Source organism: Alteromonas aquimaris (assembly GCF_026183695.1).
Taxonomy (GTDB): Bacteria; Pseudomonadota; Gammaproteobacteria; order Enterobacterales; family Alteromonadaceae; genus Alteromonas; species Alteromonas aquimaris.
This window is the reverse complement of the sequence record NZ_JAPFRD010000002.1, coordinates 380,403-438,073: the sequence shown is the minus strand read 5'-3', so window position 1 is coordinate 438,073 and position 57,671 is coordinate 380,403. Positions and strand designations below refer to the sequence as shown.

Here is a 57,671-nt window from a genome sequence, read left to right as displayed (position 1 = left end):
CTGGAATGAGCAACGCACCATGTTATTGCTTGACCTGTTGTTAATGGAAAAAGAGGCGTTACCCGATAAGCCTGACATCGTACTCTGCGTTAAAGCCAACATCGAAAACCCGATGCCGGGACAAATCGAGTTTGTTCATGTGGAATCATTCAATCGTGATGAAGATATGGATCGAGCCTGTGTCGCTGATGCGGCAACCATCCTCATTGATAATCCCCAGGATGATGTTACCTTAACCACCGCGCTTTATTGCACCCAACGTAACCCCAATGCACACCAGGTGGCCTATTTTAATGACGATAGCCTGGTCAAACTATTGCAGCAACATTGCCCTAAAGTGGAGTGCACCCCCAGTGTGGCGGTGGAGATGTTGGCAAAATCAGCGTTTGACCCGGGGTCGAGCATGCTGCACCATGATTTATTAAGCGTAGATGAAGGTCAGGCACAATTTTCAGTTGCCATGCCTGCGGGCATGAATGCGGTAACCGTAGAAAAGCTATTTATTAACTTGAAGCGTCATTACGACGCTATTTTTATTGGCTACGCACCGAAGAGCGAATACCAAAAGTTGGTGGTGAATCCAGGGCTAACGGAAACTATATCCTCTGGTGATAAGGTGTTTTACATTGCTGACAAACGCATCAGCCAGTTTGACTGGAAGCAGTTGGGGGAATAACACATGTTTTCAAAATGGTTTTCTAAGTCTGCTCCTGAAAAGCCTGCTGCCCCCGAAATAATGGGGCTATATTTAGGTGGTTCGTTTGAACTAGATGATTTAAAGCTCCGATTACTTGAGCCGGAATTAACTATTTCTACCGCCGCCCGTTCCCAAATAATTCAAGCGGTGGGCCAGGCTGAACTTGATTCAGGTGGTACCCTTTTGCGATTTTACACAGATGATGAAGGGTTCCTGCAAGTTGTCACTGATGGCGGATTAACAGAAAACCATATCACCGATGTGAAACTCTGGCATTTTTACGACACTCAAACCATTGGCAGTGAAGCTCAATGGAAAGACTGTCTGGATAATGTGATCAGCCAGCCAACTTATACGTTAGATGGAAAAACCTTTACCCGCGTATGGAATGCTACTGGCGAATATTCACCCCCAGTGGCGGTTTCTGAAAAAACATTTGAAGAAGATGGCGATACCAGCTTTACCGACCAGTTTATGATGCTATATGAACGTGAGTTATCAGCAGGCCGCACAGAGTCATTACTGGTAGTAGGTGAAGAGAAAATTATCGGTAACAATGCCGACAGGTGTCTGGTGATCAGCACCGGTTTTGATATACAACCCGCAGATATTACGATAAACGGTTAATAGGACCCTAGCATGGAAAACATACTAAACTCATTGTCTGGATTGGATAATTTTGCACTTTATTTTGCCGTTTCCATTTTCTTTCTGTTTGTTTTTAAAATTGTGTATGCATTTGTAACCCCTCATGATGAATGGAAACTGGTAAAAGAAGAGAAAAATGTCGCGGCCGCTATCGGGTTTGGCGGAGCGCTGGTAGGTTTTGCGCTGGCACTATCAGGCGCGGCCGCAAACTCTGTTTCAATAATTGATTTTGTGATCTGGGGACTCATCGCCATTCTCGCGCAATCCCTGGCATTTGCTCTGCTTCGATTTACCTTTATGCCGAAAATTGCGCAACGTATTAATGATAATGAAATTTCAGCTGGCACTATGCTTGCCGCCATGTCTATTGCAGTTGGATTGCTAAATGCTGCGTGCATGACCTACTAAGGGGGAATTATGACAACGTTAAAACGCTCCCAATTTATTAATTTAAGCAGGATGCGCAAGCATTTTGCGCTCAAACCCTTAGCAGTCGCCGTTACCGGCTTTATTGTCACCGGCTGCGGCAACCGACAGGAAGGACAGATATTTACCTCGGTGGATGAATGCAAACGGGATTTCCCCGATGCAACCGAGCAGTGTGATATGGCCTATCAACATGCCTTGCAAGAGGCCGCTCGCACCAGCCCTCGTTATAATTCGGAATATGATTGTGAGTACGAATTCGGTTCGAACCAATGTCAGCGGGTGGAGCGTAACGGCGGCAGTTTTTTCATGCCGTTTATGGCGGGCTTTATGGTAAGCCAGTTGATGTCGCCCCGCTATTATTCGCAACCTGTTTATACGTCTTTTTCGCGCCATTCACCGTTTCGTTCACGTTGGACTACGGCCGACGGCTACGTATTCGATGGCGGGTTAAATAAAAGAAAATACCGGGTATCGCCTGATGTTTATAAGCCCAAGCCCACGGTAAACCGCACGATGAACAGGGGAGGTTTTGGCAGTACGGTAAGAGCTAAATCCAGTTGGGGTAGCAGTAGCCGTAAAGGTGGTTGGGGGGGCTAGGCCTTGCTAAGACTAGCCAGTTCACCTCGCCCTCACTGGAAGAAGCAAGCGCGGGATTTTGGCTTTCATTTCCATACACTCTATGGAGAACCGTATTGGGATGAAAGTGCGTATTATCAATTTTCATTGCGACAAATTGAGCAGGACCTAGAGGCGCCCACCGAGGAGCTGCACCAGATGTGCTTGCACGTCGTTAACGAAGTAGTGAAAGACGAACAGCTTCTGACTAAATTAGCTATTCCACAGCAACATTGGGAATTGGTGAGGCAATCCTGGTTCCAGCAGCAACCTTCTTTGTATTCCCGTCTGGATTTTGTCTACGATGGATCGCAACCAGCCAAATTATTGGAAAATAACGCAGACACCCCTACTTCGTTATATGAATCTGGTTTTTGGCAATGGTTATGGTTAGCAGACAAGGTAGATGCCGGGGAGCTGTCACGTCAAGCAGATCAGTTTAATTCGTTGCAAGAAAAGCTAATAGCACGCTTTAAAGAAATCGCGGCCTTTTACCATATTGATCAAATGCACTTTGCTTGTTGTAAAGGCACGGACGAAGATCGTGGCACTGTTCAATATCTACAGGATTGCGCCAGCGAAGCTGGTCTCACTGCCGACTTTGTATTCATTGAAGACATTGGTATCGGCGATACCGGTTACTTTACCGATTTGAAAGATCAGCCCATCACAGATTGCTTCAAATTGTATCCGTGGGAATTTATTCTTAATGAAGAATTTGCTAGGTACTTACCCCAAGCGGCGGTGAACTGGATAGAACCTCCCTGGAAAACTATCTTATCGAATAAGGGACTCCTACCCCTTTTGTGGAAACATTTTCCTGACCATCCCAACTTGCTGCCAGCTTATTTCTACGGCGATCAAATCAGTCACTCGTCTGAGCCCCTTCGGTGGATAAAGAAACCATTGTTTTCCAGAGAAGGCGCAAATATCTCATTGCTAGCGGCAGGGAGTGAAACGCAATTATCTGATGGCCCTTATGGCGAAGAAGGCTTTATTCTTCAAGCCTATTGCCCCCTACCGCGATTTGGCGACCACCACACCCTGATAGGTAGCTGGTTAGTAGACGATCAAGCGGCTGGCATTTCCATCCGAGAAGATGCCAGCACTATTACCCAGGACACCTCGCGCTATTTGCCGCACATTATATTATGAATCAGTTCCCAACCCTTAAAAAACAAATTCAGTTTCTCATAATAGTAACCTTGATCTTGTTTATCGTATCAGCGGTCAATTTAGTCACCGCAAACAGCTTAAATAATTTTGGCCTGATCCCACGAGAATTACATACACTGCCAGCGATTTTTATTGCGCCCTGGTTACACGGTTCTGCAGCGCATTTGCTCACCAACTTGATTCCTTTGCTGCTATTTATGTGGCTAACCATGCAGTGGCCGAAATCACGTTTCTGGCTGGTAACATTAACTATCTGTGTAGTTGGGGGCATGGGTGTCTGGTTATTTGGACGAACTGCATTACATATTGGAGCCAGTGGCATGGTATACGGCTACTTTGGCTTTTTAATTCTGGCGGGTTTTCGTTCCCGGCAACTTCGCTACATCGCCATCTCGGTGTTAGTCGCCCTTTTGTATGGGGGGATGCTCATGGGCATATTACCCTCCCGTGCCTTTATTTCGTTTGAATACCATTTGTTCGGATTTTTTGGCGGGCTTCTAGCGGCGTGGGCGTGGGCAAAGTAATTCATGTTAAAACGCTACGCGTTCCACTTGCATGTAGATTGGACAATGTATTTTTCGTATAATCAAGCCTCTTTCTTAAAGCAGTGAAAATGTAATATGTCATCAAATGAACGGCCACAAAACCAAGGTTTCTTAGGTAATCTGGCATTCAATATAGTTATCCCTGTTTTCATCATGAGCTATGCCAGCTCAGAAGATTACCTTGGCCCGGCGTGGAGCATCGTTGCCGCCTTGGCCTTCCCATTGGTGTATGGCATATTTGATTTGCGCCAGTCAGGAAAATTAAATGGCTTCTCTGTGTTGGGCGTGATTAGCGTGCTGTTAACGGGTGGCATAAGTTTGCTAAAACTTCCTGCAGAATATATCGCTATAAAGGAAGCCGCTATCCCGGCCATTATTGGTTTAGCCGTCGTCATAACACAGTTTTCTGAAAAGCCGCTGGTTAAATTGCTGATCTTAAATGATCAGATAATTAATTGGCCGCAACTAAATAAAATTTTGGATGCAAAGGGTAAACAGCAAGAGTTTCGCCGCAAAATTGCCAATAGCTCATATATTGTGGCGGCGTCTTTCTTCTTATCTTCAGCGCTGAACTATATCCTTGCAAAGATGATTTTGGTGAGCGAGCCTGGAACGACGGCCTACACTGAAGAACTGGGCCGTATGACAGCCATCAGTTATCCGGTGATCGTAATTCCCAGCATGATTTTGCTTATTGCTGCGTTGTGGTATTTATTTGCACAAATTCGCAAGATAACAGGCCACGATCTGGACGACTTCATCAATCATTAAAAAAGGCCAATTGGTCTTTTTTAATTCTTTTTTGTGGTTTACCCCTGCTGCTCATTTGCATGTGCGATGAGTATGATGATACATGAATATCTATGATCAGCGCCGGGAGGCTTTTTCGGCCAATTTACGTCCGCCCCCTAATTTTTCCTCCAGCTCGCATGGTTTCGAGTAACCTCTTAACCAACTAAGCTCTACCAGCTACGTTTGGTTTAATCCGGCGAAAATTTCAGGTATTGGATAGAACAGCAGTGCTTAAGTTCTGCGCTACGTGGGCTCACTGTAGCGCAGATGAGTGTTATTTCTGTAGCAGCTTGAACATTTTTTTCGCAATATCAGTGTTATCCGTTTGACCGATAAATTCCTGATAACCGGCTCCGAATGCAAATACCTCTACATCTACACCGGTATGACCGCTTGTCGTCCACCCCGTATTGGTTTTCGTATCCAAAAAGGCTTTAAGTTGTGTGGTTAACGTTTCCACATCTCTCTCGCCGACCACTTTCTCCAGCATTTTTTTGTCTTCCTCAGACAGAGTGAATCCAAACTTAGCTTCAATGAATTGTAAGGGCGATCGCTGTTTCGCTAGCTGTTTTGCAATAGCGCCGACCGAGGCTTTCATGTTAGAAATAAATTCTGGATTCCACGCGTATTGACCATTCGCTCCAATGGATAACCCGCCTGTACTGTGATCTGCAGTCAGCACAACCAGAGTATCTGGATGACGCTCAACGTAGTTACGTAAGTATTCCATGGCTTTGGCAAGGTCGTGCATTTCCGCCATTGCTGAGGCAATATCATTGGCGTGCCCTGCCCAGTCAACCTGGCTTGCTTCCACCAGCAGGAAAAAACCCTGAGGATTTTCAAGATGTTTTACCGCGTGTTCTGTCAGGAAAGCGAGTCGTTCCTGATTGCTATCATCTAACGCAGGTGGCAAACCAAGTGGGGCGAAAAGGCCCAAAACGGGCTTATCTTTAAGCGCTTGTGTAAGTTCATCGTAATGGTTCACAACCACGTAGCCATTATTGGCGAACTCTTGTTGGAGATTTCGGTCTTTACGTATGAAATGCTTAGTTCCCCCGCCCAACATAACGTCTGCCAAGAACTTGTCGCCAATTCTGTCGTCGAAGAAACTGTTAGCTATCTCATCATAGTTATGACGACTTTCATTCGCCACCATATAGCTGGCTGGAGTAGCATGATTAATTTGTGACGTAACGGCCAGTCCTGTTCTCATTCCAATTTCTTTTGCTTTATGTAATACCGTAGCCAGCGGATTTTTATCCACATCAACGCCAATCGCGCCATTATACGATTTTACGCCGGTCGCCAAAGCAGTGGCAGAGGCGGCAGAATCGGTTACATAACCGGAGACTTTGGCTGGATAAGTAGATGAATTTCCCACCAAAATATTGTCAAACACGACCTTTTCAACTTCATCGGTGGTCGGGTCATCGGCAAAATTACGATAAGCGGTGGTATAAGCCGGACCCATTCCATCCGCCACCACCATTATAATATTTTTAGGCTTGTTCGCATGAGTGGTAATGCTTTGCTCGTTTTGAGAGTTCGCGAAGCATCCTTGCGCGGTAAGCACACAAGTAATTAAAAGAACTTTAGAAGTTAAACGCATTCTGACTTCCCTGATAATATAATTGGTGTCGGAGTAAAAATTGAATGTCTTAGTATAAATCGGCACGCTGACAATAACACGATGATATCTGTAAAAGTAAGAAAAGGTAAGACGTCTTACAGTAGTTCCCGCATTCGTTGTTGTACCACATCCACCAGCATGTCAGGCTGGAACTTCGAGATAAAGCGATCGCAACCCACCTTTTTGACCATTGCATCATTAAAACTCCCGCTTAATGATGTGTTCAGGGCAATAAAAAGCTTCGTTAATCGGGGATCGTCGCGAATCTCGGCCGTAAGTCTGTACCCATCCATTTCCGGCATTTCAGCGTCCGTAAACATTAGTAATAATTCATCGGTGACGTTTTTACCCAAATCAGCCCAGTCTTTCAATAATCCCAACGCTTCTGCACCATTTCTACATTCAATAACGTTCAACCCTAGCTGCTTCAGTACATCTTTCATTTGCTTTCGTGCCGTACCAGAGTCATCCACTATAAGCACTTTTCGTCCAACGAATTGTGTGACGACATCCTTATCCAAGATATCCGCCGATATCGATGTATCATATTCAACAATATCCGCCAGTACCTTTTCGACATCAATGATTTCAACTATTTCACTTTTGCCTTCTATATTAATTTGCGTGATAGCGGTTAGATAATTAGCGGTGCCAATTGTTTTAGGTGGGGGTTGGATTTCCTGCCAGGATGTATTCACAATGTTCAGGACATTTCCAATTAAAAACCCTTGAACACTGCGGTTATATTCGGTGATGATGACGTTTTCAGGCGAATAAGCTTTTGCTGTAGTGCGCATCTTTATAGCCTGTCTAAGGTCTATCACTGGGATTGTCTTGCCTCGATAAACGGTGACACCAATTAAGTTTTGGTGTGACCCCGGCATCTGCTTCATCGCGGGAACACCGGTAACTTCTTTGACCTTGAATACATTGATAGCAAATATGTGACGAGTACCGAGACGGAACATCAGTAACTCCAGTCTATTTTCGCCTACCAATTTTGTGCGTTGATCAACAGATGCCAGTACACCACTCATTGTCCGACACTCCGAATTTGTTTCATTTCTTTATAATAGCGATATTTTCTCTGCGTTGCCGATGAAATACCAGCAATCCTTAACTATTAACACCTCTTTACTCTCCACAAGTCATTCACAAAATAAATACCGAAAATGAATATCATTGAGTATTTTTATTTAATTGTGCGCGCTAGGATTAAAACACATCAACCGCACAGGTTGTAGTTTGCAGATTTTAATTATTAACTCAGGAATGAGAGACCGTTGGAGATTACCATGTCGCAATATCAGTCAGACATAGATACATTAGCCACCTTGAAAGCAGCGCAACAAGGGACGTGGGAAGGGATCATCCCTGAGTTTGCCGCACGTATGAAGGCACAGAACCGTTTCCGCACCGGCTTGGATATTGCTAAATATACCGCCAAAATAATGCGCCAGGATATGGCAGCGTATGATGCTGATTCTGCTCAGTATACCCAGTCATTAGGCTGCTGGCATGGATTTGTTGGCCAACAGAAAATGATTTCTATCAAGAAACATCATGGGACTACATCTAAACGCTATCTGTATCTTTCTGGCTGGATGGTAGCTGCGTTACGTTCAGAGTTTGGGCCGTTACCAGACCAGTCTATGCACGAAAAAACTTCAGTACCGGCGCTGATAGAGGAACTCTATACCTTTCTTCGTCAAGCCGATGCTCAGGAACTAGGCAAATTATTTAAACAGCTGGATGATGCCAGAGTGGCTGGGCAGGATGTCGATGCAATTCAGACGAAGATCGATAACTTTGAAACCCACGTTGTGCCCATTATTGCCGATATCGATGCAGGCTTTGGAAATGAAGAAGCGACTTACTTACTGGCAAAGAAAATGATCGAGGCGGGTGCCTGCTGCATTCAAATTGAAAACCAAGTCTCAGATGCGAAACAGTGTGGCCACCAGGATGGTAAAGTCACGGTGCCGCACGAAGATTTTCTTGCCAAGATAAATGCCGTCCGCTACGCATTTCTTGAACTGGGAGTGGACGACGGTGTGATTGTCGCACGCACCGACTCATTAGGTGCGGGTTTAACGCAAAAAATCCCTGTATCTACACAACCAGGGGATTTGGCCGCAAAGTACAATGAATTTTTGGACACGGATGAAGTGGCAGACCTAGCTTCAGTAAGTGAATATGATGTATTACTTAAGCAAAACGGTAAATTGGTGAAGCCCAAACGCTTACCTAACGGACTTTTTAAGTTCAAAGAAGGCTCTGGCTTTGACCGCGTAGTATTAGATTGTGTGACATCACTGCAGCATGGAGCCGATTTATTGTGGATTGAAACGGAAAAGCCCCATGTCGGCCAAATTGCGGGTATGGTCAATGCGATTCGCAAACACGTGCCGGACGCCAAATTGGTGTACAACAACTCGCCATCGTTTAACTGGACACTTAATTTCCGCCAGCAGGTATTTGACGCATGGAAAGAAGAAGGAAAAAATGTAAGTGCGTATGAGCGTAGCGCTTTAATGTCAGCGCAATACGATAATTCAGAACTGGCGAAAGAAGCAGACATTCGTATTCAGAATTTCCAACAAGATGCGGCACGGGAAGCGGGCATTTTCCATCATCTTATTACACTACCTACCTATCATACGGCTGCACTTTCTACGGACAATTTAGCTAAGGGATACTTCGGCGATGAAGGAATGTTAGCGTACGTGCGTGGTGTGCAACGTAAAGAAATTAGAGAAGGACTGGCATGTGTGAAGCACCAGGTGATGGCAGGGTCTGACCTGGGTGATACCCATAAAGAGTATTTTTCTGGCGATGCTGCACTGAAAGCTGCAGGTGACGACAACACGATGAATCAGTTCGATGTTTAACGGTTAGTCGGTAAACTGTGAAAACATGGCTCCTGCGGGAGCCTTTTTCGTTTTGACGCTTTTTTCAGTATAAACATCGCATTATATCAACTTTTCGTTATAATATTTTTTAGATTTGTATGTTAGGCTGCTATGAAAGGCAGTGGAAGCTGACGAGAAAGCCTATAGAAATACCCCCGCTGATAGCGGTATGAAAATAATAAAATAAAAGTAAAAAAAAAAAGAAAAAAGTAAAAAGTAAAAAGTAATGCACTTAAGGATTAAAATAGATGAATATTGCCAAGGTTGATCTCAATCTTTTGGTCTATCTCGATGTTCTACTTAGAGAAGGCAGTGTTACCCGAGCAGCAAATCAGCTGAGCATTACCCAACCCGCGATGAGCAATGGTCTGAAACGACTTAGAGATCTATTTAAAGATCCAATTTTAGTCAGAACCAGTGACGGAATGACGCCTACAAAGCGGGCACTGGAACTGCAGCCTATAATTCGAGACGTGTTATCAAAACTGGAAAGCTCAATTCAGCCAGAAACCGACTTTGATCCTGCTACCAGTAAACGCACATTCAGAATTATGACAAGCGACTATGCAGAAAGCACCTTGTTACTTGAGTTGGTTGGCAGATTGTCCAAGCTTGCACCTAATATTACTTTAGACCTGATCACACCTAGTGATGTCACTTTCCATGATGTAGAACAAGGAAAGGTAGACATGGCGATTAACCGATTTGAAGAGTTACCTCTCTCCTTCCATCAGAAAGTGCTGTGGTACGATTCGTTTAGTTGTGTACTCAGTGCCAATCATCCGTTGGCAGAAAAATGGGATTTAAATGCGTACCTTGAGGCCCAACATATCTGGGTAAGTAAAACTGGATTTGGTGTCGGGGTGGGCATTGATCCTAACGAGGTACAGAAACTGGGTTGGGTGGACGCGGAATTGACCAAAATTGGTAAACATCGAGATATCCGTGTCTTTACTCGTCATTATCATGCCGCGTTGCAGATAGCAAAAACACAGAATTTGATTGCCACCCTACCAACGAAAGTCGCCACTATCTTCAAAGACGACACCAGTGTTATTTTAAAAGAGCCGCCCTTTGACATACCACCTATTGCGCTGAAAATGGCATGGAGTGCACTGTTACACCACGATGCGGGGCATATATGGTTGCGCAGGCTGATTGCGGATGTCGCTGCGGAGATGAATACTTTTTAACATTATTCATCAATTGAATAGCTAGGATAATAGCCATAAATTAAAATTAGTTAGCTAAAGTGTATACACTGGGAAAGTAAATTTATTTATTGAGGTGTATATGCAGAAGTATGTTCAGGAGGGGCAATTAAAAGTTGCCCAGTCGCTCCATCAATTTATCAATGACCACGCATTACCCGGCTCACAAGTGGGACAAGCGCACTTCTGGGCAGCATTTGAAGACATTCTTCGCCAATTTACCTCACAAAACAAAAAGTTGTTAACTACTCGTGAGTCCCTTCAGCAGCAAATAGATGACTATCATAAAGCTAATCGCCCTACCACAGGTGAAGAATATAAAGGCTTTTTGGAAGAGATAGGTTATCTGGTGGACGCACCTGATGAATGTACCATAGCTACCTCTAAAGTAGATGATGAAGTCGCGCGAATGGCTGGACCTCAGTTAGTCGTCCCCATTAATAACGCCCGTTATGCACTTAACGCCTGTAATGCCCGCTGGGGCAGTTTATATGATGCCTTATACGGTACCGATATCATTGCGCAAACCGATGGCGCAGAAAAGGGAAGTGATTATAATCCGGTGAGAGGGAAAAAAGTCACTGATAAAGCGAAAGAGTGGTTAGATGTGATGCTCCCACTCGCCACCGGTAGTCACAAGGAGGCTACTGCCTACATCATTGAAAATGACAACTTATTTATCCAGCTGGCCAATCAGAATTCTACTCAGTTGGCGAACGTTGAACAATGGCAAGGATTTACTGGAGACCTCCCAGAACCATCTTCATTACTGTTTCGGCATCACGGCCTGCATGTAGAAATTCAGTTCGATTCAGATCACCCTGTGGGCCAAACCGATCCTGCGAATATTAAAGACATTCTGCTAGAGGCTGCCATTTCCACTATTATGGACTGCGAAGATTCGGTGGCAGCGGTCGATGCCGAAGATAAAGTAGTGGTGTACAGCAATTGGCTTGGTTTAATGAAAGGCACGCTTTCCACCGATTTGCAAAAAGGGGGAAACACGCTAACCAGAACCATGCACGAAGATAAAACGTTTACGCCTTCCCCTTTTAGTCAGAATAGTGTGACAGGGTCATTGACGTTACCAGGCAGAAGTCTGATGTTCGTCAGAAATGTCGGATTGCACATGTTCTGCGATGCTGTTCTGTTCAACAATGAACCGGTTCCTGAAGGCATCTTGGATGGTGTAATTACGGCATTGATTGGAAAGCATGACTTGCTGGGAAACGGTAAATATACGAATTCGCAGAAAGGAAGCATTTATATCGTCAAACCGAAAATGCACGGGCCAGAAGAAGTTGCCTTTACTGACGCCCTCTTCGCTTCAATAGAGGGGGCTCTTAGCCTTGAACACTATACACTTAAAATGGGTATTATGGATGAGGAGCGGCGTACATCCGTCAATTTAAAAGCCTGTATTGCCCAGGCAGCTAACAGAGTTGTGTTTATCAATACCGGTTTTTTGGATAGAACCGGAGATGAAATCCATACCTCCATGCACGCTGGCCCCTTTGCTGATAAATCGGCATTAAAAGTAATGCCGTGGATAAGTGCTTATGAGCGTTCTAATGTGGCTACCGGAATTGCCTGCGGCATGTCCGGTAAAGCGCAAATTGGAAAAGGAATGTGGCCCATCCCAGATGACATGACTTCGATGATGAAAACAAAGATTGCTCACCCTGAGGCGGGGGCCACAACCGCCTGGGTCCCCTCTCCTACTGCTGCCACCTTGCATGCGTTGCATTATCATCAGGTAAATGTCTTTGCAAGGCATACGAATATAGAAGATAGCAGTGACGCTGAGCGCAGCAAAATTTTATCCATCCCCTTACTGGAAAAAAAGCTGACACCAGAGCAAATTCAACACGAATTGGATAACAATGTGCAGGGCATCTTAGGCTATGTTGTCAGGTGGGTTCATATGGGTATAGGATGCTCAAAAGTACCAGATATCAATGATATCGGTTTGATGGAAGATCGGGCCACCTTGCGTATCTCGTCGCAGCACATCGCCAATTGGCTACTTCACGGTATAATCAGTGAGGATCAGGTTTATCAAAGCATGTTAAAAATGTCGACACTGGTAGATCAACAAAATTTACATGACCCAGATTATATTCCTATGGGTGCGGCGAAAGAAAATTCACAGGGTTTTCAAGCCGCTAAAAAATTAATTTTCGAAGGTCTGCAGCAACCGAATGGTTATACCGAATTTGTCTTACATGAAATGCGCAGAAAAATGAAAGCGCGCAATGAGTGAAAGCTTAATTAATGTCCGGTTCTTTTACATATACTTAAACAGCTTTTTATTTTTCCTTTAAAATCAATATATTAATATATGGCCCGCTTATTGCTAAAGGGATCCTGTACAACAAAAAGGGGATGATTAATATGTTAAAGAAAATTGTAGTTCGCAGTGTAGTAGGAATTTCCGCTGTACTTGCCCTTAGCGCGCAAGTAACACAAGCACAACCACTGGCAATGGCAATTGCCTCATGTAGCCTTAGTGATGTGACGTTAGAAGCCATCACCAATGTAGGCACTGGCGATCCAGCTCCTGGTAATGGTTTATTAAGCCAATCTTATGATGCCTCCGTGTGTATCAATAATGGCGACAATGATGATGCCGGCGGGAGAAATGAACCTGATCCTAACATTGGTCAATTAGGAGATGGTTACCTGAACGGGGAAGAACACCAAGGGTCGTCTTTTGATGCAGTGGCTAATGGTTTAATCACGGCATCTGATTTAGAAGACCTGGATAACAACGGTACATTCACTGACCCTGGTTATATCCATTTAGCTCACTTTGGTGAGAATGTCGTTGATGGCAAACTGGAGAGAACGTATTACTCCGATGTTGGCTTTGCAGGAAACACGTTTAATGTGGGTGACTTCTTGTCTATCGACTTTATGTGTGATCAGACTGACGAATGTAAATCTGGTACCTGGTCATTGAAACTGAGTGATGATCCAAATGTCATTGCTGATATCCAGGATGCTCTAGGCCGTCCAGCGATTTTTGACCAGTTGGTGTTCACCATCAAAGCAGGGGCTGAGCAAAGTGGCGCTGGTTTAGCAATTTATATGTTTGATTTCGATGACATCTTTGCAGTGGAAGATAACCCAGCACTAAATTTCACAACACCTTATGAGTTTTACGGTACATTCAGTACTGCAGGACTGCTAGATAAGGGAATTTCACATCTTAATGTGTGGGCCCGTGATCCTGTGTTAACTGGTGATGTTAGTACACCCGCTACTGCTGGTCTGTTAATGTTGTCTCTTTTTGCCCTTCGCAGAAAGCTTAGAAAATAGATCTTATTTACTAAACAGACGTATGAAGCCACTTGATATAAGTGGCTTTTTTCGTTTTCAGAGTTTACCTCTTAACGGAAGTAAGCTTTAATTAGCTACTTACCTCGCTTATCTCGTTTGCAGCAAATTAAGGGAAGTTTATGAGCAGTCATCCCGTTCACAAGAAACGCGTTTTATGGATCAATCACTTTGTCCCCTACCCCCCAAAAGGTGGGTTACTGATACGCACATACGGGCTTTTGGAAAAAGTATTGGTTGACCATGACGTTACCCTAATGTGTTTAGTCCAACCCCGTTTGCTAACCCCTTATTTTGAGTCCGTTGAGCAAGGCTTGGCTGAAGCGAAAAGATTTTTTGAAAGTAAAGGGGCGCAAATTCACTTTTTCACAATGGACAATGAAAAAACCAAGTGGCATCGCCTCACCACAGCAGGTCTGTCTCTTGCGTCGTCAAAGCCTTACTCAGTTAACTGGCTTCATAGCCGTGAACTGGCAAATGCCCTTAACCAAGTAGATTACGAAAATTTCGACTATATTCATGTGGATACAATGGGTTTGTTAGGTGATTTTGGAACTGCGTTGCCGGCAGACAAAACGGTCATCAATCATCATAATGCCGAGCATATCATGATGCAGCGTCGTGCAGAAAAAGAAACGCACTGGGCCAAAAAACACTACTATGCCATCGAAGCAAAAAAAATTGCCCAGTTTGACGCCCAGATGATGCGCCATTACCGTCACCACATCGTATGTTCCCCCGAAGACAAAGAAGCATTGAATCACTTACAGCCCGGTATGAATGTTGAGGTAGTACCAAATGGAGTGGCGTATAAAGAAAAGGTAACGCGCACCCCTCAGCAGGGTAAGTTATTATTTATCGGCGGGCTGGACTGGTATCCCAATCACGATGCGATCACTTTTCTTCTGGAAGCAATTTGTCCATTGATTCGTCAACATAATATAGCTGTGCACATCGATATTATCGGAAAAAATCCAGCGGCCTCGGTCAGCAACCTGGCCAGCCAATATGAGTTTGTGACCATCCATGGTTATGTGGACGACATTGATATTTTTTACCAGAACGCTCAGGCGTTTTTGTGCCCGTTACGAGATGGTGGTGGTACCAAGCTTAAAGTGCTCGATGCAATGAATTATGGGTTACCCGTTATTGGCTCGGATATAGCGTTTGAAGGGATATCAGTCACTCATATGGAAAGTGGCTTTGTGGTAAATTCGACTGAAGCGATTTTCGCCGCCATCTGTGATCTAGTGGACGGCAATGTCGATGCAGAGTCTGTGGGTCAAAAAGGAAGACAATTAATTGCGCAAAAATATGACGCTAAAACGATTTCACAGAACTATTCTTGCTCAATAAAGGAACATAATTAAGTTGCCAGAAGAGAAGAACTGGTGCTAGTGTCGTTATCAGGATATATTCACTGAACGCTATCGTTCACTCACCAAAAATGAATAAAAAGAAGTACGTATAAAATAGTGTTTCGATGAGCTGATCGAATTAATGCAACATCAAATTAGTGAAACGTGGAATTAACGCTATACTTTTTAAGCAGTAACGGTAGCAATCTGAGGACGCAGTAGTAAAAGAATGGTTTCTAAAGATAAAATGCTTGGCTCGTTATCACGTAAATTGAAAACCAGCAGCATCGGCAAACTCTATAAAAGCTATCGCCAGTATGGCGAGTCGAAATATATTGCCCGCCATTTTTCCAGTTACCTTCAACCCGTTATTGCCTCTTCTGGTGAATTAGAAGAGATTTCTTATCGGATCCGTCATAATGTCTATTGTGATGAGTTAAAGTTCGAAGACGTCAGAGAATCGGGCATGGAAACGGATGAGTTCGATGCCTATTCGCTTCATTGTTTGATTAAGCATTCCACCACCGATGAATTTGCAGGAACAGTACGCTTAGTCCGTCCACTGGAAGAGGGACAGGAACTGCCGATTGAAAAGTATTGTATCTCTTCAATTAACAATGATTCATTAAACCCTCGCAATTTTAACCGTAAAAATATTTGTGAAATTTCCCGTCTTGCTGTACCCAGACGTTTTCGTCGACGGGAAATGGATAAGTACGATGGGGCCGCGGTGGGTGTTATTAACCAGCAAACCTATTCGGAAATAGAACTTCGCTGCTTTCCGTTTATTGCCGTAGGTCTATACTTTGCCGCAGCGGCCACCGCGATCGAACGTGGGGTGCAGCATGCTTATGTTATGATGGAGCCACGCCTGGCCCGAAGCATGAGTTTTGTGGGGATTAAATTCGAGCAAATAGGGCCGGTTATTGACTATCACGGTCGTCGCGCACCCTACTATATTAATCAACCTCTATTGCAAAACAGCTTGAAACCTAACTTTGCAAAAATGCTTCATCAAATTCGTGAACAAATCAGGAAGCAAGACTAATCAGATGTACTATACCTGATAGTACTCTCGATACCATTTTACTAGCTCACTGACTCCGGTACTTATTGGTATAGAAGGCTTGTAACCCGTTGCCTCTTGCAGCAGTGTGACATCCGCATAAGTATCAGGCACATCGCCAGGTTGCATTGGCAGCATTTCTTTTTCAGCTTCGACACCCAGTTCATTTTCAAGCGTTTCGATAAAACTTAATAAATGAACAGGCGTTTGCGCCCCAATATTATATACCCGATAAGGAGCCTTGCTGCTTGCCGGATCAGGCTCTTGCCCTTGCCAGTCGGAATTAGCTTGAGCAACATTATCTAACGCATGTACCACCCCCGCCACGATATCATCAATATAGGTAAAGTCCCGTCGATGATTACCGTAATTGAACACTTTGATAGGTTCACCAGCCAGGATAGCCCGCGTAAACTTCATCGGTGCCATGTCGGGGCGGCCCCACGGGCCATATACTGTGAAGAAGCGTAGGCCTGTTGTAGGTAGCTGATAAAGATGACTGTAAGTATGCGCCATTAACTCATTAGACTTTTTGCTGGCGGCATAAAGACTAACGGGATGATCAACATTATGACGTTCGGAAAATGGCATCTCCTCATTGGCGCCATAAACCGAACTGGAAGAAGCGTACACCAAATGTTCAACGTTATTGTGCCGGCACCCCTCGAGGATATTCATGAACCCCACTATATTGGAATCAATATAAGCGTGCGGATTCTCAATTGAATAACGCACCCCAGCTTGAGCAGCCAGATGCACCACGCGATCGAATTCCTGCGCTTTGAATAACGTTTCCATTTTATCTCGATTTTCAACTCCCATTTCCACAAACTGAAATTTATCAGCTGGAAAATTTTCCTGGATGGAGTTGAGACGAGCCTGTTTTAGTGACACATCATAATAATCATTTAAGTTATCAATGCCGATTACCGTATCATTTCGAGAGAGTAATTTTTTGCAAACGGCGGCGCCGATAAAACCCGCAGCGCCAGTAACCAGAATATGCATACGATTCCTTAGAGTCGTTCGTCAACGATCTTCTTGTCGAAGATATATTTCAGGTCAAATACTAACGCACCATCTTTCTTAAGCTCCGCCAAACCTTGTGCGCCTAAAGCTTTGAACTCGTTATGGCCTACCGCAGCAATGACAACGTCGTACTTACCTGAAACGGGAGTTTCTACCAAATCAAGATTGTACTCATGTTTGACTTCATCCGCTCTTGCCCACGGATCCCAGATATCAAGATTGACATTGTAATCCTGTAACTCGTGCGCAATATCGACAATTTTTGAATTGCGAATATCGTGACAATTTTCTTTAAAGGTAATGCCGAGCAACAATACATTTGAGCCACTCACCTTAATGTCTTTTTTGATCATCGCCTTTATCAGGCGATTAACCACATATTCACCCATTCTGTCATTAATACGGCGACCAGCTAAAATAACATCGGGATGATGACCCACCTCTTCGGCCTTGTGCACCAAGTAGTATGGGTCAATGCCGATACAATGGCCACCTACCAATCCAGGTCTGAAGGGTAAAAAGTTCCATTTGCTTCCTGCAGCTTCCAACACTTCTTCCGTATCAATACCAATGCGTTCAAATATCATGACGAACTCATTGATTAACGCGATATTCAGGTCTCGCTGGGTATTTTCGATAACTTTGGATGCCTCTGCGACCTTAATTGACGATGCTTTGTGGGTACCTGCCGTAATCACCGACTTATACAAATTATCTACACGCTCTGCAACTTCAGGGGTGCTGCCTGAGGTGACTTTAACAATACTGGCAAGCTTACGGGTTTTATCGCCTGGATTAATCCGTTCAGGGCTATAACCCGCGAAAAAATCTTGATTTAACTTTTTCCCGGACACTTTCTCAATGACAGGTAAACACACTTCTTCTGTGGCGCCAGGAAACACAGTGGACTCGTACACGACAACAGTACCAGATTGGATATATTTACCGATGGTTTCGCTTGCCTTGATGAGTGGAGTGAAATCGGGTTGTTTATTCTGATAGATAGGCGTCGGGACAGTTACTATAATGACATCACATTCACTGAGTGCATCCGGTTCGGCAGAAAAAGACAAATATGTAGCCGCAGCGAGTTCATCTTTTGTCACCTCTTCGGTTAAGTCATCCCCTTCTTGAAGTTGCTTAATTCTTTTTTGGTTAACATCAAAACCCAGTGTGGCATCATTTCGACCAAACGCGACCGCAAGCGGTAATCCCACATAGCCCAAACCGACTATACCAATTTTTTTAAAATCATGTGCCATATCATTAACTACCAAGAAGAATGTTTAGTGATTTTTGTTAACTATAAAAACTGCCAAAGATAATGTCATAGTTTATCCGGGATGGAAAATCATTAACGTACTAAGCGCAGTATTTTTGTTTAACACTTAACGAATTTAAAGATTAAAAGATCACAGGGTGGGTAAACAAACTAAGATATATCACAAACCTTCGATGCCAAGGTTATACTAGACCGATTGTGAGTGAGACTGCGTAAAAATTAGTAAATGAAGTGACCTGGCATCAGTTGTATACTTTGCAAAACGCTTAAAACGTTGTGACTGTCAAAAAATTTAACACCTCATTTTTTGGTGGTTACGCGATGATTAGATTACGTAATACATATTAGTGAGGAGCTCCATGTTTAACTATCACAAGGCCTTTTCGCGTAACATAGGTTGGGTAACGCAGGAAGAGCAAGAAATACTGCGTAAGGCGCGCGTAGCGGTAGCGGGTGCGGGTGGCGTAGGAAGCTTACACATGTTAACCCTGGCCCGGATGGGAATTGGTGCACTCAATATATCTGACTTCGATCAATATGATATTCACAACTTTAACCGTCAGTTTGGTGCGTTTATGTCTACGCTTGACCGGGATAAGTGTCAGGTAATGGATGAAATGGTAAAAGATATTAATCCTGAAATGCAGGTAAACTCCTTCCCCACGGGGATAAACGAATCCAATGTGGACGACTTTTTAAAGGATGTTGATCTTTATATTGATAGCCTGGATTTCTTTGCCTTGGCAGCGCGCAAACTCGTTTTTAAACGCTGTTATGAACTGGGCATACCTGTTGTTACCGCAGCACCACTAGGCTTAGGGTGTGCGTTACTATGTTTTATGCCTGGGCAAATGACTTACGAAGAATACTTTAGATTCGAAGATAAAAAGACTGAAGAAGAACAACTTATTCAATTTCTTATCGGCCTATCCCCCGCAATGCTTCAGCGTAGTTATCTGGTTGATGATTCCACTGTCGATTTTCAGGCGCAAAAAGGCCCGTCTACCGTGATGGCGGTAAATCTATGCGCTGGTATGGCTGAGTCATATGCCCTGAAAATACTATTAAGGCGAGGGCCTGTGGTGAGTGCCCCCTATGGAATCCACTTTGATGCCTATCGTAACAAGATGGTAAAAACCTGGCGACCAATGGGCAATCGAGGGTTAATGGCAAAAATCATGTTTAAAATTGCCAAACGAATCGCGCTCAATCCAAAATAATGTCGGCTTTTTTTACAAAACCAGAATTTCAAAAAAAGATCAACTTTTTTTTATTAGCATTTTCATACACTTAATCATTTGGCATGAGCTATGCACCACTTTAAGCGGGGCGTAAAGCAAACAAATTTTTCGTAAGAAGAAAAGGAATCGAAAGAGTATGAAAAAGTTAAATCTAATCGCAGCAGCAACTGTTTTAACTGCAAGCACTTCAGCTTACGCTGATCCAGTATTAATTGAACAATGGTCATTCATAAACGAAGCGGGTTTTTCTAATTGGACGACGGTTGGTTCTGGAACAAATTCACTTGAAGCATCGGGTGACAGCTCAGATGGTGGCACGTCTATTTTATCTACCGGCGCGCTCCCTGATAACCTTTGTTGGGGTGATCCCGTTAATGCCAACAACGACCAAAGCTGTCTGAGTATCAACTCTCCGGTTAGCAATGAGACCACTCAGAGTTGGGACGAAGATGGTATGATGGTAGATATCAACGGAGGCGCTCCGCAAGGGAATGCGATGACCGTGGCCATCGGCGGTGATTACACAACTGCATTCAAACAGGGAACTGCAGTACGTCACAATAATTTCCCGATTACTGGTGAAATGTTAGACACCGTTAGCATTCGTGATGGTCTAAGACTCGAAGCAGTTGCGCCAGAGGGTGTAGTAGTCAACGCGCCTGAGCTTGAATTCATGGTAGATTTTTGGGAAACGCCTAATGGTGGCCTAGACGCTGATGGTACTTGTCCGTTTGGACCTCCTTCTCGTACACCTGGTTCAGTTAATGAAAACGGCTGTTCAGACATCTTTAAAATTGTTGGTTTCGATGGTGCAGGTGATCTCAACATCGTAGATTCTGGCGAAGGGTTTATCGACTTTTCAGTTAAATTCACTGTTACTGGCGTAGATGCCTCTGAGTATCACAGAAATTACGAGCTAATCACTCGCTTGAGTGGTCTAGATGTTACTTTTGATGACGAAGGCGTAGGCTTTGTTACCCGTGAAAACGGTGTGAACATTCTTAACGCACAATTCGCAGTTCGTGCTATCGACGCGCCAGAGCCTTCAACACTTGCTGTATTTGCGGTGAGCTTACTAGGCCTTGCTGGTTTCTCTCGCAGAAAGTTTAAATAATCGCTTCTAACTAATAAAAGCCGCCATCATGGCGGCTTTTTTGTTTATTCGATTTATTGAATCATAGTAAACAATCAGTTGGGAAGTTTTTAAGGCTTACTTGTATCAATTTACCAACTGCCTGTGTTATTTTTACTTTAAGAGTAAACAAATTTTGATAAGTCGCTTGGCGAGCATTATTTAAGGAAGTACAGGCGTGACTAATAAAACTAAAGTTTTTTGTATTGGCTTTCACAAGACGGGAACTTCAAGCTTTACTGTTGCAATGCGAAAGCTCGGGTATTCGGTAACGGGACCAGATGGTGTAACAGACAAAAACATTGCCGAAAATGTCTTAAAATTGGCAATGGAAAGAGCCGAGAAATTTGATGCCTTTCAGGATAACCCCTGGCCAATAATCTATAAAGAAGTCGATAAAGCGTTTCCAGGTAGTAAATTTGTGCTTAGCGTTCGTGATCCACAAGCATGGGTGAAGAGCCTGGTTAACCATTTCGGTAAAAAAAGCACACCGATGAGAGAGTGGATTTATGGAAAAGGCTGTCCAAAAGGCAATGAAGAGTTATATCTAAATCGCTTTAATCAACATAACGCTGAAGTCATTGAATATTTTAGCGACAGACCCAATGATTTATTAATTATGAATTTTACCGAGGGTGATGGATGGGAAAAGCTCTGTCCTTTCTTAGGTAAAGCGATTCCTCGTGAGCCATTTCCCAATGTTAATAGGGCTAGCGAACGCAGTCGCTTCAATATAAACAATATTAAACTCAAGGCTAAAAGTTTTATATCTCGTTAAATAAAATACAACTTCTCGAACTGTTAAATTGAATTAGTTCCGACCAGATCTGACACATCTTCTTGAAAAGTTGAGAGTTACCCGTTTTGATAAAGGTGTCGAATCTTTAATCAAAACAAAATATGTAACTCTCATGTTACATACTAGCAATCCAATCATTAAACACAAAGCAGGTCTGTTAAATCTGGCTGAAGAGCTGGGTAATGTTTGAAAGGCCTGTAAAGTGATGGGCGTATCCCGCGACACGTTCTTTCGGTACCAGGAACTGGTTGAGAAAGGAGGTGTCGACTCACTGATGAACCGCTCAAGACGTACTCCTAATCTCAAAAACAGATTCGATGAACAGACCGAGCAGGCCTACCACATGGTTCACTGAACTAACGGAGGAAACGTGCAAGATGACAACAATTGAGAACGGAGAGAACCTAGCTGTCCGAACATTTCAGAGAATAATCATCGGCCATACTCAACCCTGTTATCCGTCTGCCCTTACTAAGCTGAACAGATACGAAATCCATACAGCATCTCTGTTCTCGCCCTATTGCCCTTCAATCGTCTTTCTTGACCTAGTTAGTTTCTTCCGCTTCATTTTGCGCTCTTACAACGTCCCTTTGCTATAAAGACTATACGTGTACTTGCGGTTGTCAGCAAAGTATTCTCTCTGTGTCAAAACATGTGCATTGAACATGCATACCTAGGATTCTGTGCCACCAAATCCTTCATGCGTGAGTCTACAGGTCCATCTGGCTTCGCTTCGTGACGATTTCCAAATTGCGGTCAGAATGCTTATATGCAATCCGCCCACGAAGCATGGATGACTCAATTAGGTAATGGTTAACAGGCCTTCTTTCTGATGGTTTTACCTCTTTGTTAAACGCACGTCTTTTATTGTTTCCACTTTCGACCACTGTTCAGAAAGCACTATCTTAAGCTTATTTGTCTCAGACTAGTGTTATTTAAGACGCTTGGTTCCACTAATTTATAGACCTGTATATTCATTTCACTAACTAAAAAAGTCCCGCACGAGTTCGCATGTCGCAGCACATATACTCTACCTTACACCAGCTTCATGGCGTTTGACGGACTTGAAAATTTTTTTAGCTGTAACGTTTTTAAATTCTGCGTTTTCCATTGTGACACATTAATTATAAACCTCATCAATATCGTGGTGTAATTTCTGGGTAGAGGTCACTTAAGGAAATCAGGTTTTTGATTCCACAATTGCCATTCCAGTAACCAAAATGTCGTGTCCTCATCATATCCACTATTTGACCACCCCATTACATAACCGTTATCAAAATAATTCGCTCCCTGTACGTAACTTTGAAGTTGCATATTCATAAACACTAACTCCCACTCACCATCTTCAACTTTACGCCAAATTCTATAACCGCCGTCCCTTGCCGTTAAAGATGAAGAACGCTTACGTTCGATGACAAATTCTACAATTTTGCCATTATTATCTGGGTTAAAACATGCTCCTTGCTCATTATCGAAAAAAGCATTCTTGACCGTTCCCGAAGTTTTGTGGACATTCGATGTATTTACAACCGGGCGACAAAATCCTACGCCTACCTCACCTCCACTAAGTGGCGTAACGGAGTGAGTCTCAAGTGTCATTCCACCATTTGAATATTTGCCTTGCCATTGGGTCGAGAATTTGTTGTTGTTAACGAATTCCCTACTTTTTTCACTGTGAAATGTGGCAGAAGTGCTCAAATTTTTAATTAATCGGTCTTTTCCCCAGTGAAGTGGAAACCGTTGTTCATAATCGATAATAAATAACTCGTCGCCGTCTACCCCAGCTACTTTCCCTTTTATGCCTTTGTCATTTTCAACGGTATCACCCACATTCCACTCGGCTTCATTTAGCGACTCGGCTGCTGTTATTGCAATCACCGCTCGATGGTAAAAATTAGAAGGTTGCAGGAATTTTAGGTACTCAAAGGTGTGGGCTTGAGGTTGCTTAATTTCAAATCGCCATTCAGATGTTGCGTCTTTGTCAAAATCCTTACCCCGAAAAAAGAACTCGATCCCTTGCAAATCAGTTCCAGGAATTGACTTCACTCCCCCGTGATCATTTTTCCATTCAACGATAGCCGTACCTGAATCAGGATGCTCTCCAGCATTAAAATCCCAAGATGCCAACGGCGCAGGCACCTCGCAACTTTCGTATTCTATGGCTTGAGTATATGGGGACGCGATTATAAATAACGATGAGAGTAACAGCGCTCTATAGTGCGCGCGTGTCTTTCGATTTCCAAAAAATAGATCTACCATAAAATAACTCATGACCAGAATAAAAATTAAACATCTTATTTTCCATAGTAGCTTGATTAGTTTCTAAGGTAAATGTTGCACGGGTATCCCTCGTTATAGCAGAGTATCGGGGCATCATTTTTACATAAAAGTGGATAATCTCGCCTTAAATTTTAACGGTGTATCGCTGATATCGTTATGCACCCCAATCCTAACTAGCTGATGTTTATCGACATTACCTGAGATGTTATGTCCGCGAGCTGTTGTAACAGCAGCCACATAATTTTCTCTAACCATCTTCAGCGCTCTGCTACTGTAATCGCCGTTGGGGAAACAAAATGTAGTGGGATCTTCAGAGATAATGCTTTTGAGTATCTCTTTACTTTCCACAATTTCCTCTTGCAACAACGACTCTTCCAAACCCTCAAGCAATCGATAATGCCGACGGGTGTGGCAGCCAACCTCAACTCCCATCGTGGCTTTAGCTTCCAATAATTGATCTGCACTAATCATCTCAATTTGCCCTGAGATAGAAGAAGGTATTTTATTTAACGCTCGATAAATATCATCGTCGCTATAATGTTTCAGCGAAGCAATTACGTGCGCCGCCTCATCTCTGGACATGGGTAATACTGGTTTAGACGGCATCATATTAACTAAGTCATGCCATTCTTCAGAGATAACTGAGTTTTTATCAAGCAGTAGTCGGAGCACTCGATTAGGCCAAAATGGTGCAGGACAGCCTAGATAATCTGTAACAACAAAGAGCGTCGAAACAAAACCAAATTCTTTTAAAACAGGAAAGGCGTATTGATAATTATCGAGCCATCCATCATCAAATGTTATTGCTATTGCAACAGGGGGGCGTTCGTTTTCATTCTTCTCTAGCCATGCCTCAGGCGTCACAACGGGAATACCTTCGTCGGTTATAACTTGCATATGCATTCGAAATGATTCGTAAGATACAACCATACCAGGCTCTTCAAATCGATATCGTTCGTCGGAGGACGGCAAGATTCTATGGTACATCAATATAATAAGCTTTTTGTCCCCCAGTTTCGCTATTCGCCAACCGATGCTACCCACAATTCCGTGTAGAAACTTTTTAATCATTGTTTTCATTATTCACTCAACTTCTAGAGAAATACTTTTTTAACTCATATTTAAACGGACCTAAGTCCTCAAGACGGTTTATTTCATGCTTTCGGTGAACAAACTTGGGTGTAAAAAAATTAAACATATGGAAAATTTTCGCTGGCAGCGTTTGATTTCTATCTTTTAAATTTAGATATAAATTGTCAAGATCACCTAATAGCCACCTAAGCTGAACACCCACTTTGAAGTGCGATTGTTCAGCTAAAACTCCATATTCACCATCAAGTAACAGGTGAGGAAAATTGACTCCGGCATCAATGGCAAGTTGCAGAGAGCCCCAAAGTCTGGTGTTAATTTCCATTAAATAAGGGGTCCCTTGATCATCTACCTTGAATTCAACCATTGCGACACCATGCCATTTAACGCTATCCAGTAAGCGAGTGGCATGCTCTTTCATGATCGGATGCACTTCTACACTTTCACTTAGGACACTCACTCCCCCTGAAGGTGGTTTTTCACGAATTCGTTTGTGCGCGAAGTAAGCTTTGGGTTCACCTTTTTGATAGTAACAAAATATACCTGCCCCTTGTCCGTCAATATATTGTTGGACCATAAAGGGGAACCGAAAATAAGAATGCTGGAGAGCTTGCTCCATCTGCGTTTGTGTATGAACAATATGCACTTGCGTACTGACCCATCTTTGATCAACCAAGACTTTTGACAAGGACGGTTTCAGTACACATGGAAAAGTTATAGGTTGCTTCAAAGCTTCTTCTGCATTACCGCAAACTATCGAGGTAGGAACTGGAACATCTAAAGAATCTGCAAGTTCAACTAATCGATTTTTATCACTCAATTGAAGAACTGTTTCCAAGTCTGCAAAGGGCAGTTTGACCGTGTTAAAGTGCTGATAGTTTTCCAGCAAGGTCCTGCTGCTAACTTCAGTTACAGGAAGCAAAAAATCAATCTTTTTGGTTTCAATAATATTTTTTAACCACAGAATAAATTCTCCGGTGTCTTCCACGGGATCAGGTGATTGCAAATATTCTTTCGAATATTTTGATGAGCCGGCCAAAGAATCTGAAGAGGAATCAGTCGTATAAACTATCGCGTCATCACGCTTTCCTAAGGAACGCGTTGCAGCCAAAGCACTGCGTTGCTGGGCGTCAAAGATCAGAATTGATTTTTTTTCCATGATTGTACAACTTTGATTGGTATGCAGCAGCACGATTGCCTGTTATGCTTCGCCACTGACAAATAATACTATTGTTATTTCAGCCATTATGCCTGATATTTTTTAACATGACTTACAAGATTTTACACTTAATCGATACTACCGGCCCAGGTGGGGCGGAAGAAGTTTTTATAGCTTTAGCTGACCGGATTCGTTCTACTGAAATTGAATCAGTAGTAGTCATACGCGGAGAGGGCTATGTAGCTCAAAAATTAAGAAAAAAAGGCTTAGAGCCTATTATCATTGATTCAAAAGGAAGTTTTAACTTCAAATTAATCAAAAAACTATGCTCAATTATCAAACAACACCGGGTTAATTTAATTCAATCACATCTTCTTGGCTCAAATGTCTATGCTAGTATTGTGGGATTGATCATGCGAATTCCTGTTGTGGCTACGTACCATGGAATGGTGGATGTTGCGCCTAATGAAAGGTTTAAGGCTCTCAAATTATGGTTCATGCGCACAGGTATATCTCATTTTATTTCGGTGAGTCACTCACTGGCGCAAAAAATTGAAGAACAAGCTCTACTTATTCCATCGAAGACATCAGTAATTTATAACGGCATTGATGTGGATAAGTATATCCCTGCAAGAACCTCCACTTTAAGACAGTCTTTGTCAATCCCCGACGATACTTTTGTATTTGGTGCGTTGGGTAATATTCGTTCTGCTAAACGGTATGATCTTTTAATTGATGCAGCTCATAACCTTCTGCAAACCAAAATTAAAATCGCGATAGTTATTGCAGGAGATCCCAAAACAAGCCTTCGACAGCAACTAGATCACCAAATATCTACTTTGAATCTTCAAAACAATATACATTTTATCGGGTTCGTTGAAGATACTCCCACTTATCTTAACTCTCTTGATGCCTTCATTTTGACTTCAGATGCTGAAGGTTTTTCTATCAGTACAATTGAAGCGATGGCGTGCGGTTTACCAGTAATTTGTACTAAGTGTGGAGGGCCTGAGGAAATTATTACCGCTCCTCAGCAAGGAACACTGGTTGAAATTGATTCACGAAGTATTGCCAGTGCTATGAAATCGCTTATCAAACGCTTAGGATCTGATACGATGGTGATCACTTCTGCGATTGAGCGCGTACATTCAGCGTTCTCGCTAGATGCGATGACAGATTCATATATTGCAATTTACAGAAAAGTGGACAGTACATTTCCATTATAAATATAGTGTTACTCAGGCAGTAGAAATTTGATGTTAAGTGTTACTCAATATATAGCAAACGAGTTCGGTTCAAAAAAAGGTCTGCTAAGGTATGTCTTTTTTGGAATAAAAAATATCTTTGGAAATTATAACAATGCCGCACACGGAGAGTTCAAAGATGTGGAGCGCTTAGTATTTATTTGCAGTGGAAATATATGCCGAAGCCCCTTTGGCGAGGCGGTAAGTCTACGTGAGAAGTTTCCTGCTGTTTCATATGGCTTACATTGTAGAGGGGATGATCCTGCTTTTGAGCGTACACTAAAATTTGCTAAAGAATTAGGATATGATCTAACAACACATCGTTCCCAACATATAAGTAAATACTCGCCGCTAGATTCAGACCTTTTGGTTGTAATGGAACCGGCCCACCTGCTCGAATTAGAAGCACTATTTCCTAATAGCAAAAAAGTGTTAATTGGTTTGCTATCCCAAAGTAAAACCGTTTATCTGCATGATCCTTACAATACAAATGATCACTTTTTTGTAAAGTGCTTGAAAAGTATTGAGTTTGCGACTAAAAAATTAATCAGTGATTTGGGTTTGAAAGTATGAAGCAGTCAACACCTTTAACTTTTGATGACCTAAAGTTTTTACAAATAAAAAATCTCTGGACATTTTTCAAAAGTGAAAGTCTTGCTTTTAAAGCAATTTGCGCTTATTTATTCGTAGAATTTTTTCGTCCCCAACATATTTTCCCAGTAATCGATTTCCTGCCTTGGGCCAAAGTGTGCCTTATCTCAGCCCTGATTTTTAGTTTCTTCGATAATAAAGCCTCATTTCGTTTTACTGGCATGCACATGTTGGTAACACTTTTTTGTATTGCAATACATCTATCCTTTTTAGTCGCGTTTGACGTGTCATGGTCGACGGATTACTACATCTTTTTTATCCAATGGGTAATAATCATGTTTATTGCCACCACAATTGTTAATACGAAAGAACGGATCTATGTGTTTTTCTTGGTTTTGTTTCTATGCTCCTTAAAAATTGCTATTGGTACTTCTAAAAACTGGGCGATGCGAGGTTTTGGTTTCACGTCGTGGGGTTTGAAAGGACCTACCGGTTATTTTGAAAACTCAGGAGAGCTCGCAGTATTAATGCTCTTGTTATTTCCAATGGGCTATTACCTTTACAATCTTTATAAAAATGATGTGCGCGTGTGGGAAAAGTATATTCTATTAGCGTCAGCGGTATGTCCGGTACTAACTATTCTCGGGAGTAGTAGTCGTGGAGCTCAACTTGCTTTGGTAGCACAATTATTCATAATGTTTTGGCGAAAAATATTTAAACCCAAAATTCTCATATCGCTCACGTTAATTGGGTGGATTGGATGGCAGGTCCTTCCCATAGAACAAAAAGAAAGATTTACTTCTATTGGTGAGGATAAAACGTCAATACAGCGAATGCTATATTGGGAAAATGCCTGGGAGATGATGAAAGAGCACCCAGCTTTGGGGGTTGGATACTACAACTTCATTCCGTATTTTACTAAGCATTATCCAGAGGATATTCTTTACAGTGAAGCCGAATTACCACATAACATTTTTTTCCAGGTCGGAACGGACGCAGGTTTTATAGGATTAACTATATTTATATTTATATTATTAGCCTCATTTATCCGAAAGTTGCCAATTAAAGTGGGTAATCGTTCGGAGGAAGATGAGTTTTTTCAAGTTTTATGGAAGGCCATCAAACTTTCGATATTAGGCTTTGTAATTGCAGGTCAATTCGTAACAATAGGGTACTACCCTTTTCTATGGATTCTGATCACTTTCCAAACCTGCATTACCATTGCATACAGGTACAATAATAAAAAGGATAGTGTTAGCCATGGAGCAATCCCGCGTCAGGCCTTCTAAGGGTTTTTTACTGGAAATATCGCCTTATCCTACTAACTGCTCTTGGCAGAGTAATTTCGACAACGTGGTTGTACAAGATGGGTGCGTTCTTTATTACGATGAGCGTTGTTCTAAGAATACTTTTGTAGATATACAAACACATAGAATATTTATCTACAAAGGAGATAAACATCTATACCAATCTTTTAGAAGTACCCCGCAAACACTTGCTACTTTGCCAGTTGAATCATTAACTGGAACTAATATCGTCTTTGATCGCTCAAACAAGCAATTAACCATAAAAACAGATATTCTCGGCACCGAACCCATCTTTTATACACAAATTGGCAAGTCACTATGGGTGACAGACAGGATTGATAATTTCTCCCGTTTTTTTGATTGTTCCAGCGATATACTGGGCATTTATTCTTTTATCGCCATCGGCGCTCACCTTAAAGATAGCACATCGCTAAACAATGTATTCCAAACCACTGAGTTAGAAACTATCACCTATAATTCACAGCGTGGGAATCTGAAAGCCATTACAAGTAACCACTGGCGAAGTGATCCTGACGCTGATGTTGAGTCAATTAAGCAGGCAGTTAACGAAAGACTGATTGCGGTGCTTAATGACGCCCCCAGCTCCACCCTGATGCTCTCAGCTGGTTGGGATTCTAGAGTGCTAATGAGTGAAAGCTCATATATCAAACACACCTATACGCACGGAGATATTGCCAGTAGAGAAGTACGACTTGCTAAAGAACTGGGTAAAACCTTGGCTACACCAATGAGCTTTGTGCCACTAAAAGCGACGCATTTTGGGCCTGAATTAAATGACCAAATGCTATGTCAAATTGGGCAGTGCTTGTTCCCTCACTGGTACCAAGCCAGCAAATGTGTGTCTTCGTTGACTGGTTTACCAATGGCCTCAGGCATGTTTGTTGAGCATTATTCTGGCCACTATGGGATAAATATCGTTCGCGGTGTAGGGAGAAAAAGACGAACATTACAATCTTTGTTAGTGCCAAACCGCCTAGACAAAATTCCGGATACTGAGGCAATAAAACAACTTGCTGAATTTATGTTACCCGGATTTAAAAGCTTGCCATGGTTTATTCCAAACTCAGTCAACTTTGAAGAACTACTGATGAAGTTCAGAGCTGAACTTCGAGCCTGTTTCGAAGAATACACAGCTACTGGTACATCAGGCATTCAGGAGCTGAGCGAACGTTTCAAAATGCTTCACGTTGAACGTCAATACATGGCAAAACAAACAAAAACAGCGAGCGCCCATTCTGGCTATCATCACCCATTTGCGGATGCCCAGTTTTCTCAGTTAGTTTTGCAGCTTAAATACAGACACCGGGTGGGGTATAAATTAAGTAAGTCAACGCTTGAATCGTACAAACCGGCATTATTAGATTATCCGCTGGCGGCGACCTTGGTGAATGCAAAATCCTCAATTTTTACGCAGGAACTTAGTCGATTTGTGCGGAGAGCGGGGGAACAAATTTACGCTAAATCAACAGGCAAGTTACCTAAAGGCTTGGGTTGGAACAATTTCCAATTTCTGAATACCACCGATGTTTTCCACCAATGTATTGACAACTTAAAGAATGCTTTCTGGGACAAAGTAACAATGCATCAGTTTGTCTCAGAGTATAGAAAAGCCAATAAAGACGCTTATAGTTTGGTAGTAATGCTTGGCCGGATCGCGACTATTGATTATCAAACGTCCAGTCACCTATATAAATGACAACGAATGGTTCACATTATTTTCTAATAATGTATGTACGTGAGTATGGGACAATATAGTAACGAGCGGTCGCATATAGGTCGTTAAAAACTTTAAAGAATTATGAGATCTTCAACCAATGTGATGATACAGTCATTTATGTAGTTGGATTGTTAAAGGTTACAGCATAGTTTCCAATTGAGCGGGGCAATAGTGAAGTGAGAAAAGTTAAAGTCGGTTTTCTTGTGGATAACGTCACTTTTTCATCATATACATATGAATTGGTGAAACACGTAGCAGAAAGTGAATATTTCGCCAACCCCGTCATTATCACTGGTTATTGCCCAAAGCCAACTAAAAAAACCTTTAAGGAAAAGGTACGAGCTGCAATTTTTGAAAACAAGTTAATTAACTCTCTTGAGTCTCAAACCATTGATAGTCTGGTTGGTTTCATTAGAAAATTAGAGAGAAAGCCGATTAGAAGAAAGAAACCTTTTCATTTCAAAACGCATCACGTCCGCGAGCGGAGCGATATTGAAGTCCTAAAAGTTGAAGGCACGTGGTCAAAATCCAAATTATTCCTGGAATTTTCTTCAGAACAAATTGAAAAAATAAGCGACGAGAATTTTGACTGTATCGTGCGTTGTGGTTCTGGGATTTTAAGAGGGGATATCTTATCCACTCCAACCTATGGTGTTCTATCTTTTCATCATGGAGACAATAGAGTAAATCGAGGCGGTCCAAGTGGATTCTGGGAAGTTCTAAATGATGAGCCGAGTAGCGGTTTTATTATTCAGAAGCTTTCCAATGAATTAGATGGGGGGCAGGTTCTGGTACGAGGAAATATAATGACTCGCGCAAACTGGATGGAAAATAATGCCGCCCTACTCTATAAGTCCAATTTCTTCATGACCAAACTACTTGATCAAATTGCCCAAACAGGTGAACTCCCCGCAGAAGAAGAGCCCACATTACATGATCACCAACTTCTCAAAATAGATAAAATTACCCCGCTACTTAAATATCTGTATAAGGTACACGCCAAGCTGTTCAAAGAACGCGTTATGAATAAATTATTTGGCGCCTCAATTGTCAGATGGAGTGTCGCCTATTCAACACATGATGAATTTAAGAAATCACTTTGGCGATACAAGGAGATTGATAATCCCGAGGGCAGCTTTCTCGCAGATCCTTTTGTACTTTCTCACGAGGGTAGAACAGTAATCTTCGTCGAAGATTTTAACTATGCAGCGCGTAAAGGACGTATTTCTGTTTATGAGCTTCAGCATGGCGAATTGAAAAATCACGGTATAGTGCTTGAAGAACCATATCATTTATCTTTCCCTTTTGTTTTTAAAGCGAATAAAAAAATATATATGATTCCGGAGTCACATGAGGCAAATGAAATAAGGTTATACGAGTGTATCGACTTTCCAACCCAATGGAAGTTTAAAACTACCTTGATGAGAAATGTTTCTGCAGCCGATACGATGATAATTGAGAATGAAGGGAAATGGTTTCTTTTGACAAACATTTGTAGCGCTGGGACAACCGACCATCACTCTGAATTACATGTGTTTTACTCTGATAGATTTGATAGCCAGAAGTGGACCCCCTTATCGAAAGGAAATCCTGTCATCTTCGACTCTGAAAAAGCACGCAACGGTGGATTCTTTAGACATCAAAATCAACTTTATCGAATTAATCAAATCCAAGGTAAAAATCACTATGGTAAAGCTTTTGGAGTTAATAAAGTGATCTTATTAAATACAAAAGAATATAAAGAGTGCCGCATTAAAGATGTATATCCAAAATTTAAGGATGGATTGACATGTACCCATCATTTTAATGCCAATGATACGCACGCGGTAATCGATTTTTGTAGAGATATTAAGTATAAAGAGGTTAAGAACTAGGATAATCTCAGCCGATTCATCAGACTTACTCCTCTAGATTTTTACTTTGTTACCTAGTACGTTGTTTTAATAAGGGCCATCGGTAATGAGAAATCCCACTTCTCAAACGGGTAAGGGTTTTTTGATATGTATATCCAACCCGATAAAAAATGCATCTCTTTACTTTGCGAATGAAAAGAGTTGGGGTTCGACCTCAATTTCCTATCAGGAAGATTACTCCAAAAATGTCATAGTAGATGTGGATGAAGCTGGATTCTTTATTTATTTAGGAGACAGACACTTTACAGAGAATACAGCCGATTTTCTAACTAAAACGAAAAATTACAATGAAGATACGCTAGTTGGAACTACGATTTTATATTCTGCTGAATCTCATAAAGTCGTCATTCAAAGTGATTATCTCGGTACCGAACCCGTTTACTATCTTTATCAAAATGGAACGTTTTGGTTGACCGATCGCATTGAAAACATGCCCCGAGTAGCTTCGTGTACAATGGATTTAATGCAGGTTTACGCATCCGTTCATAAAGGTGCAACAATATCTGATAGAACTGTATTTAACGAAGTAAAACAAACGAGACCACTTCAGCGTGTTAACTTTGATGGAAAAACTGGAAAGTTGTCTATATTTGATAGTGATTGTTGGCGTCGTGATAACGAAACAGATCCATCAGCATTGTTTTCTCAAATATCCGAAAGATTCAAGCGCGTAATAGAAGAGAGTCCAAAGACTAATCTTATGCTATCAGCAGGCTGGGATTCTAGATTATTGCTGACAGATGTTAACCGACTTGAGCAAGTATATTCCCACGGGGACTTGGCAAGTAGAGAAATTGAAATAGCGTTCCAATATGGCGTCATCACTGGGGTGCCTTTTAACATGGTACCGTTGCAGTATACTGCTTATGATGGCGCGACGATAACAGAAATGCTACAAAAAACCGGTCAATGTTTATTTCCGCACTGGTATTCCGCGTCGAAGTACCTTCATAAACTAGGTAACTTTCCATTAAGTGCAGGACTAGCTTGTGAACTAGTTTCTGGCCATTATGGTGTTAATAGCTTACCAGGGAAAGGTAAGTTGATGAGAACACTTAAGACAATGCTCGCGCCAAATAAATACGAAGCAATCGAGGATGACAAAGCGATTGAATTTCTTACTACTAAATTATCTCAGGGATTCGTGGAGCTGCCATGGTTTTTCTCAAAATCCATCAATTTTGAAGAAATTAAATGCCAATATGCGGAAGAAGTTCGAGCGTGTTTGAGAGGATATTCGGACAAAAATACATCTGGAATTCACGAACTGTGTGAAAGATTTAAATTAGAGCACGATTCACGCCAATATTTTTCTTATCAAACCAAATCAGCAATAGCGGACCTAGGTTATAATCATCCATATTCCGATGCTAAGCTCAATAAACTGGCTTTATCTGTACCGTATAAATATCGAGCAAATTATCGGCTTAGCCAATATATTCTGAAAAAACATGCTCCTCATTTGCTTAGCCAAGCATTAGCAGCCACCCTTATTTCGGCGCGGTTTGGAATATCCCTGCAAGAATTCAGTCGTTTTGCCCGTATCATTGGGGAGAAAATTTATACACTTTCAAGCAAAAAATTACCAAAAGGATTGGGATGGAACAACTTCCAGTTCTTGCACGATACAGCCACGTTCCATGATTATACTGATATGCTTGTTGATGAGATCTGGGATAAAGACAAAATCCATTTGTTTATCAAAAAGTATCGTGAAAATAATGGTGATGCTTATTCCCTGCTTATTCTTTTCACTAAGATGCTAACTACAGACTATAGACTTAACCCCTCTCGAAACTTATAACAATATGAAATTACTTTCAAAAATTATCTACCTACTTGGTGCAAAGGTTAGAAATCCATCCCTTTTTACTATTTACGAAAATTTAAAAAGAACCGAATTCGCCAGTAGAAAGGAATTAGATACGATACAGCTTGAGAAATTGCGCTCACTTTTAATTTCAGCATATCAAACCTCACCTTTTTATACTGCTCTATTTGATGAATACGGTTTTGACCCTAACATTAGCGCTATTGAAGATTTATTAGTGCTACCTACGATAAATAAATCGGATTTAATTTCTTACAATAAGGAAATTCACTCACGTGCTACTTTTTCGAAAAAAATGTTAGCTGAAACATCTGGTACGAGCGGAGAGGCACTAGCCTTTTATCGAAACGAAGAGTGGGACTCGACTAACAGAGCTAGTGTAATGAGGTGTTACGATTGGTATGGCGTTAAGCCCTGGGATAAAAATGGTTATTTTTGGGGTTATAACATTGACCCAAAAGAAGCTAAAAAAATCAAATTACTGGATAAATTACAAAATCGCATAAGAATATTTAAATATGACGACGCTTCCATCACTAATTTTGCTAAAAAGCTGAATCAAGCAAAGTTTTTGTCAGGCTATTCCTCTATGATTTACCAAATTGCTAAAAAGGTGAACCAATTAAATTTATCGGTTAATGGAATCAAGATGGTAAAGGGTACCTCGGAAATGATTCTTGATGCTTACCAACTTGAAATCGAGAAAGCGTTTGGCCAAAAAATGATCAGCGAATACGGTGCTGCGGAGGCAGGACTTATAGCCTTCGAATGCCCTAAAGGTAAAATGCACATCAATATGGAAAACGTTTTAGTCGAGTTAGATGAGAGTAATGAGATAATTGTTACCAACTTGGTATCGCATTCGTTTCCGATTATCCGCTATCGTTTAGGTGATGTAATTTCATTGAGCGATGAGCCGTGCCCTTGTGGCCGTCACCATAGTGTTCTTAAGGAAATTGTAGGCAGGAAAGGCTCAAGTGTTATTGGTAAGAACAAAGAATACCCCGCACTCACATTTTATTATGTCTTCAAAAATATCGCGTTAAAAGATGACATCCTAATTAATTACAAAGCGGAACAACGTGAGAAAGGTAAAATTTTATTGAAAATAGAAGGTATGCCAAATAATGCATGGGAAACTTTAATCGCTCGTGAAATGAAAAAATACTTCGATAATGATGTAACGTATACCGTAACATACATTGAAAAGTTTGAATCACAGGTTAAAAAGCAACAGTATTTTGAGACTTTCATAAAATAACTTAATTGTTTTGATTTCGGGTTGCAGGTTGTTTACCCGCTATAGTAAAGTCCCTCCGAGCCTAGCTAATTGGCATATGAATCCAAAGTGCTTGTAGTAATTTGATTTATATGCCGTCTCAAGTTCATTTTAAGTTAAAGAAATATAAGAAAAAATTAATCTACGCTATTCCCATGTTATCCGTATCGCAAAAAAATATACGCATTGAGTTGCTTCACTAGCATAATACTTTACCAACATTTTGTGTATGAACTGACATACCATTTATTGTACGGTATACCGTTTAATACTGTAGTTATTCCCTTCAAATCCGATAACATGTTCGTAGCGTGATGACCAAGTAGATTCTCAGATAGGAACAACTTCTGAATGCTGGGTCTTCAGCAGACAGTGTTGTCTTGCGAACGAAGTTTTGAATCTACCACGCTTACAACCAAAATTCTGAAGTGTATTACGCATTCCGACATGCAAAATTTTTTCATGATTTATGGTAGCAAGGTTTATGGAAAGCCGTTTGGTGGCGTCATCGTTTATAGTAAAGCGTTGAGTATTCGAGCCGCCAAAGTTGATTTTTAGTGGTTATAACCTTAAGCGGAATATTACTCCATGTCGATTCAAAAAAACCTTTTTCAGGCTAGCGTGACTACGCGCCAAAGTAACCAAAAAATAACCCACAAAATAAAACTTAAGAGCTTAATTTTATCAGCAGCGTTTGTAGTTACTGCCGCCCAAGCGGCATCAGCGTATGCGAATCAGTGTTCAACTTATGAAAATAATTTGAAAGGCCCCGTGGCAAAATGGGACTTTAATGCTGGTGACGACCCTGCAGTTGCAAATGGGATTGTATCCTGGGTAAATGACCACGGTGGGTTAAAGGCAGTACCTAACACACCGTATCAAGGTATTGAATTTTCATTTAAAGGAAAAGAAATCGAACTAGACTCTTCGAGCGAATGGCGTTACAAGTTCAATGCGCCAATTTCCAGCACGTGGGAACATTTAACTATTTATCAGCCTACCAATTTTTATCATCGTGCGGCTATAAGAATAGATGTTACTCCAGGCTTTGACCCTTCTATATGGAAAGAAGGTGACAATGTAATAACTGATGATAATATTCAGGCTAAAGTAGTTAAAGCAGACGAAAAGTATCTATATGTCATGGACTACGATCAAAAATTCAGTCGCTTCTGGGGGAGTGGTACGGAAATATTCAATATTGATTCTAATGCTACTGCGATTAGCCAGGGAGCTCGCTCACTTGTAAATAACAACAAACTGAGCACCCAATGGCAAGGTAGATACTCTAATGCTGGCATGACCATGGAAACGGAAAGTTACCCACCGTTGAAAGGTTATGAAAATGGCGTTAGTTATTGTAGACCTGTCGTCAACACTTCAGAATCTCATCGCACATCAGGTACCGTAAGAAATGGTCTTGGTGATGCTGCAGAGTGTTTCCATCCTCGCGACAATGGCACAGTAGTGGAGTTAGTTATTGAGCGAGTAAGAAGCTCCTCACTAGAAGCAAAAGATGGAAGTTACCGAATTTGGAAGAAAACGGAGTCAACCGACTGGGTAATGATATTTGAACGAACAGATTTGACGGCCTATCAGCCAGATAATTATTTCACTGATGGTTACGTTTTTGGCTGGTCAAACAGTGGATACCAGGAAGATACGAGTTTTTACCTGTTAGGATGGGAAATGTGGTCAGAAAAACCTGATTTCTTATACTAAGCTACCAGAAAGTGAGTTATTGGGCCACCATTTTGAAATGGTGGCCCATTTCGTTATCCATCAGAACTTAAATCCCTAGATGTCCCCCTTACTGCATCAAAAAATTGAAATAGTCGGAGGGTATCATCGGGACAATGAGTTAGTCCCCATCTTCGAGACGCTCTGATGTGCGCTTAGAAAACCAATGAAATCCGGAAAGCGCCCTTTTCGCCATAATGTGTATATAAAATAGTGAGTAACGCGCCTGAAGTGAAAGCGACCAACCCGAATCCGACGCTGAGTAACCAAGTTGGGTAAGCGTATCTGAACAGCCAAATGTGAAATTTTTAACCATTTCTGCGTCGGCGTTTCTCCACCTTGCAACCGGCGACCTGTTATCTTCGTTGCCCAATTTGCCAAAAGCGCTATTAGATTTATTCGGATCTAATGCAGAACTTAAATCAAATGCATTTTTGTCGGTATTTAAAAAAGAAGCCATCTCTTGAAGACTTTGCTCTGGAGCGGATAGAAAATCTTCGTATCTTACGATCATGACATTACTTTTTACCGCGGAAAAGCATTTCTTATTGATAAGTTTCCAGTTAAGTAAGGCATAATGAAGTCGGTCAGTGTGCTGCTTAAAAGGAGCTGGTGAGCTTATCCAGCCCAACTTTTCTTGTGAGATAGATACGTCCCTACCGTCCCTTACCATCCAAATAAATTTTGCGTTATGAAATTGTTTTAAAATGTCTTGAATGTGCCCTGCATTAGCTGGGGTACTATCCACAATAAAATGGCTTTCGCTCTTCACTGTCATTTTATTGAGGAAATTGATTAGCAGTTCAGGGTAGGATCGACTTTGTTCGAGTACCTTCGTGAATTCTTCTTTCGTAAGATTAGAACGTTTAAATTGCCTGGATGAAAACCAATCGGCAAGAAACTTGTCTTTTCTGCTATCAGAGCTGAAAATATTTCCGTAACGTTTGCGGCATACAGACATGATTAGCGTTTCGGCCCTGTATTCACAAAATAGTGGGTGTGAAGCCAGAAGCTTTCCTATCATAGTTGTGCCAGAACGTGCAGATCCAACTACAAAAACCGGCTGAAAACTTTCATTTCCTTTCATATCAATTTGTCCTACTTAAACATCTTTTGACGTTTTTCACAATTTCCGCCCAACGCTAAAGGACTGTATCTCTTTCACGCGTTTAACCCCTTCAATCAGTTAAACTCAATTCATTGTCAAAACTACGTACTTATCTTTTAATCGCAGCAAAGAGGAAGTGACGAGTATCTTTGTTAGAAAAAACAGCAATAGTAAGCGCACCCCCAATCAGTAATATACCCAAAACCGATCGTGTTACGAGTTCGGTGTAATTCAAATCAATACTTAATAAAGGTTGCAAAAGAATTACTGCTAAAAATGAAAGCACGATGAAGGTAAAGGTCTTGGTAAAATCATAACCTAAGTCAAACTGTTTCTTTGAAAGATAAACATTTAGTAAAAACGTAATTGCTGAGGATAATAAATAACCATACATTGCTCCGACTATGCCGTAAAAATACGTAGCAATGGATAAGAAAATCACAATTAATACCGCATTTAACCACGTTACATTAGCCATAACTTTGGTTTTCTCTGTATATAGATATGCAAGGTTATACATATGGCCCAGGTGCATCAATACGAAGTGAAAGCAAAGCATCGGGATCAAATCAACGGAAGGGTAAAAATCAGGGGCTACCATCATTTTAAGAACCAAAGGTGATAAAAATGAAATGCCAATTGCGCTCATCACTAAAACAAATGAAATGCACTGAAAAATTAACGGAAACTCATCTCTGCGTGATTCATTATTTACGATTTTAAAGCGTTCGGTTTGCCACCAGTGGGAAAATGGAGTCCAAACTATGAGCGAAATGATCATCCCGAACTTATTGGCTAATTGATACAGTCCTACATCAGCTACACTAGCTAATTCTTTGATGATGAAATGAGAACTACTCGTGACAAAAACACTTCCTAGGCCTGCGAACCAAAGCGGCCAAGTAAATACAAATAAAGGTTTAACTAAACCTTTATCGACCGATATATGACATACCTTGAAAGTATAGACTAATGAAAGTAAAGCGAACAGCAATGAAACTATTATGGAACTATATAAAACACCTACCAATCCAGTTTCCAAAATAACCACGAAATATATGTTCAGCGATAGTTGTATGAATAGCCTTATTAGAGATGTGAAGAAAAAGAAAGCGATATGCTCTTTCAGACGGAAAAGCATCATTACATATGATTCGATCGTGGATGTGCATAGTATTACAGAATACATTGCTACTACGGTAGCAATGTCTTTCCTCTCTAACACATATTCACTAATAACGGGAGCACTGAAATAAAAGGCAATTACACCCACCAGACTAATTGGGACAGTCAGGCTCAATGCTGTTACAACAACGCTGTCTCGGTCTTTCTGCCGTTCTTTGTCATAATAGAATTTCGGAATCGCCCGTCCGAATTGTGCGGCAAGAAATAGTTCAAAAATCGAAACCGTAACCAGCAGTAAAGAGAGCACTCCATAATCAGCTGGAGAAAGATAGCTAGTGTATATAGGTAGCATAATAAAGCTAACCAACTGTCTTATCATTGTTCCAGCAGAAAACCAATAGATTGGCTTCTTGTTAAAAAACGCGTTTATATTGCCCATAAACCCTCGATTAAGGAATAGTTTCTTTCGGTTAACTATTCTCGAACTTGGCGATAGAAGTTATTCATTTTTCTACCAATAGCGGTAAGTGAGTATTGTGTTTCCACCCATTTCCTTGCCGCATCTTGTCTTTGTCTCCAGGAGCTCTTGTTAGCTAGAATTTTTTCTACACTCTGTGCAATTGCTTGGCTGTTTCTATCTTGGACTAAAAAACCATACTTGCCTTTATCAAGACATTCGCTGATCCCCCCACTGTCACAGGCTATTACATGTAAGCCAGTTGCCTGGGCCTCCTGTAAAACCACACCCTGTGTTTCTTCCCACAAACCATCTGGAGACCGTAGGCTTGGCAGTATGAAAATGTGAGACTTTCGATAAATTTCAGTTAATTGTTCGTCAATTAAGACCCCGTACATCGTTACATGATTGGCAATACCTAACTCTTTAGCCTTATTTTGCAAATACTCACGATTCGGACCGCGACCAACGATGTGATAATGGACATCGAAGCCTTTTTTAAGGAGGTTTGCGACTGCATTAAGCACGTAGATATGACCTTTTTCGTGATCTAATCGACCTACCGTGAGAAGATTCAATGGCGCATTTTCGGGTGGGGCACTGGGACTATATTGCCACCTTTCCAAATCAATACCCTGTGGCACAATTATAAAGTTATCTGATTCACCACCGATCGCTTCATACTGCCTCCGTGCAAAATCAGTATTAACAAATATTGCTTTCGCTGCGCGAGAATATATGCCCCTTTGCTCACGCGAAATTGTCGGAACTCCAATCGGCGTTAACCCATGGAAAGTCTGCACAAAAGGCGCTCCGTTAGCCTTTATCAAAGGAAAAAGCCGAGTTCCTAGGGGTTCGCTGTGGGAGTGGATGATGTCGGGTTGTAGTGATAAAACAGGTGCGATTAGCATGTCTACAAGTTTATGCTTTAGTTTCCGATCACAACTATCATAACGCTGTAAAATCTCTAAAGTTCGTTTTCTAATATTCGCATCACGCATGGAAGAAAAAAACAGAGGAATTAGTTTCGATTTTTCCTTAGGTAAAGACCAATATTTTTTATGTAATTCGTTTTCTAACACGGCTGACGAGATATATTCTAGCTCCTCGCGGCGTGAAATAATTCTGTTATCACCTCCATGCCTACAAATTTCAACAAGATGATTAACTAGCCAAGGTTGAATGGGTGTTGGAAATGCTCCAGCTATGGTTAATACATTAAACCCATCAGGCCCCGCGGGTATAAAGGGAGTAAAATAAGAAAGCATATCTGCTACCTTCTCACGACATTTAAAAAAGCGTTTTCCAGCGCTGTGTGGGTAGAAGTAAGCGTGTACTTCTCTATGACATCCGATTTTCCTACCTTTCCATGCGTCACTCTCATTTGCTCATCTTCCAAATACAGAGCTAATGCTTCTGCTGCCCTCTCCTTATCTTTATCTTTGTAAACCTGTCCTGACTGCTTATCCCGGGTAGCAAGGCACACCGATGGATTATCGGGAACTACGACAGGCAACTCACTTGCCATGTATTCTAATATGGCGAGAGAATACCCCACTTCACCATTAGACGGATGAAATGCAATATGACAATTCTTGAAAAGTTGCTGTACTTTCTCTACCCGACCAGGAAAATAGCAATAGCTTTCAATTCCCCGCTGTTTAGCATACTCCTTAAAGTGTGCCAAGTCGGGGCCATCTCCACAGAACAAATAAACGAAATTATCCAATCCTCTACGGTTTACTAACTCCGCCACGACATCCAGCGCAAATTCAATTCCTTTGTACTTATTCGCCCGACTAGCAGTAACAATAATTTTTTTATCTTTTGGCAATTTGGCGCTGAGAGGATGTGGCTCTCGTATTAGTTGATTTGGTGAGAAATCTATACCATTTTGAATTGAATAACATCGCGAAGGTGCAACGCACGACACATCTTGCAACCTTCTTTTAACATAATCGGTGGCACCAAACGCTGCATCGACCTTGATTAACGGCATGTTTACTATGCAAAGTTTTAGGAATTTCTTCAACCCCTTGGGTTTTGTTCTCAACCCGGGAGTATGATCATGTACAATGATTTTTTCCACTCCAGCAAGCCGATACAAAGCGTATGTTATATCCGCCGCTCCATAGTCAGATAAATAAATAACTTTAACATTATGTTTTTTTATGAAGTTAATATTCTCAATAACCCTGCTAATCGTAGTAGCGCGAAAGTCAAAGTTGACCAATTCAATATCACTATTGGCTATTTCAGCAGGAACTGTATTTATTTGAGGATATGCAATTATTGTTGTGTACGACGCTTGATAAAGTTCGCTAATTTTAACCCAATAGCTTTCCATTAACCACCAGGCATAACCCACATCAGAGGGCCAGTTCGCGACACAAAGAATACTGCTATGTGAACTCATACTGCTCTATTTAACTAAGTTAAGATTATCTCTTTCATTCAGAACTTTCTTCGCTGAACTTGTTTTGATAATAATCAAACCAAGAGCGATCTTGTTCATACCCAAACTCAATGAGAACATTGAATAAATCTGGACATTCACTAAATTGTTCGTAGATGCGTTGCTCAAACCGCTCGCTTTTCCATCGAGCTTGTTTATTCACTATCTCCTTACCCTCGAGTACCAATGAAGGATCATTGGCCTTAAACCGTCCTTCATATTGATAAGCTAACTTATCTTTCACTTCATGATATTTCGAAAACTTACCATGAAAGGGTAACTCGTATTTGGCATTAAGCTCGTCCTGAATACTGTCAGGAGTTCGAACTAGATCTTCGTATCGAACTATGGTGGCATCTTTTCTTTCACGAACTTTAAAAATGTTTTGGGTTATTTCCATTACCCCCGCCCCTTCATATTTCCATTTGGTGAATTCTTTGTTCTGTGGCCAGTAACTATTATCATATCCAATAAAGTATTCGTCGCTATATATAGGATGACGCGAGGTAATGACATCTCGAATGTCTCGGATAACAATTATGATTACAAGATCTTTCTTATTAACATTCAATTGGTCCACCCAAGCAAGGTGGTTTATATCTAACGGTGCTTTAGACGCTATATTTCCGAATTTATGAATAAGATAAATGTAATACTTTTCAAAAGGAGTGAATTTGAAGTGGTTATTTAGAGTAGCGGACATCATGTTATAAAATAAAGATGTGCCCCCTCTCGGATACCCACAAACGATGAGCTGAGTTTGTTTAACACCAATACATTTCAAAAAGTTAGATAGAATACCACTACACCATAATCTAATTTTTTGTAATTTCGAGTTTTCAGGAATGTTTAACAATACGTGCCTCTACCTAAAATACTTCACCAAAGTATTCTTTGAAGTTTTTACTTTCTGATTAAGCGCTTACCCATGACCGTGCGTAAAGATACTACATATGGTTGAAGTTCTCATCACTTCATTTATCATTGGCTAAAAATTAGAAGTAAGTAGTATGAAAGGAACACGTTTCAGAGAAGTAACCCGCGAAGCTTTGGGCAATATTCTTCGTGAAGTAAAAATTGCGATTAAACCTTTACCACGTCCCGATAAGTGGGTTTTTATTGTTGGCTGCTATAACTCAGGTACAACTCTTCTTTCCGAACTGATAGGTCGACATCCAAGTGTTTCAGCCCTCCCCACTGAAGGACATTTTATCACTGACCAGTTTAAGAAAGATTACGATTTGGGGATTCCTAGAATGTGGGTGGATCGTGAGGATATGTTTAGGTTGACCGAAAATGATGAAGGGCCAGATGTTGTACGTATTAAAAAAGAATGGGGAATGCGACTTGATTTGAGTAAACGTGTCTTAGTGGAAAAGTCTCCTCCTAATACCGGTCGGACTCGGTGGTTCCAAGAACATTTTGAGAATGCACATTTTATTGGCATTGTCAGAAACGGGTACGCTGTTGCTGAAGGCATTTCACGGAAAGGCGATCCAAAATCAATAAAAGACGGCTGGCCAATTGAAAAATCCGCTTGGCAATGGGCTCGGAGCAACCAGATAATGCTAGATGATGCTGAACACCTAACTAATTTTCACTTGCTACGTTACGAAGACTTGGCTGCTTCGCCAAAAGGTGAACTGGATAAAATTGCTCGATTCCTATCATTGCCTTCTTTTCCAGACATTTCTCAAGAAAATTTCTCAATCCATGAGCGTAATGACAGTGTTAAAGACATGAATCAAACCAGTATTGAAAAACTTTCGGCAGCAGACATTGCAAAAATCAATACGATAGCTGGTTTCATGCTTGATCGCCTCTCTTATGAACGCATCGCGTAAATTAGGTCAATACGTCGAAATTGAAGCACTTTAAGCAATATCTTTCTGAATATGGTAAAAAAATGAAAAAAATTCTTGGCCAGACAAAACTAAGAGTAAGAAGAAAAATTAAGCTATTGAGGCAGGCCTACCTAGATAAGTTTGTCTTCATTCATATTAATAAAACTGGCGGTAGCAGCGTAGAAAAAGCGTTAGGCCTTCCTTTTGAGCACAAAACTGCGTTGGAAAAAATAGAGCAGATGGGGCGGCGAAACTGGAATAAAAAAATAACCTTCGCTGTCGTTAGGAACCCCTGGGACAAGGTTGTATCTCACTATCATTATCGAGTTAAAACTGATCAAACCAATTTGGGTAATAAACATTTGGATTTTAAACAATGGGTTAAGCGAACTTATGGTGAAAACGATCCCCAATATTATGATCAGCCCATGATGTTTATGCCTCAACTAGACTGGATTGCGGACAGAGACGGCAAATTGTTAGTGAATGAAATTATTCGTTTCGAGAACTTAAGCGAAGAATTTAATCGCCTTGCGGAAAAGTTGGGCGTAACTGCCACCCTACCCCATGTTAAAAGATCTAATCGGGGGAATTATCGCGATTACTATGATGACGAAACTCAACAAATCGTTGCTGATTGGTTTGCTAAAGATATCAAGCAGTTTGATTATCGCTTTTAATCTTTCAGCAACGTCTGATAGAGATTCAACACCTGTTGAGCATTTCGACTAGCAGTATATCGCTGCGGCAACTCAACCAACGGCTGAGCTTTAGCAATAAATTGAGTAGTTTTCGCATAAGCATGGGGTGAATGCTCAGTAACTAATCCTTGGGGGAATGCGGTAGTTAGTAGTGGAACTAATCCACCTACCGCGTGGGCTACCAAGGGCGTGCCTAACGTTAAACATTCTAAAGAAGTCATGGGCAGACCTTCGTGATCTGATGTCATCACGACAACGTCCATCGCTTTAATCCAACTTTGGATTGCGTTGGTATGACCATGAAAAGTAACTGTTTCATCTAAGTTGAGTTGATGAGATTGATGTTTTAGCGCTGCCTCTAAATTCCCTCCTCCAAACACGTGAAAGTGGTACCTGGCTTCTTCATCGTTGGAATCAACAATTAACTTCGCCATATCAAGAAACAAATCCACACGTTTAACAGGCTCTAATCTGCCGACAATGCCGATATGCTTATAAGAGTCATCAACGTTTATTTTTGTGGTTTCAGCTCGGAAGAGTGTATCTTGTACATCTATTCCATTCGGAATAGTGTAAATATGTTTTCGGCGGAAATTAGTCGATAGTTTTTCCGTTAATTCCTCATCAACCGATATAAGGGCATGCTGAAGATTACGTCCACAGAACCTGTCTATTTTAGATTGCACTCGCTGCTTGAAAGAAAGAGAGAACTCAGGGCTGCCATGCACCGTTCGCACACATGGTTGTTTGCTTGTTAGCATATTAGCGATACTGCCTACTATATGTTCTTTTTGACGATGTGTATGAACAATATTTGGGCGCAATCTTGCCAATTGAATTTTGACCTTTTTAATAAGGGAAAATATTCCATTTTGAGATTCGGATATTACTATGACGTTGGCTCCAGCTTGCACAAGTTCGTCTGCGAGCCGGCCTTCATTAAATATTATGACGCTTACCTTTGCTCCGCTGCTAATGAGCGCTTTTAGCAGCGTACAAATTTGCACTTCCGCTCCGGCCCATAAATCACCAGATGCAATATGAAGAACATTCACTGCTAATTTACCTCAACTTCAGGTATTGCATTGACAATATCTCCATGCACTTGCAATTCTTCCTCTATGCCATTGCAGTATCTGTCACACGAAACATGTAAAACAACTGCACTAGCGAACGGAGAAGAAAACACTTGCCGTAATTGAGCTAACTTAGTTTCTAACCCACCAGTGGTAAAAGTATTAGCAACTTTATATCCCCAGTAAGCTATCCCCATTTCATTAGGAAGCATTGCGGCATTTAATTCACCAGCGTTAACCTCTACTTTTTTTCCATTCTTAATCCCTGGTCCATAGCGATTAGCAAAGTAAATGAGCTCCTTTCCTTGTTTTTGTTCCCTAAACGTTAGTATGGCCAACGTTACGTCAAGCCCATTAACATTCCCCGCATAAATATGCGAATAGTCAGCGCCGGAAATTTTAATGCCGTAATTTTCGCTAGCTTCTTGTACCTCAGTGAGCCCTTTGAATTTCTCAGGTAGCGTTATGTTTACAATTTGCGATGAGGAACTCTGGTCATCCAATAACTTTATTGTTAGGGGCATGGCAGAAAATGCAATGAGTGTTATCGAAAATACGGCAACTAACTTTCCTGAAACTGAAAGCTCGCCCTTATTATCCGCAGGCTGAAAATCAATGTCTTTCACTTCTAACTTACGCATGTAGAAGAAGTAACCCACCGCAAATAGGGCAAATATCACCCAGCCAAAAAAACCATGTTCATGTACTAAGCCGCTTTCCATTTTGCTGTAGTATCCGATAAGAATAAGCAACCAAACTCGCAGCCAGTTTCCAACCAGAGACAAGATCACGATTAAACTTATTGCCCATAACTTCAGCGAGGTTTTGCGTAAATTTAAGTAGCTGTAAAATAGGCCTATACATACTCCGGCAAGTAAGTAGTTCACTCCTGCACAACCATCGGAAATACGCATGACACCATACGGAAGGTGGATATCATACCCTTCGATATATGCCGTTATACCCTGCCACCTCAATAATGTCGTTACCACAAGAGACGTCAAGTCTTGCAGCGGAGTGATAAGGAAATCGGCCACTGGCAAAGCAAGATAAAGGGCTAAAATGGGAACAAACGCTTTAAAGCTGTTTTTAACCCCCACTAATGCTAGCAAAGCGGTAAACAAGAGTACGGGAAGTAACATTTGTTGAATAAGTAGCACCTGGATAGCGTTTGACGCCACCCAGACAATTCCCGCTGCCAAGGCCAGTGGGATAGCTAACAGCGAAGGCTGGTGGTAAAGCCAGCGTTTATCAACGAAAAGTGCATAAGCCACAAATCCCAGCAAAATGTACCCGTGCGAATAGGTATGATTATTTTGTGACCAAAGGGTGTGAATTGATTGAAAAGTGTCCGGGATGATGAAATAGCAAACCACACCAAATACGCTAATAAACAAGAATGCCAACCAAATTGGCGATAAATTACGATCTTTTTCCATGGATACTACTTATTCTATTAACTTCAACGCCAATTTCATCATGTACGAAAAAGGCAACGGCTGCTGGTATAATACTCACTCACTGATTTTGTGCAATCTTTGCAAATGCTGTACAAATCATTGATTGCGAATTTAGCATTTAGCAGGGTAAAGTATACGGATAACCTTGAGGTATAAGATTAAGTATTATGACGTTTTTGTTTTGGCTTCTGCTGTTACTCTCTATTTTTAGTTATTTTATCTATCCGCTAGTCCTCACATTGCTGGTAAAGTTCAGAAGTTTACCATCGCATTACCGTCAGGAATTTTCCGAAGAGGAGTTACCTAACGTGACAGTTATTGTCACTGCCTATAACGAAGAGAATCGGATTAGAGAAAAAATCGAAAATACACTTTCACTACGTTACCCTGCCGAAAAATTAACTTTATTAGTTGCATCGGATTGCTCAACAGACAGTACCGATGAAATCGTTAACTCCTACTTTGAACAAGGAGTTAAGCTAGTACGCGCACAAGACAGACTCGGCAAGGAAAACGCCCAGTTGCAAGCAATTCAAACAGTTGAGGAAGGCATAATTGTATTTTCTGACGTCGCCACGCGTATAGAAGAAGACGGGATCGTTAAGCTGGTACAATATTTCAGTGATCCGCAAGTGGGTGCAATTAGCAGTGAAGATCGCTTTGTGAGTAAAGATGGTACTGTGGCAGGTGAAGGGGCCTATGTTAAATACGAAATGTGGCTACGGAAACAAGAATCTCTTTTAGCCGGTTTGGTAGGATTAAGCGGGTCATTTTTTGCTGCACGAGTAGAGGTGTGTGCAGAATGGGATATTCATTCACCCAGTGACTTTAATACAGCTTTAAATTGTGCCAAAGCAGACTACAAAGCTGTTACCGCACCGGATGTGTTAGGCTTTTACACTGATTTGGCCGATCCAAGTAAAGAATATGCTCGAAAAATCCGTACCGTTATTAGAGGGATGACAGCACTTGAGCGTCACCCTGAAGTGCTCAATCCATTTAAATTCGGTGCATTTTCCTTTCAGGTGATTAGTCATAAACTGCTGCGCTGGACTGTTCCCTGGACATTGCTTGGTTTGTTCATAGTAACCCCGTTTTGCATGGGAAAAGGTGAAGTCTTTTATACGTTTGCTTACATTGCGCAAGTGATTTTTTATGGCATCGCGTTGTTTGCGCACTGGTTGCCAACGTTGAGAGATAACTCATTAATTAAGATCATATACTTTTTCACACAAGTTAACATCGCCCTACTGGATGCAGGTATTCAATTTTTATCTGGTAAACGCATGACAGTCTGGCAACCTTCTGCAAGATGAGTTTAAAACAGCTTCCACCCGTGGGCACGCCCGTGCACACGGGCTCTAGAAATATATCAGCAGAGCCACTGACGATACAGTTTAATGGATTTTTACATACCTTTTTACAGTCGGGCACAGCTGCGTTAGCGTTGGCGCTGACCCAACTGGTTAAACGAGCTGACAACGTAAACAGGAACGTAATCATTCCAGGATATGGGTGTCCTGATTTAGTGGCCGCATGCGAATTTGCTGGAGTCCAGGCTGTTAGCGTTGACTTTGATCCTAATCTATACCAATACGATTTGACTCAAATTGAAAAACTTGATGGATCGCTTTTGGCGGTGATTTGCCCTTCCCTACTCGGCATCTCCATGCCAATCAAATGCCTGCGCGAAATACTAAGTGATGATGTTTTCATTATTGAGGACAATGCTCAATGGTTTCCTGAGCATGAGCAAGCTGCACAGCGTGTTGAAAATTTACGTCAACTGGGCTCTTATCAGCTTCCTACTGACACCCAGTACGCTGACTTCTTCATTACTTCTTTTGGAAGGGGTAAACCGGTCAACTTAATGGGAGGTGGCTTACTCGCATGGCAATCGCGGTATCAGGACTGGTTTGAAGGATATCAATTAAATGATGTTAAGACCAAGCATCTGAAGGTCGATATCAAAACCCAGCTAAAGGCTCGGTTATTTAATATAGTTTGCCATCCCATCCCTTACGGACTCCTTGCGCGGATCCCCGCGCTGAAACTTGGCGTTACGGCTTACCATAAGTTAGACAAAATAACCGATATGGAACGTGAGAAAGTCAGTTTGGCTGGCACAGCGATTCAACACTACTTGTCACAGCCCCAACATATCTCGGAGCTTTTAAAAAAGAATCTTCCCTTAGCTTGGCCTCAACAAGCGGAAAATAAGAGGCTTTTGCGTTTACCTTTACTGGCCTCCAGCAAGGAAGTTCGCGATGCTATTGTAACCCAATGCAATGCACACGGACTAGGTGCCTCGGTCATGTATGAAAAACCATTAATCGATATCGAAAATGTTCGGGATAAAGTAAGCACACCTTTTCCTACGCCTATTGCAGAAAAAGTCGCCAATGGTTTTTTCACCCTTCCGCTTCATCCAGGTGTTACAGTCAAACACGTTGAAAAAATGATAAAGATTATCACCCCCTATTTTAATGACCTGAACAAGGTACCTCAATAATGGTAAAGGATGCAGTGAAGAACACTAACGATAAGTTGGATGAGCTTAAATCCGTTATTAAAAATCTAAAGAATGAAAAAGGCAAAATCGCCCGCCAATTTAAAGATGTAGAGGTCGGTAGTAATGATCACCAAAGCCTCATTCATTCTATGCAGAGAGTAAGCGAAAAATTAAAAGAACATGAAGGCGACCTAAAAGCGCTGTTAAAAAGCAAAAAGTCAGCTAAAAAAACGCCGAAAGACAGGCTAGTGTTACCGGCACAATTTGCCCAGTTAGACGATGTCTACACTGGTGAAATCACGGTAAAAAAAATTGTGTCGCCCGCCGAAAAGGAGAAATGGTGGCAGTATGTGGCGAGTTCTAACCGTTCGTCGCTTTATCACTCCCACGCCATTTATCAATTTTATTCTACTCAACCCCATTTATGCTATGAAATATTTGGTGCCTGGTCGGAAGATGGCGAACTACTTGGCGGCCTCCCAGTGGTCGTTATGTCTACCCCCTTGTTTGGGAAGTTTGCGGTATCGTTACCCTTTTTTAATTACGGTGGCCCGTTAACCTCCTGTAAACGGGTGTTTGCTTCATTATTAGAAGCTTATGACCAACACGCTAGGTCAGTGGGCAGTAAATACGCTGAGATCCGATCCACCACTAAAACCGATAGAGCCTCATCCTTGAAGAAGGTATCGATGTTAAGAGCATTGCCTGGCGACATTTCTCTTTTCGAACAACAGATAGGCGCTAAGGTAAGAGCCCAAGCTAAAAAAGCGGAAGAGTATTCACCTACATTTAAAGTGGGAAAGGAAGAGTTGCTTAACGACTTTTATAAAGTTTTTTCAACCAACATGCGTGATTTAGGCACCCCCGTCGAACACAAATCTTTTTTTCGATTACTGCTGACACAATTAGAAGACAACGCCCAACTCATTGTAGTGTATGTCCGTAATAAAGCGGTGGGTGCAGCATTTCTCACTACCCATAATGACATGATGGAGATCCCGTGGGCATCAACGTTGCGTTCGGCGAACAAAATGAATATAAACATGTGGATGTATGACCACATCCTTAAACATGCCATAAAACTTAACATGAAATGGTTTGATTTTGGCCGTTCTACCAAGGACGCGGGAACCTATCGGTTTAAAAAGCAGTGGGGTGCGAAACCAGTTCAACATTATTGGTATACGCTGGCGACAGAGACGAACTCAGAACAAAGTCTGAATCCAGACAACCCTAAATTCAAATTAGCCATTGCAGCCTGGCAGCGCATGCCTGTATGGTTAGCAAATAAGATTGGACCTTTTGTCGCTTCTCAGTTGCCTTAATTATGGAATTACACGGAAAAATACATCGAGGCCATGTGGCTTTCGAAGAGCTAAAAGATGAATGGCTCGCTTTACAGGAAAAGGAAAAAACCACCCCCTTTATTCAGTATCATTGGTGTCTCAAGTTAGCCAGTTATGAAGCGCAACCGATTTTAATTTCTATCTGGCATGGTGCGAAATGTGTAGCAATATTGCCTCTTGCTAAAAAGGTGGTCATTTCAAAGATTCGAATAGAAGGTTTAGTTCATCTTTGTCAGCGCTTTACCGACTATCAAAGTATACTCTTAGACTCAAATTATGTTCTAAGCGATTGCTTAGATGCCGTTTTTGCTGCGCTAAAAGCGTCTTCATTTCAATCGTTACCGCTTATTTTTCATTATCCCGACCAACATCTCACAAGTGTATTGATCAGCAGTGCGAATCGATTTGGACGATTGAGAAAATTTCAGCGCTGGGAGCATGTAAGTTATTCAACCCAACTGGGACCGGTGAAAAAGAAGGTTATCAATGACGCCGCTCGAAGACGAAAGAAACTTGAAGAGAAAGGTGAACTGACTGTTTCTCTTAATTTAGGCTATGACGAAGATGTCATCAACTGGATCCTCGATAATAATGCCGCCAAATATGGTGAAAGTGCACTTACAGCCATCCATGACCGCAATGAGATCCATGAGTTATTAAAAGCGAGTGTTCCCTTCTTGCACGTCGCCTGCATAAAGCATGAGGAAAATATTATTGCAGCTCACCTTGGTTTTATTGTTCAAAATTGTCTTTATTACTACGTTCCAGTAATAAACTCCAATTACAGGCAATTTTCACCAGGGATGATTATGCTTGAACAAATATACAAAAACTTTGCAGAACTGAATATTACAAAAGTGGACTTTTTACGCGGGGTAGAATCCTATAAATACAAATGGGGCAACAAAAAACAAAAAAAATTCGCCTTATGTTGCCTTCCTGAAAAAGTCAGCCCGATGAAAGAGGCAATCTTCAGTTGGTGGCTAAAGCGTAATCAGTAATCGCCATTGGCCACTTTTTGCCAGGAGCCAAATTGGGGGTATGTTTGGGTGAGGTACGCCTCAGCCATGGTTGTCCATTTGTATCTTTCACACAACTTCGTCAATTTGCTTAACGCACTACGCTGGTTCACATGATGTCGAAAGCTAGATTTAAAGTTGCTCTGGATTTTGGGTTGTTCCGGATCAAATTCCCATGGATGGGTATAAAAGTTCGCCACAGTATTCACATCACTTTTCTGGAATAGCCAATTAAAAATAGCAAAGGGAAGCAAGCGAAAATACCCTCCTCCTCCTGCTGGGAAGACACGATTTCGCCACATAGCGGTGGTGACAGGAATTTCTAATAAACCATTAGCGAGTTTGTATGGATGCTTGGGCGCATTTGGCACTCCATACAGGTCGTGATTAATTGGGTAACTACTGGAGCTATACTCATAGCCCGCTTCAGCAATTAAGTCATGTGCCCAGTCGTTATCAGCACTAATAGAAAAACAAGGGGCTCTGTAACCCTTCACTGCACACCCTGCAATATCTTCCAATAACGATTTCGCCTTGGAGATATCTTCAAAAAACACATCGCTGTTTTGCTTTGACAAATGCTGATGCATGAAGCCATGACTGGCAATTTCGTGCCCTTCAGCTACGATGCGTTTGACAATCTCAGGATGTGCTTTGGCAATCCAGCCTAAGGTGAAAAATGTGGCTTTAACATCCGTTTCCGCAAATACCGAAAGCAACTTGTCCATTTGGAGTGCAAGACGGGATTCATATTTCGACCATTCGCTAATTGCAATGTCCTGTGCAAAAGCTTCAACCTGGAAGTACTCTTCAACATCCACTGTCATTGCGTTAACATTTGCCATAGATTCTACTTTTTATTACTTACATGAGTTACAGTATTGACTTGGATATTTGTACGCAGCACCATCCAATCAGGATTGTTTGATGATCAGTTACCTATATCTTCCTGTACAAGAATAAAAAACTATATTCTTGCTATTTGGCTCATTGTAAAGAGATTAGCGTGTAAAAGGAAACATTTATGCTTAAGAGAACGTTCGTATTACCTTTGTTAATTGCTGCAAGCGTAGGGTGTACACCAGCGGTAAATCGCGATGAAGCGGTCGCTGATGCTGAAGCTGCTTTGGAGAGTGGACAATTAAACGAAGCTAGAATTAATTTACAGAACGTTCTGGTGGACAATCCCAACGATACTGAAGTTCGCCTGTTACTTGGTCAAATATTACTTGCCAATGGGAACTATGCCGGCGCTGAAAAGGAGCTAAAAAAAGCTAAACAGCTGGGTAGTTCTGCTCCAGAAGTTATCCTGGGTCTTGCTCGAGCGCAGATAAGACTGGGCGAATTTGAAGACGTGATTAAAGCCGATTTCGACGGTGCCAGTTTTTCAGCCGATCAGATTGCACAGATGTATGTCTATAAAGGCGTTGCTGCTTCCGCGTTAAATAATGAAGAAGAAGCGCTGGTGTTCTTTGAAAAAGCCGCCGCGGCGGGTGAAGACTCTACTTACTCTCAACTTGGTAGCGTCTATGTCACGTCTAATCAGACAAGCATGGACGAAGCAATTTCTTTGTTAAATGATTTGGCAAAAACCAGTCCTGAAGTTGCTGAAGTTCATCTACTGCTAGGTCAACTTAATTTAAAAGCCAATAAATATAACGCGGCGGTGAAAGCTTTTAGAGATTATAGTGATATGCAACCTGAATCACGTGAGGCTAAGGTCTTATTGGCTGGGGCTCTGGTGCAAGCGCAAGAATTTGACGAAGGTAAAAAACTGACGGAACAACTCCTCAAAGAATTTCCTTCCCACCCTTACGTGAACAAGTTGGGTGCGATTATCGCGTTTAACGAAAAAAATTATAAAGCAGCTAAACGAATGATCGATATCGCGGTTCAGGCTGGCCTGCGTACTGAAATGGCCTTAGTGGTAAAAGGGGTTAGCGATTATCAGCTGGAAAATTACGAGCAATCCTATCGCAGTTTAAAAATGGTAGCCGATAAATTACCCCCCGATCATCCTGCCAGACGGTTGTATGTTTTGACGCAGATTCTACTGGGTTATGACCAGGAAGCCTCCTCTACGGTTAAAAAGTGGGATAACTTGACGAGTCAGGATGCGAGTATCGTAGCTATGTTAGGCACTAACCTGGCACGTTCGGGAGAAGAGTCTAAAGCCCGCGAGTTGTTAGCCGAACTTCAATCGATAGAGATAAATTCCGCAGAAGATATTGCTCGACTAGGGCTTCTTAAAATACAACTTAATGACATGTCTGGCATCAAAGACCTAGAAAAAGCTATTTCCCAAAATACAAACTTGCAAGGGGCAAAATTAGGCCTAATTGACGCATATTTGAAAAGCGGCGATGCCAATGCCTTAATGAAGTTTGGTCAGCAATTAATTGCCGATAAAGAAAACCAACTTCTGGGATATAACACTATTGCCCTCGCACACCGCGAAGCAAATGAGCACGAACAAGCAGTAGAAGCATACAAAAAAGCCCAGGCTATAGATAATCTCAATACGCCTTCACGCATTTATTTTGCTAATCAGGCACTGGCAGAAGGGAACCGGGAAGCAGCGATCAATCAGCTTAAACCCCTTGTAGAAGGAAAACCAGAGTACTTGCCCGGCGTTAAAATGTTGGTAGGTATTTATGCGATGGATAACCTATCCAAAGGCATTGAGACCTTAAAACAGGCGATTCAAACCGCTCCCAACAATTTGGAACTCAAAGTATTGCTAGCCCAATTATACATGCGACAAGGGGATCACGAGAAGGTACAAAGTGCCTTAAAAGTCGACGAGGATCGCCTCAAAAGTGCCCCTGACGACTATTTTTATACCCGTCTGGAAAGTTACCTTCAGCAAAATAAAATCAATGATGCTGAAAATTTACTGGCGGATTGGGTACGAATCCAGCCTAAAAATGAAGTCGCTGCTTTAGCTCAGATAAGCTTTTTCAAAAATGTTGATAAAGAAAGCAAATTATTGCAATCAATCCAACGGGCTATTTCCGATATTCCGCAATCTGCGAATCTCAAAGCGATAAACATTCGCTACTTAATTGAAAAACAAGACCCCCGCAGAGCCAGAATAGCATTATCTAAGTTGCCTGCGGATTTTAGAGAGTCTGTAGTTGGGGAAGGGTTGCGTGGTCATATTCTATTACTAGAAGAAAAACCGTCGAAAGCATTGCCATTACTTCAAACGTTTTACGAAAGTGCGCCAAATCTTTTTAATGCGAAAGCTGTTGCCATTGCCTTACGAGCGACAAATCAGCCCAAGGAACTATTAACGTTCTTACGCTCCAGAGTCGAAACTCATCCAAATGACGTGTATTCGCGAAACCTTTTGGCTAATTTGGTCATTTATCAAGAACCAGAGGCGGCAAAAGAGCAATATCGTACTATTCTGCAACTGCAACCGTCTAATGTCATTGCTGCCAATAATCTAGCTTGGCTATTAATGAATGATAAAGAATATAACCAAGCGAAGAAAATAGCTGAAAATGCCTTGAAACTTCAACAAGATGTCCCTGGCCTGTTAGACACTTTAGGACAAATCGAAGCTAAGATGGGTAACACTGATAAAGCGGTAGATCTTCTAGCTAAAGCCTACAGTATAACTCCTACTCCCAACATAGCGTTACACTATGCACAAGCGCTTTTGGCGGTAGGTGATAAGACGCAGAGCCGCCAAGTGATTGAAAAAATAGGTAGTGTCGATAACCAACAGCTTAAAGAAGAATTAGAAGTGCTTCGCGCCGAGCTCCAATAATTGATTGGTTAGTCTAAGTCTATTCTACTCCACGATGTGGCAGCCTTTATTCATTACATTCAGAATCAAAGGCTGCCCGTGAAGGATGCATGTGCTGATTTCCCTTATGCAATCTGTAAGATTGCAGTCAAAATGCGAGAATACAACGTTAATCTATATTCACGCGAAGATTCTCTCCCACTGAGATAAGCTCAGCTCTCCTCAACCTGCTGCTCCATAAGCAATAGATCAGGTGATACTTCCCAAACTCCCTTACTCGTATAAAGAGAAAATCTCTGTGCAGCAGATAATCTATAATACTTTGGCTAAGGATGGGGCAATGAAAATAAAAAGCAAATTACGTGTTATGTGTCGACCTAGAATACGGTGACAGTTTTTAGGACTGGACATTAAGAACAAATAAGGCATCGCATCTTGTCATGCTTTACTTGTGAGACCAGCAAGTTGACATTTTTATCTGCCTCCAATAAAAAAGCCAGTCTGCAATGCTGACTGGCTTTTTAAAACGCATAACCGTTTAAAATGAATCGTTACCGACCTTTACCAAACAATACAACTTCGACAGTGCGAATTAAGATCAAAATATCCAGTAACATACTCTGATGTTTGACGTAATACAGATCAAACTTTAATTTTTCCATCGAGTCTTCAACGCTGGCACCATACGGATAATTGAGCTGTGCCCATCCTGCTAGCCCTGGCTTAACATTATGGCGCT

Annotated in this window: 47 protein-coding genes and 1 pseudogene (2 of these 48 cut by a window edge); 32 read left to right on the top strand and 16 right to left on the bottom strand. The window is 41.6% G+C overall.

All coding sequences use genetic code 11. The annotated features are described in order from the left end of the window. The 7 genes from OPS25_RS02080 to OPS25_RS02050 all read left to right on the top strand — a co-directional run. Positions 1-676: the 3' portion of a potassium channel protein gene (locus OPS25_RS02080; protein ID WP_265615990.1), read on the top strand. It extends 377 nt beyond the left edge of the window; only the last 676 of its 1,053 coding nucleotides appear in the window; its start codon lies off the left edge, out of view; it ends in the stop codon at positions 674-676. Positions 677-679: 3 nt separating this feature from the next. Further along, positions 680-1,324: a YjfK family protein gene (locus OPS25_RS02075; protein WP_265615989.1), complete on the top strand. Its 645-nt coding sequence runs from the start codon at positions 680-682 to the stop codon at positions 1,322-1,324. A gap of 12 nt (positions 1,325-1,336) precedes the next feature. Next, positions 1,337-1,753, top strand: coding sequence for a DUF350 domain-containing protein (locus OPS25_RS02070; protein ID WP_265615988.1), 417 nt, complete (start codon positions 1,337-1,339; stop codon positions 1,751-1,753). A gap of 9 nt (positions 1,754-1,762) precedes the next feature. Beyond that, positions 1,763-2,371: a DUF1190 domain-containing protein gene (locus tag OPS25_RS02065; RefSeq protein ID WP_265615987.1), complete on the top strand. Its 609-nt coding sequence runs from the start codon at positions 1,763-1,765 to the stop codon at positions 2,369-2,371. Between the two features lie 3 nt (positions 2,372-2,374). Continuing rightward, positions 2,375-3,544 (top strand): glutathionylspermidine synthase family protein, encoded by a 1,170-nt coding sequence (locus OPS25_RS02060; RefSeq protein ID WP_265615986.1) that lies wholly within the window; start codon positions 2,375-2,377, stop codon positions 3,542-3,544. Further along, the gene (locus OPS25_RS02055) at positions 3,541-4,089 is read left to right on the top strand and encodes a rhomboid family intramembrane serine protease (protein WP_265615985.1); all 549 of its coding nucleotides are present in this window, start codon (positions 3,541-3,543) and stop codon (positions 4,087-4,089) included. The genes OPS25_RS02060 and OPS25_RS02055 overlap by 4 nt, the downstream gene beginning before the upstream one ends. 96 nt (positions 4,090-4,185) lie before the next feature. Beyond that, positions 4,186-4,881: a VC0807 family protein gene (locus OPS25_RS02050; RefSeq protein WP_265615984.1), complete on the top strand. Its 696-nt coding sequence runs from the start codon at positions 4,186-4,188 to the stop codon at positions 4,879-4,881. 295 nt (positions 4,882-5,176) lie between these two features. Here OPS25_RS02050 and OPS25_RS02045 read toward each other — a convergent pair whose 3' ends face one another. Then, positions 5,177-6,511 (bottom strand): alkaline phosphatase, encoded by a 1,335-nt coding sequence (locus OPS25_RS02045; protein WP_265615983.1) that lies wholly within the window; start codon positions 6,509-6,511, stop codon positions 5,177-5,179. Between the two features lie 116 nt (positions 6,512-6,627). Beyond that, entirely contained in the window at positions 6,628-7,569 is a 942-nt protein-coding gene (locus OPS25_RS02040; protein WP_265615982.1) for a chemotaxis protein CheV, read from the bottom strand. A gap of 258 nt (positions 7,570-7,827) precedes the next feature. On the opposite strand from OPS25_RS02040, the gene OPS25_RS02035 reads away from it, so the two are divergent. The 6 genes from OPS25_RS02035 (at position 7,828) to OPS25_RS02010 (ending at position 16,400) form a co-directional block, all read left to right on the top strand. Then, positions 7,828-9,423, top strand: coding sequence for an isocitrate lyase (locus tag OPS25_RS02035; protein ID WP_265615981.1), 1,596 nt, complete (start codon positions 7,828-7,830; stop codon positions 9,421-9,423). Positions 9,424-9,692: 269 nt separating this feature from the next. Then, entirely contained in the window at positions 9,693-10,637 is a 945-nt protein-coding gene (locus OPS25_RS02030) for a LysR family transcriptional regulator (RefSeq protein ID WP_265615980.1), read from the top strand. A gap of 100 nt (positions 10,638-10,737) precedes the next feature. Beyond that, on the top strand, positions 10,738-12,918 hold the full coding sequence (locus OPS25_RS02025; RefSeq protein WP_265615979.1) for a malate synthase G: 2,181 nt from the start codon (positions 10,738-10,740) through the stop codon (positions 12,916-12,918). Between the two features lie 131 nt (positions 12,919-13,049). Next, the gene (locus tag OPS25_RS02020; RefSeq protein WP_265615978.1) at positions 13,050-13,976 is read left to right on the top strand and encodes a hypothetical protein; all 927 of its coding nucleotides are present in this window, start codon (positions 13,050-13,052) and stop codon (positions 13,974-13,976) included. Positions 13,977-14,116: 140 nt separating this feature from the next. Next, the gene (locus tag OPS25_RS02015; protein ID WP_265615977.1) at positions 14,117-15,364 is read left to right on the top strand and encodes a glycosyltransferase family 4 protein; all 1,248 of its coding nucleotides are present in this window, start codon (positions 14,117-14,119) and stop codon (positions 15,362-15,364) included. 217 nt (positions 15,365-15,581) lie between these two features. Next, positions 15,582-16,400 (top strand): PEP-CTERM/exosortase system-associated acyltransferase, encoded by an 819-nt coding sequence (locus OPS25_RS02010; protein ID WP_265615976.1) that lies wholly within the window; start codon positions 15,582-15,584, stop codon positions 16,398-16,400. A 9-nt stretch (positions 16,401-16,409) separates the two neighbouring features. Here the strand turns inward: OPS25_RS02010 and OPS25_RS02005 are convergent, their stop codons facing one another. Together OPS25_RS02005 and OPS25_RS02000 are read right to left on the bottom strand one after the other, a co-directional pair. Continuing rightward, positions 16,410-17,426 carry an NAD-dependent epimerase gene (locus OPS25_RS02005; RefSeq protein WP_265615975.1) on the bottom strand — a complete coding sequence of 339 codons (1,017 nt, stop codon included), beginning with the start codon at positions 17,424-17,426 and terminating at the stop codon, positions 16,410-16,412. A gap of 8 nt (positions 17,427-17,434) precedes the next feature. Then, positions 17,435-18,709: a nucleotide sugar dehydrogenase gene (locus OPS25_RS02000; protein ID WP_265615974.1), complete on the bottom strand. Its 1,275-nt coding sequence runs from the start codon at positions 18,707-18,709 to the stop codon at positions 17,435-17,437. Between the two features lie 379 nt (positions 18,710-19,088). On the opposite strand from OPS25_RS02000, the gene OPS25_RS01995 reads away from it, so the two are divergent. The 4 genes and pseudogenes from OPS25_RS01995 to OPS25_RS01980 form a co-directional block, all read left to right on the top strand. After that, on the top strand, positions 19,089-19,949 hold the full coding sequence (locus tag OPS25_RS01995) for a ThiF family adenylyltransferase (RefSeq protein ID WP_265615973.1): 861 nt from the start codon (positions 19,089-19,091) through the stop codon (positions 19,947-19,949). 157 nt (positions 19,950-20,106) lie between these two features. After that, entirely contained in the window at positions 20,107-21,084 is a 978-nt protein-coding gene (locus OPS25_RS01990; RefSeq protein WP_265615972.1) for a THxN family PEP-CTERM protein, read from the top strand. Between the two features lie 196 nt (positions 21,085-21,280). Next, positions 21,281-21,880: a sulfotransferase family protein gene (locus tag OPS25_RS01985; protein WP_265615971.1), complete on the top strand. Its 600-nt coding sequence runs from the start codon at positions 21,281-21,283 to the stop codon at positions 21,878-21,880. 133 nt (positions 21,881-22,013) lie between these two features. Beyond that, positions 22,014-22,238 (top strand): annotated as a pseudogene (locus tag OPS25_RS01980) (helix-turn-helix domain-containing protein); the annotation flags it as partial. 830 nt (positions 22,239-23,068) lie between these two features. Here the strand turns inward: OPS25_RS01980 and OPS25_RS01975 are convergent. The 3 genes from OPS25_RS01975 to OPS25_RS01965 form a co-directional block, all read right to left on the bottom strand. Continuing rightward, positions 23,069-24,028, bottom strand: a complete 960-nt coding sequence (locus OPS25_RS01975; RefSeq protein ID WP_265615970.1) for a hypothetical protein — start codon at positions 24,026-24,028, stop codon at positions 23,069-23,071. Positions 24,029-24,280: 252 nt separating this feature from the next. Then, on the bottom strand, positions 24,281-25,261 hold the full coding sequence (locus OPS25_RS01970) for a polysaccharide deacetylase family protein (RefSeq protein WP_265615969.1): 981 nt from the start codon (positions 25,259-25,261) through the stop codon (positions 24,281-24,283). A gap of 7 nt (positions 25,262-25,268) precedes the next feature. Continuing rightward, complete coding sequence (locus tag OPS25_RS01965; RefSeq protein ID WP_265615968.1) at positions 25,269-26,429, bottom strand: carboxylate--amine ligase; 1,161 nt, start codon at positions 26,427-26,429, stop codon at positions 25,269-25,271. Between the two features lie 107 nt (positions 26,430-26,536). On the opposite strand from OPS25_RS01965, the gene OPS25_RS01960 reads away from it, so the two are divergent. From OPS25_RS01960 to OPS25_RS01925, 8 genes are all read left to right on the top strand, one after another. Next, positions 26,537-27,655: a glycosyltransferase gene (locus tag OPS25_RS01960; protein WP_265615967.1), complete on the top strand. Its 1,119-nt coding sequence runs from the start codon at positions 26,537-26,539 to the stop codon at positions 27,653-27,655. 30 nt (positions 27,656-27,685) lie between these two features. Then, complete coding sequence (locus OPS25_RS01955; RefSeq protein WP_265615966.1) at positions 27,686-28,246, top strand: arsenate-mycothiol transferase ArsC; 561 nt, start codon at positions 27,686-27,688, stop codon at positions 28,244-28,246. Beyond that, positions 28,243-29,553 (top strand): O-antigen ligase family protein, encoded by a 1,311-nt coding sequence (locus tag OPS25_RS01950; RefSeq protein WP_265615965.1) that lies wholly within the window; start codon positions 28,243-28,245, stop codon positions 29,551-29,553. The genes OPS25_RS01955 and OPS25_RS01950 overlap by 4 nt, the downstream gene beginning before the upstream one ends. Beyond that, positions 29,525-31,288: a hypothetical protein gene (locus OPS25_RS01945; RefSeq protein ID WP_265615964.1), complete on the top strand. Its 1,764-nt coding sequence runs from the start codon at positions 29,525-29,527 to the stop codon at positions 31,286-31,288. Before OPS25_RS01950 ends, OPS25_RS01945 begins: the two co-directional genes overlap by 29 nt. A 197-nt stretch (positions 31,289-31,485) precedes the next feature. After that, complete coding sequence (locus tag OPS25_RS01940; RefSeq protein WP_265615963.1) at positions 31,486-33,183, top strand: glucosamine inositolphosphorylceramide transferase family protein; 1,698 nt, start codon at positions 31,486-31,488, stop codon at positions 33,181-33,183. Positions 33,184-33,268: 85 nt separating this feature from the next. Then, positions 33,269-35,026, top strand: coding sequence for a hypothetical protein (locus tag OPS25_RS01935; RefSeq protein WP_265615962.1), 1,758 nt, complete (start codon positions 33,269-33,271; stop codon positions 35,024-35,026). A 4-nt stretch (positions 35,027-35,030) separates the two neighbouring features. Continuing rightward, positions 35,031-36,314 carry a phenylacetate--CoA ligase family protein gene (locus OPS25_RS01930; RefSeq protein WP_265615961.1) on the top strand — a complete coding sequence of 428 codons (1,284 nt, stop codon included), beginning with the start codon at positions 35,031-35,033 and terminating at the stop codon, positions 36,312-36,314. Between the two features lie 606 nt (positions 36,315-36,920). Continuing rightward, positions 36,921-38,054, top strand: a complete 1,134-nt coding sequence (locus OPS25_RS01925; protein ID WP_265615960.1) for a hypothetical protein — start codon at positions 36,921-36,923, stop codon at positions 38,052-38,054. A 139-nt stretch (positions 38,055-38,193) separates the two neighbouring features. Here OPS25_RS01925 and OPS25_RS01920 read toward each other — a convergent pair whose 3' ends face one another. The 5 genes from OPS25_RS01920 to OPS25_RS01900 form a co-directional block, all read right to left on the bottom strand. Continuing rightward, positions 38,194-39,159 (bottom strand): sulfotransferase family protein, encoded by a 966-nt coding sequence (locus OPS25_RS01920; RefSeq protein WP_265615959.1) that lies wholly within the window; start codon positions 39,157-39,159, stop codon positions 38,194-38,196. A gap of 130 nt (positions 39,160-39,289) precedes the next feature. Next, positions 39,290-40,744, bottom strand: coding sequence for a lipopolysaccharide biosynthesis protein (locus OPS25_RS01915; protein WP_265615958.1), 1,455 nt, complete (start codon positions 40,742-40,744; stop codon positions 39,290-39,292). A 35-nt stretch (positions 40,745-40,779) separates the two neighbouring features. Continuing rightward, positions 40,780-42,030: a glycosyltransferase family 4 protein gene (locus OPS25_RS01910; protein ID WP_265615957.1), complete on the bottom strand. Its 1,251-nt coding sequence runs from the start codon at positions 42,028-42,030 to the stop codon at positions 40,780-40,782. A gap of 5 nt (positions 42,031-42,035) precedes the next feature. Further along, positions 42,036-43,178 (bottom strand): glycosyltransferase family 4 protein, encoded by a 1,143-nt coding sequence (locus tag OPS25_RS01905; RefSeq protein ID WP_265615956.1) that lies wholly within the window; start codon positions 43,176-43,178, stop codon positions 42,036-42,038. Positions 43,179-43,212: 34 nt separating this feature from the next. Continuing rightward, entirely contained in the window at positions 43,213-44,001 is a 789-nt protein-coding gene (locus tag OPS25_RS01900; RefSeq protein WP_265615955.1) for a sulfotransferase domain-containing protein, read from the bottom strand. A gap of 226 nt (positions 44,002-44,227) precedes the next feature. Between OPS25_RS01900 and OPS25_RS01895 the strand changes: the two genes are divergently transcribed. Both OPS25_RS01895 and OPS25_RS01890 read left to right on the top strand, forming a co-directional pair. Further along, positions 44,228-45,061: a sulfotransferase family protein gene (locus tag OPS25_RS01895; protein ID WP_265615954.1), complete on the top strand. Its 834-nt coding sequence runs from the start codon at positions 44,228-44,230 to the stop codon at positions 45,059-45,061. 62 nt (positions 45,062-45,123) lie between these two features. After that, positions 45,124-45,741, top strand: a complete 618-nt coding sequence (locus tag OPS25_RS01890) for a sulfotransferase family 2 domain-containing protein (protein ID WP_265615953.1) — start codon at positions 45,124-45,126, stop codon at positions 45,739-45,741. On the opposite strand, the gene OPS25_RS01885 is transcribed toward OPS25_RS01890, so the two are convergent. Next, positions 45,738-46,817 (bottom strand): glycosyltransferase, encoded by a 1,080-nt coding sequence (locus OPS25_RS01885; RefSeq protein WP_265615952.1) that lies wholly within the window; start codon positions 46,815-46,817, stop codon positions 45,738-45,740. The two genes, OPS25_RS01890 and OPS25_RS01885, sit on opposite strands and share 4 nt — an antisense overlap. 2 nt (positions 46,818-46,819) lie before the next feature. After that, positions 46,820-48,277, bottom strand: a complete 1,458-nt coding sequence (gene xrt / locus OPS25_RS01880) for an exosortase (protein WP_265615951.1) — start codon at positions 48,275-48,277, stop codon at positions 46,820-46,822. A gap of 188 nt (positions 48,278-48,465) precedes the next feature. Here xrt and OPS25_RS01875 point away from each other — a divergent pair, with 188 nt between their 5' ends. Genes OPS25_RS01875 through OPS25_RS01860 form a run of 4 tightly spaced genes read left to right on the top strand, consistent with a single transcriptional unit; the run spans position 48,466 to position 53,157 of the window. Continuing rightward, positions 48,466-49,614, top strand: a complete 1,149-nt coding sequence (locus OPS25_RS01875; protein ID WP_265615950.1) for a glycosyltransferase family 2 protein — start codon at positions 48,466-48,468, stop codon at positions 49,612-49,614. Continuing rightward, on the top strand, positions 49,611-50,810 hold the full coding sequence (locus OPS25_RS01870; protein ID WP_265615949.1) for a DegT/DnrJ/EryC1/StrS family aminotransferase: 1,200 nt from the start codon (positions 49,611-49,613) through the stop codon (positions 50,808-50,810). Before OPS25_RS01875 ends, OPS25_RS01870 begins: the two co-directional genes overlap by 4 nt. Then, positions 50,810-52,135 (top strand): FemAB family XrtA/PEP-CTERM system-associated protein, encoded by a 1,326-nt coding sequence (locus OPS25_RS01865; protein ID WP_265615948.1) that lies wholly within the window; start codon positions 50,810-50,812, stop codon positions 52,133-52,135. The genes OPS25_RS01870 and OPS25_RS01865 overlap by 1 nt, the downstream gene beginning before the upstream one ends. A gap of 2 nt (positions 52,136-52,137) precedes the next feature. Beyond that, complete coding sequence (locus OPS25_RS01860) at positions 52,138-53,157, top strand: GNAT family N-acetyltransferase (RefSeq protein WP_265615947.1); 1,020 nt, start codon at positions 52,138-52,140, stop codon at positions 53,155-53,157. On the opposite strand, the gene OPS25_RS01855 is transcribed toward OPS25_RS01860, so the two are convergent. After that, the gene (locus OPS25_RS01855; protein WP_265615946.1) at positions 53,151-54,020 is read right to left on the bottom strand and encodes an XrtA system polysaccharide deacetylase; all 870 of its coding nucleotides are present in this window, start codon (positions 54,018-54,020) and stop codon (positions 53,151-53,153) included. The genes OPS25_RS01860 and OPS25_RS01855 overlap by 7 nt on opposite strands. 179 nt (positions 54,021-54,199) lie before the next feature. On the opposite strand from OPS25_RS01855, the gene prsT reads away from it, so the two are divergent. Beyond that, entirely contained in the window at positions 54,200-56,953 is a 2,754-nt protein-coding gene (prsT, locus tag OPS25_RS01850) for an XrtA/PEP-CTERM system TPR-repeat protein PrsT (RefSeq protein WP_265615945.1), read from the top strand. Between the two features lie 530 nt (positions 56,954-57,483). Here prsT and OPS25_RS01845 read toward each other — a convergent pair. After that, positions 57,484-57,671, bottom strand: partial view of a TIGR03013 family XrtA/PEP-CTERM system glycosyltransferase gene (locus OPS25_RS01845; RefSeq protein ID WP_265615944.1) — the end only. It continues 1,225 nt past the right edge of the window; only the last 188 of its 1,413 coding nucleotides appear in the window; its start codon lies beyond the right edge, outside the window; its stop codon occupies positions 57,484-57,486.

Bases quoted from the DNA above. Each gene is read 5' to 3' on its own strand.
- OPS25_RS02075 (WP_265615989.1), top strand. From the start codon at position 680: ATGTTTTCAAAATGGTTTTCTAAGTCTGCTCCTGAAAAGCCTGCTGCC.
- OPS25_RS02070 (WP_265615988.1), top strand. From the start codon at position 1,337: ATGGAAAACATACTAAACTCATTGTCTGGATTGGATAATTTTGCACTT.
- OPS25_RS02065 (WP_265615987.1), top strand. From the start codon at position 1,763: ATGACAACGTTAAAACGCTCCCAATTTATTAATTTAAGCAGGATGCGC.
- OPS25_RS02055 (WP_265615985.1), top strand. From the start codon at position 3,541: ATGAATCAGTTCCCAACCCTTAAAAAACAAATTCAGTTTCTCATAATA.
- OPS25_RS02050 (WP_265615984.1), top strand. From the start codon at position 4,186: ATGTCATCAAATGAACGGCCACAAAACCAAGGTTTCTTAGGTAATCTG.
- OPS25_RS02045 (WP_265615983.1), bottom strand. From the start codon at position 6,511: ATGCGTTTAACTTCTAAAGTTCTTTTAATTACTTGTGTGCTTACCGCG.
- OPS25_RS02040 (WP_265615982.1), bottom strand. From the start codon at position 7,569: ATGAGTGGTGTACTGGCATCTGTTGATCAACGCACAAAATTGGTAGGC.
- OPS25_RS02035 (WP_265615981.1), top strand. From the start codon at position 7,828: ATGTCGCAATATCAGTCAGACATAGATACATTAGCCACCTTGAAAGCA.
- OPS25_RS02030 (WP_265615980.1), top strand. From the start codon at position 9,693: ATGAATATTGCCAAGGTTGATCTCAATCTTTTGGTCTATCTCGATGTT.
- OPS25_RS02025 (WP_265615979.1), top strand. From the start codon at position 10,738: ATGCAGAAGTATGTTCAGGAGGGGCAATTAAAAGTTGCCCAGTCGCTC.
- OPS25_RS02020 (WP_265615978.1), top strand. From the start codon at position 13,050: ATGTTAAAGAAAATTGTAGTTCGCAGTGTAGTAGGAATTTCCGCTGTA.
- OPS25_RS02015 (WP_265615977.1), top strand. From the start codon at position 14,117: ATGAGCAGTCATCCCGTTCACAAGAAACGCGTTTTATGGATCAATCAC.
- OPS25_RS02010 (WP_265615976.1), top strand. From the start codon at position 15,582: ATGGTTTCTAAAGATAAAATGCTTGGCTCGTTATCACGTAAATTGAAA.
- OPS25_RS02005 (WP_265615975.1), bottom strand. From the start codon at position 17,426: ATGCATATTCTGGTTACTGGCGCTGCGGGTTTTATCGGCGCCGCCGTT.
- OPS25_RS02000 (WP_265615974.1), bottom strand. From the start codon at position 18,709: ATGGCACATGATTTTAAAAAAATTGGTATAGTCGGTTTGGGCTATGTG.
- OPS25_RS01995 (WP_265615973.1), top strand. From the start codon at position 19,089: ATGTTTAACTATCACAAGGCCTTTTCGCGTAACATAGGTTGGGTAACG.
- OPS25_RS01990 (WP_265615972.1), top strand. From the start codon at position 20,107: ATGAAAAAGTTAAATCTAATCGCAGCAGCAACTGTTTTAACTGCAAGC.
- OPS25_RS01970 (WP_265615969.1), bottom strand. From the start codon at position 25,261: ATGAAAACAATGATTAAAAAGTTTCTACACGGAATTGTGGGTAGCATC.
- OPS25_RS01965 (WP_265615968.1), bottom strand. From the start codon at position 26,429: ATGGAAAAAAAATCAATTCTGATCTTTGACGCCCAGCAACGCAGTGCT.
- OPS25_RS01960 (WP_265615967.1), top strand. From the start codon at position 26,537: ATGACTTACAAGATTTTACACTTAATCGATACTACCGGCCCAGGTGGG.
- OPS25_RS01955 (WP_265615966.1), top strand. From the start codon at position 27,686: ATGTTAAGTGTTACTCAATATATAGCAAACGAGTTCGGTTCAAAAAAA.
- OPS25_RS01950 (WP_265615965.1), top strand. From the start codon at position 28,243: ATGAAGCAGTCAACACCTTTAACTTTTGATGACCTAAAGTTTTTACAA.
- OPS25_RS01945 (WP_265615964.1), top strand. From the start codon at position 29,525: ATGGAGCAATCCCGCGTCAGGCCTTCTAAGGGTTTTTTACTGGAAATA.
- OPS25_RS01935 (WP_265615962.1), top strand. From the start codon at position 33,269: ATGAGAAATCCCACTTCTCAAACGGGTAAGGGTTTTTTGATATGTATA.
- OPS25_RS01930 (WP_265615961.1), top strand. From the start codon at position 35,031: ATGAAATTACTTTCAAAAATTATCTACCTACTTGGTGCAAAGGTTAGA.
- OPS25_RS01925 (WP_265615960.1), top strand. From the start codon at position 36,921: ATGTCGATTCAAAAAAACCTTTTTCAGGCTAGCGTGACTACGCGCCAA.
- OPS25_RS01920 (WP_265615959.1), bottom strand. From the start codon at position 39,159: ATGAAAGGAAATGAAAGTTTTCAGCCGGTTTTTGTAGTTGGATCTGCA.
- OPS25_RS01915 (WP_265615958.1), bottom strand. From the start codon at position 40,744: ATGGGCAATATAAACGCGTTTTTTAACAAGAAGCCAATCTATTGGTTT.
- OPS25_RS01910 (WP_265615957.1), bottom strand. From the start codon at position 42,030: ATGCTTTCTTATTTTACTCCCTTTATACCCGCGGGGCCTGATGGGTTT.
- OPS25_RS01905 (WP_265615956.1), bottom strand. From the start codon at position 43,178: ATGAGTTCACATAGCAGTATTCTTTGTGTCGCGAACTGGCCCTCTGAT.
- OPS25_RS01895 (WP_265615954.1), top strand. From the start codon at position 44,228: ATGAAAGGAACACGTTTCAGAGAAGTAACCCGCGAAGCTTTGGGCAAT.
- OPS25_RS01890 (WP_265615953.1), top strand. From the start codon at position 45,124: ATGAAAAAAATTCTTGGCCAGACAAAACTAAGAGTAAGAAGAAAAATT.
- xrt (WP_265615951.1), bottom strand. From the start codon at position 48,277: ATGGAAAAAGATCGTAATTTATCGCCAATTTGGTTGGCATTCTTGTTT.
- OPS25_RS01875 (WP_265615950.1), top strand. From the start codon at position 48,466: ATGACGTTTTTGTTTTGGCTTCTGCTGTTACTCTCTATTTTTAGTTAT.
- OPS25_RS01870 (WP_265615949.1), top strand. From the start codon at position 49,611: ATGAGTTTAAAACAGCTTCCACCCGTGGGCACGCCCGTGCACACGGGC.
- OPS25_RS01865 (WP_265615948.1), top strand. From the start codon at position 50,810: ATGGTAAAGGATGCAGTGAAGAACACTAACGATAAGTTGGATGAGCTT.
- OPS25_RS01860 (WP_265615947.1), top strand. From the start codon at position 52,138: ATGGAATTACACGGAAAAATACATCGAGGCCATGTGGCTTTCGAAGAG.
- OPS25_RS01855 (WP_265615946.1), bottom strand. From the start codon at position 54,020: ATGGCAAATGTTAACGCAATGACAGTGGATGTTGAAGAGTACTTCCAG.
- prsT (WP_265615945.1), top strand. From the start codon at position 54,200: ATGCTTAAGAGAACGTTCGTATTACCTTTGTTAATTGCTGCAAGCGTA.